Annotated in this window: 49 protein-coding genes (2 of these 49 running past the window's edge); 35 read left to right on the top strand and 14 right to left on the bottom strand. The window is 63.9% G+C overall.

Going from position 1 to position 57,671, the window contains the following annotated elements; genetic code table 11:
• The 3 genes from ACFPQ5_RS04230 to ACFPQ5_RS04220 form a co-directional block, all read right to left on the bottom strand.
• On the bottom strand, positions 1-2,292 hold the 5' portion of the coding sequence (locus tag ACFPQ5_RS04230; RefSeq protein WP_379752023.1) for a Tex family protein. The gene continues 60 nt to the left of window position 1, outside the view; the window shows 2,292 of its 2,352 coding nt (coding positions 1-2,292); its start codon is at positions 2,290-2,292; its stop codon lies beyond the left edge, outside the window.
• Positions 2,293-2,408: 116 nt separating this feature from the next.
• The gene (locus ACFPQ5_RS04225; protein WP_379752022.1) at positions 2,409-2,948 is read right to left on the bottom strand and encodes a DUF2812 domain-containing protein; all 540 of its coding nucleotides are present in this window, start codon (positions 2,946-2,948) and stop codon (positions 2,409-2,411) included.
• Positions 2,945-3,283 carry a PadR family transcriptional regulator gene (locus ACFPQ5_RS04220; RefSeq protein ID WP_379752021.1) on the bottom strand — a complete coding sequence of 113 codons (339 nt, stop codon included), beginning with the start codon at positions 3,281-3,283 and terminating at the stop codon, positions 2,945-2,947. The genes ACFPQ5_RS04225 and ACFPQ5_RS04220 overlap by 4 nt, the downstream gene beginning before the upstream one ends.
• Before the next feature lie 217 nt (positions 3,284-3,500).
• Here ACFPQ5_RS04220 and ACFPQ5_RS04215 point away from each other — a divergent pair, with 217 nt between their 5' ends.
• From ACFPQ5_RS04215 to tatC, 30 genes are all read left to right on the top strand, one after another.
• On the top strand, positions 3,501-6,617 hold the full coding sequence (locus ACFPQ5_RS04215) for a DEAD/DEAH box helicase (protein WP_379752019.1): 3,117 nt from the start codon (positions 3,501-3,503) through the stop codon (positions 6,615-6,617).
• A 255-nt stretch (positions 6,618-6,872) separates the two neighbouring features.
• A complete protein-coding gene (locus tag ACFPQ5_RS04210; RefSeq protein WP_379752018.1) occupies positions 6,873-8,036 on the top strand; it encodes a PAS domain-containing sensor histidine kinase in 1,164 nt (387 codons plus the stop codon).
• A gap of 15 nt (positions 8,037-8,051) precedes the next feature.
• Complete coding sequence (locus ACFPQ5_RS04205) at positions 8,052-8,732, top strand: response regulator transcription factor (RefSeq protein ID WP_379752017.1); 681 nt, start codon at positions 8,052-8,054, stop codon at positions 8,730-8,732.
• A 303-nt stretch (positions 8,733-9,035) separates the two neighbouring features.
• Positions 9,036-9,740 (top strand): transposase, encoded by a 705-nt coding sequence (locus ACFPQ5_RS04200; RefSeq protein WP_379752016.1) that lies wholly within the window; start codon positions 9,036-9,038, stop codon positions 9,738-9,740.
• A 279-nt stretch (positions 9,741-10,019) separates the two neighbouring features.
• Positions 10,020-14,741, top strand: a complete 4,722-nt coding sequence (locus ACFPQ5_RS04195; protein WP_379752015.1) for a glutamate synthase-related protein — start codon at positions 10,020-10,022, stop codon at positions 14,739-14,741.
• 85 nt (positions 14,742-14,826) lie between these two features.
• Positions 14,827-16,290: a glutamate synthase subunit beta gene (locus ACFPQ5_RS04190; RefSeq protein ID WP_379752014.1), complete on the top strand. Its 1,464-nt coding sequence runs from the start codon at positions 14,827-14,829 to the stop codon at positions 16,288-16,290.
• A 347-nt stretch (positions 16,291-16,637) separates the two neighbouring features.
• Positions 16,638-17,441 carry an ABC transporter ATP-binding protein gene (locus ACFPQ5_RS04185; RefSeq protein WP_379752012.1) on the top strand — a complete coding sequence of 268 codons (804 nt, stop codon included), beginning with the start codon at positions 16,638-16,640 and terminating at the stop codon, positions 17,439-17,441.
• Entirely contained in the window at positions 17,438-18,220 is a 783-nt protein-coding gene (gene mlaE / locus ACFPQ5_RS04180) for a lipid asymmetry maintenance ABC transporter permease subunit MlaE (protein ID WP_379752011.1), read from the top strand. Before ACFPQ5_RS04185 ends, mlaE begins: the two co-directional genes overlap by 4 nt.
• A gap of 61 nt (positions 18,221-18,281) precedes the next feature.
• Positions 18,282-18,755 carry an outer membrane lipid asymmetry maintenance protein MlaD gene (gene mlaD, locus ACFPQ5_RS04175; RefSeq protein ID WP_379752009.1) on the top strand — a complete coding sequence of 158 codons (474 nt, stop codon included), beginning with the start codon at positions 18,282-18,284 and terminating at the stop codon, positions 18,753-18,755.
• On the top strand, positions 18,752-19,561 hold the full coding sequence (locus ACFPQ5_RS04170; protein WP_379752008.1) for an MlaA family lipoprotein: 810 nt from the start codon (positions 18,752-18,754) through the stop codon (positions 19,559-19,561). The genes mlaD and ACFPQ5_RS04170 overlap by 4 nt, the downstream gene beginning before the upstream one ends.
• A 74-nt stretch (positions 19,562-19,635) precedes the next feature.
• Positions 19,636-20,283: an MlaC/ttg2D family ABC transporter substrate-binding protein gene (locus ACFPQ5_RS04165; protein WP_379752007.1), complete on the top strand. Its 648-nt coding sequence runs from the start codon at positions 19,636-19,638 to the stop codon at positions 20,281-20,283.
• Positions 20,284-20,559 (top strand): STAS domain-containing protein, encoded by a 276-nt coding sequence (locus tag ACFPQ5_RS04160; protein WP_379752006.1) that lies wholly within the window; start codon positions 20,284-20,286, stop codon positions 20,557-20,559.
• 186 nt (positions 20,560-20,745) lie between these two features.
• On the top strand, positions 20,746-21,684 hold the full coding sequence (locus ACFPQ5_RS04155) for an ABC transporter ATP-binding protein (RefSeq protein ID WP_379752005.1): 939 nt from the start codon (positions 20,746-20,748) through the stop codon (positions 21,682-21,684).
• The gene (locus tag ACFPQ5_RS04150) at positions 21,681-22,448 is read left to right on the top strand and encodes an ABC transporter permease (RefSeq protein ID WP_379752004.1); all 768 of its coding nucleotides are present in this window, start codon (positions 21,681-21,683) and stop codon (positions 22,446-22,448) included. The genes ACFPQ5_RS04155 and ACFPQ5_RS04150 overlap by 4 nt, the downstream gene beginning before the upstream one ends.
• Before the next feature lie 27 nt (positions 22,449-22,475).
• A complete protein-coding gene (locus tag ACFPQ5_RS04145) occupies positions 22,476-22,712 on the top strand; it encodes a BolA family protein (protein ID WP_193687696.1) in 237 nt (78 codons plus the stop codon).
• Positions 22,713-23,963, top strand: coding sequence for a UDP-N-acetylglucosamine 1-carboxyvinyltransferase (gene murA / locus ACFPQ5_RS04140; protein ID WP_379752003.1), 1,251 nt, complete (start codon positions 22,713-22,715; stop codon positions 23,961-23,963).
• Positions 23,964-23,970: 7 nt separating this feature from the next.
• On the top strand, positions 23,971-24,654 hold the full coding sequence (hisG, locus tag ACFPQ5_RS04135) for an ATP phosphoribosyltransferase (RefSeq protein WP_379752002.1): 684 nt from the start codon (positions 23,971-23,973) through the stop codon (positions 24,652-24,654).
• 5 nt (positions 24,655-24,659) lie between these two features.
• Positions 24,660-25,976 carry a histidinol dehydrogenase gene (gene hisD / locus ACFPQ5_RS04130; protein ID WP_379752001.1) on the top strand — a complete coding sequence of 439 codons (1,317 nt, stop codon included), beginning with the start codon at positions 24,660-24,662 and terminating at the stop codon, positions 25,974-25,976.
• Positions 25,973-26,809, top strand: coding sequence for a DNA-methyltransferase (locus ACFPQ5_RS04125; protein WP_379752000.1), 837 nt, complete (start codon positions 25,973-25,975; stop codon positions 26,807-26,809). Before hisD ends, ACFPQ5_RS04125 begins: the two co-directional genes overlap by 4 nt.
• The gene (gene hisC, locus ACFPQ5_RS04120) at positions 26,806-27,900 is read left to right on the top strand and encodes a histidinol-phosphate transaminase (protein WP_379751999.1); all 1,095 of its coding nucleotides are present in this window, start codon (positions 26,806-26,808) and stop codon (positions 27,898-27,900) included. The genes ACFPQ5_RS04125 and hisC overlap by 4 nt, the downstream gene beginning before the upstream one ends.
• 27 nt (positions 27,901-27,927) lie before the next feature.
• Complete coding sequence (hisB, locus tag ACFPQ5_RS04115) at positions 27,928-28,518, top strand: imidazoleglycerol-phosphate dehydratase HisB (protein ID WP_379751998.1); 591 nt, start codon at positions 27,928-27,930, stop codon at positions 28,516-28,518.
• 4 nt (positions 28,519-28,522) lie between these two features.
• Positions 28,523-29,164: an imidazole glycerol phosphate synthase subunit HisH gene (gene hisH / locus ACFPQ5_RS04110; protein ID WP_379751997.1), complete on the top strand. Its 642-nt coding sequence runs from the start codon at positions 28,523-28,525 to the stop codon at positions 29,162-29,164.
• Between the two features lie 40 nt (positions 29,165-29,204).
• Positions 29,205-29,981, top strand: a complete 777-nt coding sequence (gene hisA, locus ACFPQ5_RS04105; protein WP_379751996.1) for a 1-(5-phosphoribosyl)-5-[(5-phosphoribosylamino)methylideneamino]imidazole-4-carboxamide isomerase — start codon at positions 29,205-29,207, stop codon at positions 29,979-29,981.
• Between the two features lie 18 nt (positions 29,982-29,999).
• Positions 30,000-30,761, top strand: coding sequence for an imidazole glycerol phosphate synthase subunit HisF (gene hisF, locus ACFPQ5_RS04100; protein ID WP_379751995.1), 762 nt, complete (start codon positions 30,000-30,002; stop codon positions 30,759-30,761).
• 3 nt (positions 30,762-30,764) lie between these two features.
• Positions 30,765-31,184 (top strand): phosphoribosyl-AMP cyclohydrolase, encoded by a 420-nt coding sequence (gene hisI / locus ACFPQ5_RS04095; RefSeq protein WP_379751994.1) that lies wholly within the window; start codon positions 30,765-30,767, stop codon positions 31,182-31,184.
• Positions 31,177-31,518, top strand: coding sequence for a phosphoribosyl-ATP diphosphatase (locus ACFPQ5_RS04090; protein WP_379751993.1), 342 nt, complete (start codon positions 31,177-31,179; stop codon positions 31,516-31,518). Before hisI ends, ACFPQ5_RS04090 begins: the two co-directional genes overlap by 8 nt.
• 108 nt (positions 31,519-31,626) lie before the next feature.
• Entirely contained in the window at positions 31,627-32,001 is a 375-nt protein-coding gene (locus ACFPQ5_RS04085) for a histidine triad nucleotide-binding protein (RefSeq protein ID WP_379751991.1), read from the top strand.
• Positions 32,002-32,105: 104 nt separating this feature from the next.
• Complete coding sequence (gene tatA, locus ACFPQ5_RS04080; RefSeq protein ID WP_056341039.1) at positions 32,106-32,345, top strand: Sec-independent protein translocase subunit TatA; 240 nt, start codon at positions 32,106-32,108, stop codon at positions 32,343-32,345.
• A 12-nt stretch (positions 32,346-32,357) separates the two neighbouring features.
• Positions 32,358-32,849, top strand: coding sequence for a Sec-independent protein translocase protein TatB (gene tatB / locus ACFPQ5_RS04075; RefSeq protein ID WP_136220459.1), 492 nt, complete (start codon positions 32,358-32,360; stop codon positions 32,847-32,849).
• A gap of 7 nt (positions 32,850-32,856) precedes the next feature.
• A complete protein-coding gene (tatC, locus tag ACFPQ5_RS04070) occupies positions 32,857-33,612 on the top strand; it encodes a twin-arginine translocase subunit TatC (protein ID WP_379751990.1) in 756 nt (251 codons plus the stop codon).
• 281 nt (positions 33,613-33,893) lie between these two features.
• Here tatC and ACFPQ5_RS04065 read toward each other — a convergent pair whose 3' ends face one another.
• The 8 genes from ACFPQ5_RS04065 to ACFPQ5_RS04030 all read right to left on the bottom strand — a co-directional run bounded on the left by ACFPQ5_RS04065 (position 33,894) and on the right by ACFPQ5_RS04030 (position 47,594).
• Positions 33,894-34,148, bottom strand: a complete 255-nt coding sequence (locus ACFPQ5_RS04065) for an antitoxin Xre/MbcA/ParS toxin-binding domain-containing protein (protein ID WP_379751989.1) — start codon at positions 34,146-34,148, stop codon at positions 33,894-33,896.
• Positions 34,149-34,245: 97 nt separating this feature from the next.
• A complete protein-coding gene (locus tag ACFPQ5_RS04060) occupies positions 34,246-35,733 on the bottom strand; it encodes an alpha/beta hydrolase family protein (protein ID WP_379751988.1) in 1,488 nt (495 codons plus the stop codon).
• 350 nt (positions 35,734-36,083) lie between these two features.
• A complete protein-coding gene (locus ACFPQ5_RS04055; protein WP_417568521.1) occupies positions 36,084-37,811 on the bottom strand; it encodes an extracellular catalytic domain type 1 short-chain-length polyhydroxyalkanoate depolymerase in 1,728 nt (575 codons plus the stop codon).
• A gap of 277 nt (positions 37,812-38,088) precedes the next feature.
• Complete coding sequence (locus ACFPQ5_RS04050) at positions 38,089-38,886, bottom strand: CsgG/HfaB family protein (protein ID WP_379751986.1); 798 nt, start codon at positions 38,884-38,886, stop codon at positions 38,089-38,091.
• A gap of 162 nt (positions 38,887-39,048) precedes the next feature.
• On the bottom strand, positions 39,049-40,992 hold the full coding sequence (locus tag ACFPQ5_RS04045; RefSeq protein WP_379751985.1) for a DUF885 domain-containing protein: 1,944 nt from the start codon (positions 40,990-40,992) through the stop codon (positions 39,049-39,051).
• Positions 40,993-41,068: 76 nt separating this feature from the next.
• Positions 41,069-41,533, bottom strand: coding sequence for a hypothetical protein (locus tag ACFPQ5_RS04040; protein WP_379751984.1), 465 nt, complete (start codon positions 41,531-41,533; stop codon positions 41,069-41,071).
• Complete coding sequence (locus ACFPQ5_RS04035; RefSeq protein WP_379751982.1) at positions 41,530-45,660, bottom strand: DEAD/DEAH box helicase; 4,131 nt, start codon at positions 45,658-45,660, stop codon at positions 41,530-41,532. Before ACFPQ5_RS04035 ends, ACFPQ5_RS04040 begins: the two co-directional genes overlap by 4 nt.
• Positions 45,657-47,594: a S9 family peptidase gene (locus ACFPQ5_RS04030; RefSeq protein ID WP_379751981.1), complete on the bottom strand. Its 1,938-nt coding sequence runs from the start codon at positions 47,592-47,594 to the stop codon at positions 45,657-45,659. The genes ACFPQ5_RS04035 and ACFPQ5_RS04030 overlap by 4 nt, the downstream gene beginning before the upstream one ends.
• Positions 47,595-47,712: 118 nt before the next feature.
• Here ACFPQ5_RS04030 and hemE point away from each other — a divergent pair, with 118 nt between their 5' ends.
• The 3 genes from hemE to ACFPQ5_RS04015 all read left to right on the top strand — a co-directional run bounded on the left by hemE (position 47,713) and on the right by ACFPQ5_RS04015 (position 52,851).
• A complete protein-coding gene (hemE, locus tag ACFPQ5_RS04025) occupies positions 47,713-48,795 on the top strand; it encodes a uroporphyrinogen decarboxylase (RefSeq protein ID WP_379751980.1) in 1,083 nt (360 codons plus the stop codon).
• A 566-nt stretch (positions 48,796-49,361) separates the two neighbouring features.
• Positions 49,362-51,368: a primosomal protein N' gene (locus ACFPQ5_RS04020; RefSeq protein ID WP_379751979.1), complete on the top strand. Its 2,007-nt coding sequence runs from the start codon at positions 49,362-49,364 to the stop codon at positions 51,366-51,368.
• Positions 51,369-51,411: 43 nt separating this feature from the next.
• The gene (locus ACFPQ5_RS04015; RefSeq protein ID WP_379751978.1) at positions 51,412-52,851 is read left to right on the top strand and encodes a dihydrolipoyl dehydrogenase; all 1,440 of its coding nucleotides are present in this window, start codon (positions 51,412-51,414) and stop codon (positions 52,849-52,851) included.
• A gap of 76 nt (positions 52,852-52,927) precedes the next feature.
• Here ACFPQ5_RS04015 and ACFPQ5_RS04010 read toward each other — a convergent pair whose 3' ends face one another.
• On the bottom strand, positions 52,928-53,413 hold the full coding sequence (locus ACFPQ5_RS04010) for an SRPBCC family protein (RefSeq protein ID WP_379751977.1): 486 nt from the start codon (positions 53,411-53,413) through the stop codon (positions 52,928-52,930).
• 260 nt (positions 53,414-53,673) lie between these two features.
• Here ACFPQ5_RS04010 and ACFPQ5_RS04005 point away from each other — a divergent pair, with 260 nt between their 5' ends.
• Together ACFPQ5_RS04005 and ACFPQ5_RS04000 are read left to right on the top strand one after the other, a co-directional pair.
• Positions 53,674-55,755, top strand: a complete 2,082-nt coding sequence (locus tag ACFPQ5_RS04005; RefSeq protein WP_379751976.1) for a UvrD-helicase domain-containing protein — start codon at positions 53,674-53,676, stop codon at positions 55,753-55,755.
• A 25-nt stretch (positions 55,756-55,780) separates the two neighbouring features.
• Entirely contained in the window at positions 55,781-55,987 is a 207-nt protein-coding gene (locus tag ACFPQ5_RS04000; protein WP_379751975.1) for a SlyX family protein, read from the top strand.
• Between the two features lie 229 nt (positions 55,988-56,216).
• Here the strand turns inward: ACFPQ5_RS04000 and ACFPQ5_RS03995 are convergent, their stop codons facing one another.
• Positions 56,217-57,503 carry an FAD-dependent oxidoreductase gene (locus tag ACFPQ5_RS03995; protein WP_379751974.1) on the bottom strand — a complete coding sequence of 429 codons (1,287 nt, stop codon included), beginning with the start codon at positions 57,501-57,503 and terminating at the stop codon, positions 56,217-56,219.
• A gap of 11 nt (positions 57,504-57,514) precedes the next feature.
• Positions 57,515-57,671 carry the final stretch of an alpha/beta hydrolase gene (locus tag ACFPQ5_RS03990; RefSeq protein ID WP_379751973.1) on the bottom strand. The gene runs 731 nt beyond the window's last position, so 157 of the gene's 888 nt are visible here — the last part of the coding sequence; its start codon lies off the right edge, out of view — the gene reads right to left on this strand; its stop codon occupies positions 57,515-57,517.

Genomic DNA, 57,671 nt, shown 5'->3' with positions numbered 1-57,671 from the left:
CTCCTGGCGCTGGTGCTGGGCCACCCGCTTGCGGTCTTCGCGGTCGCCGCGCTGCTGCGGTTGCGCACCCGGCTGCGGCGCCGAATCCGACAGGCGCATCGTCAGCGCAATGCGCTTACGTTTCGGATCGACTTCCAGCACCTTCACTTTCACGACCTGGCCCGCCTTCACCACCGTGTGCGGATCTTTGACAAACGTATTGGAGAGCGCCGAGATGTGCACCAGTCCATCCTGGTGCACGCCGATGTCGACAAAGGCGCCGAAGGCGGCCACATTGGTGACCACGCCTTCCAGGATCATGTCCGGACGCAGGTCGCTGATCTCTTCGACGCCTTCTTTAAACGTCGCCGTCGTGAATTCCGGCCGCGGATCGCGCCCCGGCTTTTCCAGCTCTTTCAGGATGTCGGTCACGGTCGGCACGCCGAATTTGTCGTCGGCGTACTTGGCCGGATTCAGCGACTTGATCAGGCCACTGTCGCCGACCACCGCCTTCATGTCGCGCTTCACGTCGGCCAGGATCTTCTGCACCACCGGGTACGATTCCGGGTGCACCGCCGAGGCGTCCAGCGGATTGTCTCCGCCCATCACGCGCAGGAAACCGGCCGCCTGCTCGAAGGTTTTATCTCCCAGGCGCGGCACGGCCTTCAAGGCCGCGCGCGAGGCGAACGCGCCCTTCATGTCGCGGTAGCTGACGATGCTCTGGGCCACGCTGCTCGACAGACCGGACACGCGCGCCAGCAGCGGCGCCGAGGCGGTATTCACGTCGACGCCGACCGCGTTCACGCAATCCTCGACCACGGCGTCGAGCGAGCGCGCCAGCTGCGTCTGCGAGACGTCGTGCTGGTACTGGCCGACGCCGATCGATTTCGGGTCGATTTTCACCAGTTCCGCCAATGGGTCCTGCAGGCGGCGCGCGATCGAGACGGCGCCGCGGATCGACACGTCCAGGTCCGGCAGCTCGCGCGAGGCGAATTCCGACGCCGAGTACACCGAGGCGCCCGCTTCGGAGACGACAATTTTCGTCAGCTTCAGTTCCGGACGCGCCTTGATCAGGTCCTGCGCCAGTTTATCGGTCTCGCGCGAAGCGGTGCCGTTGCCGATCGAGATCAGCGAGACATTATGTTTTGCGGCCAGCTGGCCCAGCACGTGCAGCGAGCCGTCCCAGTCGTTACGAGGCTGGTGCGGGTAGATCGTCGCGGTATCGACCACCTTGCCGGTGGCGTCGACCACCGCCACTTTCACGCCGGTGCGCAGGCCCGGATCGAGGCCCATGGTGGCGCGCTGGCCGGCGGGCGCCGCCAGCAGCAGGGATTTCAGATTGCGCGCGAAGACGTTGATGGCGTCCAGCTCCGCCTTTTCGCGCAGGGCGCCCATGAGTTCCGTCTCGATGTACATGAAGCTTTTCACGCGCCAGGTCCAGCGCGCCGTGTCGAGCAGCCATTTGTCGGCCGGGCGGCCCGCGGCCTTGATGCCGAAACGGGCGGCGATGCGGCTTTCGCAGGGATTGTGCGGCGCATCCCACTTCGGCTTTTCGGCCTCGGTATCGAGACGCAGCGCGACGTCGAGGATGCCTTCGCGGCGGCCGCGCATCAACGCCAGCGCGCGGTGCGAGGGAACGGTCGCCAGCGGCTCCGAATAATCGAAGTAGTCGGCAAACTTTTCTCCTTCTTCCTGCTTGCCGTCGACGACTTTCGATTCGACGACGCCGTGCTCCTGCACGTATTCGCGCAGCGATTGCAGCAGGGTCGCGTCTTCGGCAAAGCGTTCCATCAGGATCTGGCGCGCGCCGTCGAGCGCCGCCTTGATATCCGCCACGCCGGGATTGTTCACGCCGTCGGCATTCGTAAACGCCTCGCGCAGATACTTGGTGGCTTCTTCTTCCGGATTGCGCGACGGGTCAGCCAACAGATCGTCGGCCAGCGGAGCCAGGCCCGCTTCGACCGCGATCTGCGCCTTGGTGCGGCGCTTCTGCTTGTAGGGCAGGTATAAATCTTCGAGGCGGGTTTTATCCTCGGCCAGGGCGATGGCTTCCAGCAGGGCCGGCGTCATCTTGTTCTGTTCGGTGATCGATTCGATGATCGCCGCGCGCCGGTCTTCCAGTTCGCGCAGGTAGCGCAGGCGCTCTTCCAGCAAGCGCAGCTGGACGTCGTCCAGGCCGCCGGTGGCTTCCTTGCGGTAGCGCGCGATGAAGGGGACGGTGGCGCCTTCGTCCAGCAGGGCGATGGCGGCGGCGACCTGCGCCGGCTTGGCGGCCAGCTCGAGGGCCAGGCGTTGTTCGATGGAGGGCAGCATGGAAGCAGAAATCCGTGAGTCAGGCGGGCAATGATACGCAAACGCGCGCGAAGTGCCAGTCTTGACAGCGTATTGCAGGCATGCCGATAGGCCCGGCCACAGCCGGGCCGCTGGACTCAGGCCGATTCCGGGGCGCGCTCTTCACGGATGCGCAAGAGCAGCCGCAGCACCGTGTACGCCAGCACCAGAAAATAGACGAGGTAGATGCTGCTGATGAGCACCAGCGAAAAGGTCGACAGTTTCGAGGCCAGCGACCCCTTGTCCGTCGTGATCAGCAACATGAACGCGGGCACGGCGCTGCACACGAGCATGAGCAGCAGGCGCTGGAACTTCTGGATTTTCGAGGCGCGGTCCGTAAAGATTTCCGGCTCCCGGCCCTGGGTCGCGGGCGTGCACCAGTAATACCAGCCGGTGCAGGTCGTCGCCAGCTTCCAGCCCGCGTCCTCCATCAGCTGGGAAAACCCGTCGTCGGCCTGGCCAAAATCGACGCGGTAGACGAGGTCGCGCGGGGCGCCGCGGCGGAAGGTCCAGACGCACAGCGGAGTCACGTTCTCCAGGTACAGGCCCTGCTGCGCCATCGCGCGCAGCCAGGCTTCCTGTTCGCGGTCCTGGTGGGCCCAAAAGAACTTGAATCTGGTGACAGTTTCCTTATTCATGCCGCTGCTTCCTTTCCCAGTGTTGACAGTACAAATTGCCCGTTGCGCAGCATGATGGCCAGGCGCCGCACCTGCTCGGCCAGCACCCGGCGGCCCTTCTCCGTCAGTGCATAGGTCTTGCGCCGCTCTTCTTCGCTGAGCTTCTCGATCAGCCCCTGCTTTTCCAGCGTGCCGAAGGCGCCGTACAGGGTGCCGGGGCCGATGACCACGTTCCCCTGGCTCATGCTTTCCACCTTTTGCATCAGCGCGTAGCCGTGCATGGGCTCCTCGAGCGCCGCCAGCACGTAATACGTCGCCTCGGATAAGGGCAGGAATTTTGCAAAATCGATGTCCACAGCAGCTCCCGGATGGATATATCGGGTCTCGACATATCGAATATCGATATAGTAGCAGTACATGCCGGCTTGTCAATCGGTTTTGAAACCGGTCAGCGATGCGTATCTTTCACACCGTAAAGAATTTTCGGCAAGGTGCGATTCCGAACAAAACTGAAGTGCCCGTATGAGAGATAATGGTGTTTGTTGTTTTTTTTCATACAGGTTCAAGGACCCAATGCACACAGTTGATTTCCCACGCGAACACGCGAGCGATGCCCCGGCACCGCGCGCGACGCCGGCACGCGCGCCCGCACTGCCCGCACCGGTGGCGACCTGGCTGCAACGGGTCGAGGCGGCAGCGCATCCGCAACCCAAGCTGAACATCGAAGTTGCCGATCCGAAAGCGGTCCAGTACAAATTTGTCTACGTGATGGCCCCCACCAGCGGTGGGCGCCATGTCGCCATCTGCCTGTGCAAGGCGCGCCTGCGTCCGAACGGCGACGTCGCCGCCGCCAGCCCGGTGAATGAGGTGTTTTCCCTGCTGTCCGCGCCGCCGGCCTACCTCGAAGGCGAGGACGAAGACCTGGTGCGTTTCTTCATCGCCATGCGCAGCGGTTCCTCGCAAAGCACCAGCGCGACCGAGCCGAAGGGGAAAGTGGGCGCCATCCTGCTCGATCTGTTGCTGCGTCAGGGCAAGCTGCTGTGGGCGAATTCCTGGGCCGACATGGCCAATGGCCTCGTCTATCCGCTGCAGGCCGGCCCTACGCGCCAGGCCAACCTGGCATGGCGCGACGAGGGCCGGGCCGCCAAGCTCGGCTGGTCGGTGGAGCCGGCCAACGGCGCGAATCACCCGGGCGCGGACCTGATCGACTACATGCTGCCGACCGATCCGCCCTGGTACATCGACAACCTGTCCTGCGGCCCGCTGTCGCTCAACCGCGGCGGCGTCGACATCTCGCTGGCCGAACTGCAGGCGCTGGTGGCGCAAGCGCCTGTCCTGACCGGCAACGATAAAAAACGCGTCTCGCAACTGCTGCTGGCCCACGGCCTGCAGGAACTGATGCCGCTGCCGCAGCCGCTGACCCAGCGCGTGCGCACGGACGTCAAGCCGCAGCCTTTCCTGTTATTGGATTCCGTGTCGCTGGCCGATACCGGCGCGCTGCGCTGGCACGATTTCGCCGTCCTGTCTTTCGATTACGACGGCCAGCGCGTTTCCTTCGATCCGTCGCAGCGCGTAGTGCGCCAGATCGGCGACGTCACCGAAATTATCGATCGCGACGCGGCTGCCGAAGCGGCGGCCCTGGATAAACTGAGCGAACTGGGCTTCCGCAAGCCCGCCACCACGCCGCTCTCGAACGTGGCCGGCGCCCTGCAGCTGGAAAGCCAGGCGCACTGGCTGCGTTTTGCCGAAAGCGACCTGGACGCCTTGTCGGATGCCGGCTGGCACCTGCAAAAGTCGAATAAATACCGCTACGACGTGGTGCCGGTGGAAGACTGGTATGCCGAGATCGACGAGCCGGAAGAGGCCGGTAAAGCCTGGTTCGAGCTGGAACTGGGCATCGTCGTCAATCGCAAGCGCGTGCCGCTGCTGCCGGTGCTGGTGCAATTGATCCGCAACGCGCCGACGGATTTCGATCCGGCCGTGCTGGCCGCCCATGGCGAAGCCGACCAGATGCTGGCGACCTTGCCCGAAGGCGTGCGTGTCGCCCTGCCATGGGCGCGCGTCAAACCGATCCTGGCGACGCTGGGCGAGCTGTATTTCAACGACAAGATCAAGAACCGGGTGCGCCTGTCGACGCTGGATGCGAGCCGCCTGGAAGAACTGGCGCGCGGCGTCGAACTGCGCTGGTTCGGCGGCGAGCAGCTGCGCGAGACCGGCCGCAAGCTGAGCCAGTTCGGTTCCGTGAAAAAAGTGGCGGCTCCCGCCGGCCTGCAGGCAACCCTGCGCGACTACCAGCTCGACGGTCTGTCGTGGATGCAGTTCCTGCGCGAATACGACCTGGCCGGCATCCTGGCCGACGACATGGGTCTCGGTAAAACCGTGCAGACCCTGGCGCACATCCTGACGGAAAAGGAAGCAGGCCGGCTGACCAGCCCGGCATTGGTGATTGCGCCGACCAGCCTGATGACCAACTGGCAGGAAGAAGCCGCGCGCTTCGCCCCCAGCCTGAAGGTGCTGCTGCTGCAAGGTAAGGAACGCGTGGACATGTTCGACCAGATCGAGCAAGCCGACATCGTGCTCACCACTTATGCCTTGCTGCCGCGCGACGAGGAAAAACTGCGCGAGCACCATTATCACCTGGTGATCCTCGACGAATCGCACTACATCAAGAATACGCGCTCGAAGGCGGCGCAGACGGCCGGTTCCCTGAACGCCAACCACCGCCTGTGCCTGACCGGTACGCCGCTGGAAAACCACCTCGGAGAACTCTGGTCGCAATTCCACTTCCTGCTGCCCGGCCTGCTGGGCGAGGAAAAGGCGTTCAATACCCAGTTCCGCCATCCGATCGAACGCCAGGACGATCCGGTGCGGCGCGCCTTGTTGAACCGACGCATCCGTCCTTTCCTGCTGCGCCGTACCAAGGACCACGTCGCGAAAGAATTGCCGGAGAAAACGGAAATGGTGCGCCGGGTCGAACTCACCGGCCCGCAGCGAGATTTGTATGAAACCGTGCGCCTGGCGATGGACAAGAAGGTGCGCGAGGAAATCGACCGCAAGGGCGTGGCGCGCAGCCAGATCGTGATCCTGGAAGCCTTACTCAAACTGCGCCAGGTCTGCTGCGATCCGAGGCTGGTGAAAGCCATGCCCTCGAAGAAGAACACGGCCGCCATTTCCGCCAAGCTGACCGACCTGATGCAGATGGTCGACGATTTGCTGGAAGAGGGCCGCAAGATCCTCGTGTTCTCGCAGTTCACCAGCATGCTGGCACTGATCGAGGAAGAACTGGCGGCGCGCGGCATTCGCTATGCGATCCTCACTGGCGAGACGCGCGACCGCTCGGCGCAGGTGGCCGCCTTCCAGCAGGGCGCGGTGCCGATCTTCCTGATCAGCCTCAAGGCCGGCGGCGTCGGCCTGAACCTGACGGCGGCCGATACCGTCATCCATTACGATCCTTGGTGGAATCCGGCAGCGGAAAACCAGGCCACCGACCGCGCCTGGCGCATCGGGCAGGATAAACCGGTGTTCGTGTATAAACTGATTGCGAAAGGCACGCTGGAAGAAAAGATCCAGCAGCTGCAGCAGAAGAAGTCTGAACTGGCGAACTCGATCCTGGCCGAAGGCGAATCGCAGAAGATGGCGCTGACGCAGGAAGATCTGCAGGCGATCTTCGCGCCGCTCGACGAGCAGTAGACCTACCTGGCTCAGACTCCAGCCCGCTTCGGCGGGCTTTTTTGTGCCTTTTTGGCGGGTTGTCATGCGGGTTGCATGGAAGCGCGCACGAATCAGCGTGTGAATAGAAAGATACTGAACAAAATTGTGTATGCTGCAATTTTGGCTGATTGCTATTGCAACAACGCTTGCCTATACAGAAGGGTATGCCCAGCTATATACTCCTTGCGCACTGGTTCAGTGCGCTGATTGTACTAATTTCTGGAAGGGTATTTGATGAACCGCAGCGCCAGTAACGACTGTTCCGGCCATGCCGGCGTGGCGCTGTCCGAGCAGTTCCGCGTGATCGCCGAGATCAGCGGCGACATTGCCTTCAGCATCGACTGCGCCAGCGGCGCGCTGCGCTATGTCAGCCCCGCGATCGAACAATTGCTCGGCTACACCCCGGAACAGGCGGCTGATGCCTTCTGCGCGGGCGGCGAAGGCCCGCTGGCGGCCTTGTATGCCGGCCTGCCGGAACGCATGCGGCGCCTGCGCGCGGGCGACCGCAGCCGGCTGCGCCTGGTGCGCGAGACCGAACTGCAAGGCGCGCACGGCTACCCGGTGCCGGTCGAAGTCATCTCTTCCCTGCTGTGCGGCGAGGATGGACGGCCCCAGGCGCTGGTCGGCCTGCTGCGCGACCTGTCGCCGCGGCGCCTGCGCGAAGCCGAGCAAAAGCGCTTCGCCAGCATGCTGAACCACGAATTCCGTACGCCTTTATCCACCATCGACGGCGCGATCCAGCGTCTCGAAGCCACCAGCCCGCATACCGACGAGGCGACGCGCGCCCGCTACCGCAAGATCGCGCTCGCCACCGACCGCCTGATCGGCATGCTCGACGATTACCTGTCGCCGGAGCGCATGGCCGGCATCGGCAGCGAGCGCCAGCCGACCACGGTGGCGCCGCGCACCCTGCTGGAAGAGGGCGCGGCCCAGCTGCGGGCGGCCGGCCGCGTGGCCAGCATCAAGGCGCGCGAACTCCCTGAAACCCTGCGCTGCGATCCGGAAGGCTTGCGCCTGGCACTGAAGGTGCTGATCGACAACGCGGTCGCCTATTCTCCGGCGACCTCCCCGGTGGTGCTGGGTGGGCGCCTGGCGGCCAGCGGCATCGAGCTCAGCGTGCGTGATCACGGCCCCGGCGTGCCGCGCGACGAGCAACCGCGGGTCTTCGACAAGTTTTACCGTGGCAGCAACGCTGCCGGCATGCCGGGCAGCGGCCTGGGCCTGTACATGGCGCGCTCGATCGTCGAAGTGCACGGCGGCATCCTCAGCCTGGTCAGTCCGGGCGGAGGCGGCGCCGATTTCCGCATCTGGCTGCCGGTCGCAGGCGCCGCGAAGATGCTTGCGCGCCAAGGCACGACACCCGATAATCCCGCGCTGCCCTCCGGCAACCCAACATGAAGAACGTGTAAGCCCATGACGCAGATACTGATTGTGGAAGACAACGGCGATTACGCCGGGGACATGGCCGATTTCCTGCGCGAACTCGAGCATGAAGTCACCATCGCCACCTCCGCCAGCGAGATGTGGGCGGCCCTGACGCGCACCCCCGCCGCGGTGGTCGTGCTCGACCTCGGCCTGCCCGACGAAGACGGTTTTACGGTGATTCCGCGCATGCGCCAGCTGTATCCGGAAATCGGCCTGCTGGTGCTGACCGGACGGGTCGCCTTCGACAACCGCATCCTTGGCCTGCAGCTGGGCGCCGACCATTACCTGACGAAGCCGATCAAGTTCCCGGAACTGGCTGCCCACATCGAAGCCCTGGGCCGCCGCGTGCGCCCGAGCGAACCGGCGCCGGCACCCGTGAAATGGACCCTGCGCGTGAGCGCACGCCAGCTCGAGCTGAGCGGCAAGGTGATCGATCTGACGGAGAAGGAATTTAATTTTCTGCACCTGCTGACGATCAACACCCGCCCGGTGCCGCGCGCGACCATCGTGGCCGGCATGGGGGGAGACGATCCGGATGCGAGCCGGCGTGTCGACATGCTCGTCTATCGGCTGCGCAAGAAGACGAGAACGGTGCTGGGCCAGGAGCTGCCGCTGCGTAGCGCCTACGGCGAGGGCTACAGCCTCTCCGCAGGGTTCACGCTGGCTTGATCGTCGTTCGTAGGGTGGGCATTCCATGCCCACGCGGTACAACGCCTCCTGATCGAAACGTGTTTTCGACCCGCACATGCCGCACCGCCATAGATAACTGTAGGGTGGAGTCCCGACTCCACGCGTTTACAGCGTCGCCGTAGTCGACATGCGTTTTCGATCCGCACACACCGCACCGCGTGGGCATGCCCACCCTACAAATCGGGACAGAGTCAGCAGTTAAATTTGCTTGCTCAAAACAAATAAGGGACACAGTCTTCCCGCCGCGCTAGAATACGGCTACCTGCCTCATTCTTGCGCACCATGGCCCGCCAACCCCGCCTCATCCTCCCCAAGCACGCCCATCACATCCTCCAGCGCGGCAACGACCGCCAGCGCATCTTCCGCGAACCTGCGGATTACGAACGTTTCCTGGCCTGGCTGGCCGAAGCCGCCCGCGCCTATCAGGTCGCCATTCACGCCTACGCCCTGCTGCCGACCCAGCTGCACCTGCTGGCCACGCCCGAAACCGGGGAAGCCCTGGCGGCCATGATGCAAAAGCTCGGCCGCCTGTATGTCCCCTGGTACAACGGCAAGTACGAACGGACCGGCGGGCTGTTCGAAGGACGTTTCCGCACGGCCGTGGTCGAACCCGACCGCCACCTGCTGATGTGCAGCCGCTTCATCGAGCTGGCGCCGGTGCGCGAGGGAGAGAGCGGCGAGCCGGCCGCCTACCCGTGGTCGAGCTATCGCCACCATGCCGGCGTCGCGGCGGATGCCGTCGTCACCGAGCACGCCCTGTTCTGGGGACTGGGCAATACGCCCTTCCAGCGCGAGGCGGCATACATCGCACTGGTGGAGGAGGGGATCGGTCCTGAGGAACTCGCGCAGGTCGCCGGTGCCGTGCAAAAGGGGCAAGCGCTCGGTTCGCACGCTTTCAAACTCGAACTCGAGCGCCAGACCCAGCGCCGCATTCTTCCCGCCAAGCGCGGCCGCCCTTTTAAAACGCCGCCTGCGACGGCTGCCTGAGCCCTACAGTGGCCTGTTCGGCCAAGCACTTCGATCGCGCAATGTTACGCTGCCCATCTTTTAAGCAAAGCAATTTCCTGCTGGCCTGAGGAGAAAAGACCGAATTTTCCTCGACAAGAATCCGACTTTATACCTTGAATTGGACCTGTCCCTATTTATCTGATCCATGTCGAATGGCTGAATTAAATCGACTCCGACCCTCATTGTTCTCCTTGCAGGCTTTGTTGCATTGCACTATTCTCGGCCTTCAACCCCTGAAAAGCTGTGGAGAGTCCCGCAATGATTGCCCAAGGTTTATACGATCCCGCCAATGAACATGACGCCTGCGGCGTCGGTTTCATCGCCCATATCAAGGGCAACAAAAGCCATTCCATCATCGATCAGGGCCTGTTGATCCTGAAAAACCTGGACCACCGGGGCGCCGTCGGCGCCGATCCGCTGATGGGTGACGGTGCCGGTATCCTGATCCAGATCCCCGACCAGTATTTCCGCGACGAGATGGCGAAGCAGGGCGTCGAGCTGCCGCCGCCTGGAGAGTACGGCGTCGGCATGGTCTTCCTGCCGAAGGAACACGCCTCGCGCATCGCCTGCGAACAGGAAATCGAGCGCGCCGTGCGCATCGAGGGCCAGGTCGTGCTGGGCTGGCGCAATGTGCCGGTCGACGAAGCGATGCCGATGTCGCCGACCGTGAAAGCCAAGGAACCGGTGATTCGCCAAATCTTTATTGGCCGCGGTCCGGACATCATGGTCACCGACGCGCTGGAACGTAAGCTGTACGTGATCCGCAAATCCTCGGGCCACGCGATCCAGGCCTTGAAACTCCTGCACGGCAAGGAATTCTTCGTGCCCTCGATGTCGGCGCGCACGATTGTCTATAAAGGCCTGCTGCTGGCCGACCAGGTCGGCGTCTACTTCAAGGATCTGCAGGATCCGCGCTGCGTCTCCGCGCTCGCCCTGGTGCACCAGCGCTTCTCGACGAACACCTTTCCGGAATGGCCGCTGGCCCACCCCTACCGCCTGATCGCGCACAACGGCGAGATCAACACCGTCAAGGGCAATTTCAACTGGACCCGCGCCCGCGAAGGCATGATGAAGTCGGCCGTGCTGGGCGAGGACCTGAATAAACTGTTCCCGCTGATTTATGAGGGCCAGTCCGACACCGCCTGCTTCGACAATGCGCTCGAACTGCTGGTGATGGCCGGCTATCCGATCGCCCAGGCCATGATGATGATGATTCCCGAAGCCTGGGAAAACCATTCGGCGATGGACGACAACCGCAAGGCTTTCTACGAATACCACGCGGCGATGATGGAACCGTGGGACGGCCCCGCCGCCATGGCATTTACCGATGGCCGCCATATCGGCGGTACCCTGGACCGCAACGGCCTGCGTCCGGCACGCTATGTCGTCACCGAAGACGACCTGGTCGTGATGGCCTCCGAATCCGGCGTGCTGCCGATCCCGGAATCGCGCATCGTCAAGAAGTGGCGTCTGCAGCCCGGCAAGATGTTCCTGATCGACCTGGAAGCAGGCCGCATCATCGACGACAAGGAGTTGAAGGACACCTATTCGAACGCCAAGCCCTATAAAGCCTGGATCAAGTCGGTGCGCATCAAGCTCAACGAAATCAAATTGTCCGAATCGCAGCTGGCGCAGAACCGCGCGAAGGATACGCCGGCACAGGGAGAAAAGGCGGCCATCTCCCTGCTCGACCGCCAGCAAGCCTTCGGCTACACCCAGGAAGATTTAAAGTTCCTGATGGCGCCGATGGCGGTGCTGGCCGAAGAAGCGACCGGTTCGATGGGCAACGACTCGCCGCTGGCGGTGATGTCGAACAAGCTCAAACCTTTGTATAACTATTTCAAACAATTGTTTGCCCAGGTGACGAACCCGCCGATCGACCCGATCCGCGAAGCGATGGTGATGTCGCTGGTCTCGTTCATCGGTCCGAAGCCGAACCTGCTGGACACGAACAACGTCAATCCGCCGATGCGCCTCGAGGTGTCGCAGCCGGTGCTCGGTTTCGACGACATGGCGCGCCTGCGCAACATCAGCCTGCACACCGGCGGCAAGTTCAAATCGTATGAACTGAATATCTGCTACCCGGTCGCCTGGGGCAAGGAAGGTATCGAAGCCTCGCTGGCCTCGCTGTGCGCCGAAGCGGTCGACGCCGTGAAATCCGGCCACAACATCCTGATCGTCTCGGACCGCGCGGTCTCGAGCGAAACGGTGGCGATCCCGGCCCTGCTGGCCACGTCGACCATCCACCAGCACCTGGTGATGCGCGGCCTGCGCGCCTCGACCGGCCTCGTGGTCGAAACCGGCTCGGCCCGCGAAACCCACCACTTCGCCCTGCTGGCCGGCTACGGCGCGGAAGCCGTCCACCCCTATCTCGCGCTGGAAACCCTGACGGACCTGGCCCAGCACCTGCCGCACGAAATGGACCCGAGTGCAGCTGCTTATAACTACACGAAGGCGATCGGCAAGGGCCTCATGAAGGTGATGTCGAAGATGGGCATCTCGACCTACATGTCCTACTGCGGCGCGCAGATCTTCGAAGCCGTCGGCCTGAATAAATCGCTGGTCGACAAATACTTCCGCGGCACCTCGTCGACGGTGGAAGGCATCGGCTTGTTCGAAGTGGCGGAAGAAGCGCTGCGCCTGCACGGCTTGGCCTTCGGCGCCGACCCGCTGCTGGCGAACGCGCTGGACACGGGCGGAGAGTATGCCTTCCGCGTGCGCGGCGAAGACCATATGTGGACGCCGGACTCGATCGCGAAACTGCAGCACGCGACCCGCGCCAACAACTTCAGCACTTATAAAGAGTATGCCCAGATCATCAACGACCAGAGCCGCCGCCACCTGACGCTGCGCGGCCTGTTCGAGTTCAAGATCGATCCAAGCAAAGCGATTCCGCTGGGCGAAGTCGAGCCGGCGAAAGAGATCGTCAAGCGTTTTGCGACCGGTGCGATGTCGCTCGGTTCGATCTCGACCGAAGCGCACGCCACGCTGGCGATCGCCATGAACCGCATCGGCGGCAAGTCGAACACGGGCGAAGGTGGCGAAGATCCGCTGCGCTACCTGAACGAGTTCAAGGGCATCAAGATCAGCAAGGGCGAAACCCTGGCCTCGGTGCTCGGTTCCGACCGCGTGGCCGCAGACATTCCGCTGGAAGAGGGCGATTCGCTGCGCTCGAAGATCAAGCAGGTGGCCTCGGGCCGCTTCGGCGTCACCGCGGAATACCTGAACGCCGCCGACCAAATCCAGATCAAGATGGCGCAGGGCGCGAAACCGGGCGAAGGTGGTCAGCTGCCTGGCCACAAGGTCTCCGAGTACATCGCCTCGCTGCGCTTCTCGGTGCCGGGCGTGGGCCTGATTTCCCCGCCGCCGCACCACGACATCTATTCGATCGAAGATCTGGCACAGCTGATCCACGACCTCAAAAATGCGAATCCGCGCGCCTCGATCTCCGTGAAACTGGTGTCGGAAGTCGGTATCGGCACCGTCGCCGCCGGCGTCTCGAAAGCGAAGGCGGACCACGTGGTGGTCGCCGGCCATGATGGCGGCACCGGCGCCTCGCCGTTGTCCTCCGTGAAACACGCCGGCACGCCGTGGGAATTGGGTCTCGCCGAAACGCAGCAGACCCTGGTGCTCAACGGCCTGCGCAGCCGCATCCGCGTGCAGGCCGACGGCCAGATGAAGACCGGCCGCGACGTCGTCATCGCCGCCATGCTCGGCGCCGACGAGATCGGTTTTGCCACGGCCCCGCTGGTGGTCGAAGGCTGCATCATGATGCGCAAGTGCCACCTGAATACCTGCCCGGTGGGCGTCGCCACGCAAGACCCGGTCCTGCGCGCGAAGTTCCAGGGTAAGCCGGAACACGTGGTGAATTACTTCTTCTTCGTGGCCGAAGAGGCGCGCCAGTTGATGGCCCAGCTCGGCATTCGCACCTACGACGAACTGATCGGCCGCGCCGACCTGCTGGATAAATCGAAGGCGATCACGCACTGGAAGGCGCAGGGTCTGGACTTCACGAACATCTTCTACCAGCCGAAGACGGATTCGCTGCGCAACCTGTTCCACAGCGACGAGCAGGACCACGGCCTGGACAAGGCACTGGACCACAAGCTGATCGCGCAGGCGAAAGCGGCGCTGGAAAAGGGCGAACGGGTCTCCTTCATCTCCCCGGTGCGCAACGTCAACCGCACGGTCGGCACCATGCTCTCGGGTGAAGTGGCCAAGCGCTACGGTCACGCCGGCCTGCCGGACGACACCATTCACATCCAGCTGCAAGGCACGGCCGGCCAGTCGGCGGCGGCCTTCCTGGCCCAGGGCATCACGCTCGACCTGGTGGGCGAAGGCAACGACTACGTCGGCAAGGGCCTGTCGGGCGGGCGCGTGATCGTGCGTCCGAACACGGAATTCCGCGGCTGGGCGGTCGACAACATCATCGTCGGCAACACCGTGCTGTACGGCGCGATTTCCGGTGAAGCCTTCTTCAACGGCGTGGCCGGCGAACGTTTTGCGGTGCGAAACTCGGGCGCCACCACGGTGGTCGAAGGCTGCGGCGACCACGGCTGCGAATACATGACCGGCGGTACGGTCGTGGTGCTGGGCGAGACCGGACGCAACTTCGCGGCCGGCATGTCGGGAGGCGTGGCCTATGTCTACGATCCGAAGGACGAGTTCGCCACGCGTTGCAACACGACCATGGTGAACCTGGAGCGTGTCGTGTCGACGAAAGAACAGGGCGACGTCTCCGGCTGGCACAGCCAGAGCCGCGGCAGCGAACGCGAGGCGGACGAGGTCATCCTGCGCCGCCTGATCGAGCGTCACTTCAAATACACCGGCAGCACCCGCGCCCGCAACCTGCTGGACGACTGGGCCAACAGCCGCGGCAAGTTCGTGAAAGTCTTCCCGACCGACTACAAGCGCGCACTGGAAGAAATGCACAACAGCAGCATGGAAGAAGCGAACGACAAGATCGAACTCGCGGCGTAATTAGAGCCCGGTGATCGTAGGGTGGGCGGTCCTCCGCCCACGCCGTCAACCAGCTGCAATGCATCGAAATTAAAAGGAATAAAACGTGGGCAAAATCACCGGCTTCATGGAATTTCAACGGCAGGAAGAAGATCACCTGGAACCTGCCGCACGCGTCAAGAACTACAAGGAATTCGTCGTCACCCTGACCGACGGCCAGGCCAAGGTGCAGGGTGCGCGCTGCATGGATTGCGGCATCCCCTTCTGCAACACCGGCTGTCCCGTGAACAACCAGATCCCCGACTGGAACGATCTGGTGTATCACAATAATTACCGTGCAGCGATCGACAACCTGCACTCGACCAACAACTTCCCGGAAGTGACCGGCCGCATCTGCCCGGCACCCTGCGAAGCGGCCTGCACGCTCGGCATCAACAATGACCCGGTCGGCATCAAGTCGATCGAGCGCAAGATCGCCGACCACGCCTTCGAACACGGCTATGTCGTGCCGCAGGTCCCGGCAGTAAAAACGGGTAAAAAAGTGGCGGTGGTCGGTTCCGGCCCCGCCGGCCTGGCTGCCGCCCAGCAGCTGGCGCGCGCCGGCCACGATGTCACCGTGTTCGAGAAGAGCGACCGCATCGGCGGCCTGCTGCGCTACGGCATCCCCGACTTCAAGATGGAAAAGGGCCTGATCGACCGCCGCATGGAGCAGATGCAGGCGGAAGGCGTCACCTTCCGCACCAGCGTCCTGATCGGCAAGGATTTCCCGGCCACGGTCAGCAACATGGCGCGCGACACGATCTTCCCGGAAGACCTGCAAGCCGAATTCGACGCCGTGGTCATGGCCGGCGGCGCTGAGCAGCCACGCGACCTGCCGGTGCCTGGGCGTGAACTGAAAGGCGTGCATTTCGCGATGGACTTCCTGCCCCAGCAGAACCGCGTGAATGCCGGAGATAAACTGAAGGACCAGATCAAGGCGACCGGTAAACACGTGGTCGTGATCGGCGGCGGCGATACCGGTTCCGACTGCGTCGGCACCTCGAACCGCCACGGCGCGACCACGGTCACCCAGTTCGAACTGATGCCGATGCCGCCCGAGCACGAGAACAAGCCGCTCGTCTGGCCTTACTGGCCGACCAAGCTGCGCACCTCGTCCTCGCACGAGGAAGGCTGCGAACGCGATTTCGCCGTGGCCACCAAGCGCTTCGAAGGGAAGAACGGCAAGGTCGAGAAGCTGATCGCCTGCCGCGTCGAGTGGAAAGACGGCAAGATGAGCGAAGTGCCGAACAGCGAATTCGAGCTGAAGGCCGACCTCGTGTTCCTGGCCATGGGTTTCGTGTCGCCGGTGCAGCAGGTGCTGGATGCCTTCGGCGTGCAGAAGGATGCGCGCGGCAATGCACGGGCGACGACCGAAGGTGAGACCTGCTACCAGACTTCGGTGCCGAAAGTGTTTGTGGCCGGCGACATGCGCCGCGGCCAGTCGCTGGTGGTGTGGGCGATTCGCGAAGGACGCCAGTGTGCGCGCGCGGTCGACGAGTTCTTGATGGGCGCGTCCGTCTTGCCACGTTAATGTAATTTGGGAAGTAGGGTGGAGTCCTGACTCCACGCGTACAACGCTTGAGTCGCTTGCTGCACATCGACTCGCCCGTTGCAAACGCGTGGAGTCGGGGACTCCACCCTACGTCTTTTGTAATTCCAGCTGCCTTTAAGAAACGTTGGTTCATGTCAACAAATTGCAATGTTGACATATATGCATATCTCAACAAAAACAATGACTTGCGGCACGAAATATCTGACTTTTCGGTTATTAGTGTTGTAGGCACGCGTCGGAACCCGCCGTGAAACGGGGGTGTCTCAAGCAGGGATTGCCGTTTCTGCACTACAATACGGGATTCTTTACATCCGATTATCCCCTCTGTGTCTAACCTTGTAGAAATACGCGATCTCGAGTTCGGCTACGGCGAACGCAAGATCCTGTCGAACCTGCGCATGGATTTCCCGCGCGGCAAGCTTATTGCCGTGATGGGTGGTTCCGGCTGCGGCAAGACCACGGTGCTGCGCCTGATCGGCGGCCAGATCCGTCCGCAGCGCGGTTCGGTGCGGGTCGGCGGCGAGGTCGTGCACGAGCTGCGCACCGAGGGCCTGTACCGTTTGCGCCGCCGCATGGGCATGCTGTTCCAGTTCGGCGCCCTGTTTACCGATCTTACCGTCTTCGACAACGTCGCCTTCCCGCTGCGTGAGCACACCGATTTGCCGGAAGAGCTGATCCGCGACCTGGTGCTGATGAAGCTGAATGCCGTCGGCCTGCGCAACGCCTCGAAATTGAAACCGGGCGAGATTTCCGGCGGCATGGCGCGCCGCGTTGCCGTCGCCCGTGCGATCGCGCTCGACCCTGAACTGATCATGTACGACGAGCCCTTCGCCGGCCTCGACCCGATCTCGATGGGCCTGACCGCCAGCCTGATCCGCAACCTGAACGATGCGCTCGGCTCCACGTCCATCCTGGTTTCGCACGATGTGAACGAAACTTTCGCCATCGCCGACTACGTCTATTTCATGTCGGCAGGAAAGATCGTCGCCGAAGGCACGCCGGCCGAGTTGCGCGTCTCGCAAGATCCTTACGTTAAACAGTTCGTGAACGCCGAACCCGACGGTCCGGTGCCCTTCCATTATCCGGGTAAGTCGCTGGCCGACGACCTGGGCCTGGGAGCGCAGCGATGATCATGCGTGTCTTTGAAAGCACCGGCGCCACCGTGCGCGAATCGATCGAAAGCCTGGGCTTTGCCACGCGCGCCTTTTTCAATTTGCTGCGCTTTTCGCCGGGCGCATGGCGCCGGCCGACCCTGATTTCCGAGCAAATCCATTTTATTGGCAACTACTCGCTGGTCATTACGATCGTTTCCGGTCTGTTCGTCGGCCTCGTGCTGGGCCTGCAGTTCTACGTGAACCTGATCCAGTTCGGCGCCGAGGAAAAGCTGGGTTCGCTAACGGCCCTTTCCCTGATCCGCGAACTCGGTCCGGTCGTGACAGCCCTGCTGTTCGCGGGCCGCGCCGGCACCTCATTGACGGCCGAGATCGGCCTGATGAAGGCGGGCGAGCAACTGTCGGCCATGGAAATGATGGCCGTGAATCCGGTGGCGCGCGTGCTGGCGCCGCGGTTCTGGGGCGGCGTGATCGCCATGCCGGTGCTGGCCGCCGTGTTCTCGGCCGTCGGCATCATCGGCAGCTACCTGGTCGCCGTGAAAATGCTGAGCCTGGACGAAGGCGCGTTCTGGTCGCAGATGCAGGCCGGCGTCGACGTGCGCCGCGACGTCGTCAGCAGCGTCATCAAGAGTTTCGTGTTCGGCGTCGCCGTGACCTTCACGGCCGTGTTCCAGGGTTACCACGTCAAGCCGACCCCGGCCGACGTGGCGCGTGCCACCACCCGCACCGTCGTCATCGCCTCGCTGCTGGTACTGGGCCTGGACTTCGTGATGACCGCCCTGATGTTCACTCAGTAAAGAATTAATAAAAACCGTTTCGTTTGGCCGCGCACAGACGGCCTGAATACTAGGAAATACTATGCACCGTAAAATCATCGATGTCTGGGTCGGCCTGTTCGTCCTGCTGGGCGCCGCCGCCATCCTGTTCCTCGCGCTGCAGGCGGGGAATATGAGCTCGCTGTCGTTTGCCGAAACCTATACCGTCGTCGGCAAGTTCGACAACATTGGTGGATTGAAACCACAGGCGCCAGTCAAGAGCGCCGGCGTCGTGGTCGGCCGGGTCGGCGACATCAGTTTCGACGATAAAACCTTCCAGGCGCTGGTCAGCCTGGATCTGGATCCAAACTACAAGTTCCCGAAAGATTCGTCGCTCAAGATCCTGACCGCAGGTCTGCTGGGCGAGCAATACATTGGCATCGAACCGGGCGGCGACACCAAGAACCTCGTCGACGGCGATCGAATCAACCGTACGCAATCGGCCACCGTGCTGGAAGACCTGATCAATCAGTTCATCTACAGCAAGGCTGCCGAAGGAAAGGAAGGCAGCGAATGAAGAGCAAGAATATGAACACCCTGCCGCGCTGGCGCGGACTGGCGCTGGCGCTTGCCGCCTGCGCCGTCCTGGCCGGTTGCGCAAGCCCGAGCAATCCGCAAGATCCGCTGGAAAAATTCAACCGCGCCACCTTCGCATTCAACGATGCGGTCGACCGCGTGGCCCTGAAGCCGGCCGCCACCGCCTACAAGAAGGTGCTGCCGGGCTTCGTGCAAACGGGCGTCAGTAATTTCTTCGGCAACCTCTCGGACGTCTGGAGCTCGGCCAACAACCTGATGCAGGGCAAGGGTCAGGAAGGCATGAGCGACTTCATGCGCGTTGCGATCAACTCGACCCTCGGCATCGGCGGCGTGCTCGACATCGCCTCGGAAGCAGGCTTGCAGAAACACAACGAAGATTTCGGCCAGACCCTGGGTGTGTGGGGTGTTCCAAGCGGTCCCTACTTGATGTTGCCATTGTTGGGCCCATCTACGATCCGTGACACCGCTGCATTGCCTGCTGACATCTGGGCCGATCCATGGGCCTACAAGGAGCCGGTGAACGTACGCAATATCGGTATCGGCGTGCGCGCCGTCGACCAGCGCGCATCGGTGCTGGAAGCATCGAACCTGTTCGAGGAAGCCGCGCTCGACCGTTACGAATTCATCCGCGACGGTTACCTGCAACGCCGCCAGAGCCGGATTTATGACGGCGAATCGGGCCCCGAAAAGGATGCGCCGAAGGAAGAATCGAAAGACGAAGCGCAATCGAATACGCAGGTGGTGCCGGAACCGGCATCGAACGCGACCGAAACGCAGCGGAAGTAAGAGTTCGTAAAACAGCTCGCATGCGGCACGACCTGTCCTGCAAGCTGTCTCATCAAATACAGAAAAGGGAGCTTATGAAACCAATCGCCCAACTCATCGCCACCGCCGCTACCGTCGTCTTCGCCACCAGCGTGATCGCTGCGCCGGCTCCGGCCGCCAACGAAGCACCGGACGTGCTCGTCAAGCGCATCAGCGCCGACGTGATCGACACCGTGAAATCCGACAAGGACATCCAGTCCGGCAACCGCAACAAGATCATGGAACTCGTCAATTCCAAGATCCTGCCGTATGTCGACGCCGAAAAAATGACGGCGCAAGCCGCCGGCCGCTTCTGGCGCCAGGCCACCCCGGAACAGCAAAAGCGCCTGTCGGAAGAATTCCGCACGCTGCTGGTCTACACCTATTCGGGCGCGCTGTCGCAGATCAAGAACGAAACCATCGAGTTCAAGCCGATGCGTAACGACGCGGCCGACACCGAAGTCGAAGTGCGTTCGCAGGTGAACGTCACCCGCGGCGAGCCGATCACCCTGAACTACCGCCTGGCCAAGGGCCCGCAGGGCTGGAAGATCTACGACATCAACGTGCTGGGCGCCTGGCTGGTCGAGACCTATAAAGGCACCTTCGCGGCCGAGATCAACAAGTCGGGCATCGATGGCCTGATCAACAAGCTGGCCGAGCGCAACAAGCAGCTGGCGAGCAAGCCGCTGAAAGCACCGAAGTAAATGGCCGAAGCAAATCCCATGCTCTCGCTCGACGCCCTGACCTTCGAGACCGCGAATGCGGCCCTGGAGCAGGGCTGCGCCGCGATCCGGGCCGGCGAGACCGTGTTCGACCTCGGTGGCGTGCGCGCCGCCGACTCGTCCGGCGTGGCCCTGCTGCTGGCCTGGCAGCGTCGTGCCCGCGATGCAGGGCAGAAACTCACCTTCATCAACGTGCCGAGCAATATCGACGCCTTGACGCATTTGTACGGGCTCGAGGGCGTACTGGCGCGCTCGTAACGCGTCCATCGGGCTAAGCTGCCGGGGTGGCACTCGCCACCCCGCGTCATTTCTGCGCGCTCCATCCCGCCCATGCCCATGGCATGTTCCAATGCCGCCGGGCTCTTGTATTTCTGATTTCCCCTATAATGGGTCGTTTCCCCGCCCGGCTTCCGTGCGCCCGCACGCTGGCCACATCCAAGAATAATGACAGCGATCCAGATTAACAGCGTCGAGAAGAGCTACAAGGCTTTCAAAGCCCTGAAAGGCGTTTCCCTGACGATCGAACAGGGCGAATTCTTCGGCCTGCTCGGCCCCAACGGCGCCGGCAAGACGACGCTGATTTCCACCATCGCCGGCCTGATCCGGCCCGACGTCGGCAGCGTGCAGATCCACGGCCACGACGTCGTCACCGATTTCCGCGAAGCCAGACGAAAACTCGGCGTGGTGCCGCAGGAACTGGTGTTCGATCCCTTCTTCACGGTGCGCGAGACCCTGCGCCTGCAGTCGGGCTACTTCGGCATCAAGAACAACGACAAGTGGATCGACGAGGTCATGGAAAACCTCGACCTCACGAGTAAGGCCGACGTCAACATGCGCGCCCTGTCGGGCGGCATGAAGCGGCGCGTGCTGGTCGCCCAGGCGCTGGTGCATAAACCGCCCGTCATCGTGCTGGACGAGCCGACCGCCGGCGTCGACGTCGAATTGCGCCAGACCCTGTGGAAGTTCATTTCTCGCCTGAACCGCGAAGGCGGGCACACGGTCGTGCTGACGACCCACTACCTGGAAGAAGCGCAAGCCATGTGCCAGCGCGTGGCCATGCTGAAATCCGGGCAGGTGGTCGCGCTCGACACGATGAGTGCGCTGCTGCGCCGCGTGTCGGGTTCGCAGCTGATCGTGCATCTGAAAAGCGGCGACTTGCCGCAGGACCTGCGCCACCTGGTCTCGCATGACGAGCACGACAGTGGCAACGGCAGCGGCAACCTCAGTGGCACGAAATACAGCCTGCGCGTGAACGACTACGCCGAGGTCGAGCCGATCCTGTCCCGTCTGCGCGAATCGGGCGCCGTCATCGACGAGATGCAGCTGCAGCAAGCCGATCTCGAAGATATTTTTATCCAAATCATGGAAAAGGGCGCGCTGTGAACTTCGTTTCCGTGGGGTTCCGCACCCTGTTCTACAAAGAGATGCTGCGCTTCTGGAAAGTCGCGACGCAGACGATTGCCGCGCCGATCCTGACGGCCATGCTGTATTTGCTGATCTTCGGCCACGTGCTCGAAGGCAGAGTGGAGGTGTATCCGGGCGTGAGCTACACCGCCTTCCTGGTGCCGGGCCTGGTGATGATGAGCGTTCTGCAGAACGCCTTCGCCAACTCGTCCTCCTCGCTGATCCAGTCGAAGATCACGGGCAACCTCGTGTTCATCCTGCTGCCGCCGCTGTCGCACTGGGAAATCCTGCTGGCCTATGTGGCGGCCTCGGTGGTGCGCGGCCTGGCGGTCGGCGCCGGCGTGTTCGCGATCACCGCCTGGTTCGCGCACCTGAGCTTTGCGGCGCCGCTGTGGATCATCGTGTTCGCGATCATGGGCGCGGCCATTCTCGGCACGCTGGGCGTGATCGCCGGCATCTGGGCCGATAAATTCGACCAGCTGGCCGCGTTCCAGAACTTCCTGATCATGCCGGCGACTTTCCTGGCCGGGGTGTTCTATTCGATCCACTCGCTGCCCGCATTCTGGCAGGCAGTCTCGCATTTCAACCCGTTCTTTTATATGATTGACGGGTTCCGCCACGGCTTCTTCGGCCAGTCCGACATCTCGCCGTGGACCAGCCTTGCCATCGTGTCCGCCTTCTTCGCGGTGCTCGCGGCAGTGGCGATCAATTTGCTCCGCCGCGGCTATAAATTACGCCACTAAGTGCGCCATTAATATTTAGGAATTATCGTGTCGACCACTCCAGAACTGATCCACAGCTACATCGAAAACGGCCTGCAATGCACGCACTTGACGGTCGAGGGCGATGGACGTCACTTCTCGGCCCTGATCGTCTCGCCGGCCTTTGCCGGCAAGCGTCCGATCCAGCGCCACCAGCTGGTGTATGCGGCGCTGGGCGACCGCATGCGCGAAGAGATCCACGCGCTGTCGATGAAGACCCTGACCCCTGAAGAATACGGAGGCTAAATGGACAAGCTTCAAATTGTCGGCGGCAAACGCCTGAACGGCGAGATCGCGGTATCGGGCGCGAAGAACGCGGCGCTGCCGATTCTGTGCGCGGGCCTCTTGAGCAGCGGCGACGTCGAACTGTCGAACGTGCCGCGCCTGCACGACGTCAAAACCATCCTGAAACTGCTGGAGCAGACCGGTTTGAAGGTGACTCAGGACGACGAAAACGTCACCCTGAACGGCGCCAACATCACGAGTCTCGAAGCGCCGTATGAACTGGTGAAGACCATGCGCGCCTCGATCCTGGTGCTCGGTCCCCTGCTTGCGCGCTTCGGCGAAGCCAAGGTCTCACTGCCGGGCGGCTGCGCGATCGGTTCGCGTCCCGTCGACCAGCACATCAAGGGCCTGCGCGCGATGGGCGCCGAGATCACCATCGAAGGCGGCTACATCTACGCCAAAGCGAAGAAGCTGAAGGGCGCGCGCATCCTGACCGACATGATCACGGTCACCGGCACCGAGAACCTGCTGATGGCCGCGACCCTGGCCGAAGGCGAGACGGTGCTGGAAAACGCCGCGCGCGAGCCGGAAGTGACCGACCTCGCCAACCTGCTGGTGGCGATGGGCGCCAAGATCGAAGGCATCGGCACCGACCGCCTGGTGATCCAGGGCGTCGCCGAACTGCACGGCGCGAAACACGCCGTTATCTCCGACCGCATTGAAGCGGCGACCTTCCTGTGTGCGGTCGCGGCCACCGGCGGCGACATCGTGCTGACCAATACCCGCACCGACATTTTCGACGTCGCGCTCGATAAACTGCGCGAAGTCGGCCTGCAGATGGACATCGGTTCGAACACGATCCGTGCGCGCATGGATGGCCGTCCTCAGCCGGTCTCGTTCCGCACCACCGAATACCCGGGCTTCCCGACCGATATGCAGGCCCAGTTCATGGCCGTGAACACGATCGCCGCCGGCCCGAGCCGCGTGACCGAGACCATTTTCGAGAACCGCTTCATGCACGTGCAGGAGATGAACCGCCTCGGCGCCTTCATCTCGACCGAGGGGAACACCGCGTTTATCAAAGGCGTCGAACGCCTGGTGGGCGCGCCCGTGATGGCGACCGACCTGCGCGCTTCGGCCTCTCTGGTGATCGCCGGCATGGCGGCCGAAGGCACGACCCTGATCGACCGCATCTACCACCTCGACCGCGGCTACGACCGCATGGAAGTCAAACTGTCGAAGGTCGGCGCCGACATCGTGCGCATCAAATAAAAGAGCTATGAGCATCGCAACACAATCGACGGACTCCGGTCTGATCCTGGCGCTCTCGAAAGGGCGCATTTTCGAGGACACGCTGCCGCTCTTGGAAGCGGCCGGCATCGTCGTCACCGAGAATCCGGAAACCTCGCGCAAACTCATCCTGGCGACCAACGACCCCGGCGTGCGCGTGCTGATCGTGCGCGCCAGCGACGTGCCGACCTATGTGCAGTACGGCGCCGCCGACTTCGGCGTGGCCGGCAAGGACGTGCTGCTCGAGCACGGCGGCGAAGGGCTCTACCAACCGGTCGACCTGAACATCGCCTGCTGCCGCATGTCGGTGGCGGTGAACGCCGGCTTCGATTACGAGAACGCCGTGCGCCAGGGCGCGCGCCTGCGCGTGGCGACCAAGTTCACCCACACCGCGCGCGAGCACTTCGCCAGCAAGGGCGTGCACGTCGACCTGATCAAACTGTACGGGTCGATGGAACTGGCGCCGCTGGTCGGCCTGTCGGATGCCATCGTCGACGTGGTCTCGACCGGCAACACGCTGCGCGCGAACAACCTGGTCGAAGTCGAGAAGATCATGGAGATCTCCTCGCGCCTGGTCGTCAACCAGGCCGCGCTCAAACTGAAGCGCGCGCGCCTGCAACCCATCATCGAAGCCTTCGAGAAGGCCTCGACACTCCAACCGCAACAAGGCTGAACCCCATGGCTGTACAGATCCGCACCCTCGACTCCACCCACGACGGTTTCAAACAGCAGCTGCATGCGCTGCTCGCGTTCGAGGCCGAGACCGACGATGCGATCGAGACGGCCGTTGGTAACATCCTGGCCGACGTCAAGAAGCGCGGCAACGCCGCGGTGCTCGAATACACGAACCGTTTCGACCGCGTGAACGCGCAGGACGTCGCCGCCTTCGACCTGCCGCAAAGCGAATTGCAGGCCGCGCTCAGCGCGCTGCCCGACGCCCAGCGCCAGGCCTTGCAGACCGCGGCCGAACGCATCCGCGTGTTCCACGAACGCCAGAAGCAGGAACTGAACGGGTTTACCTATACCGAAGCCGATGGCACGGTGCTGGGCCAGCGCGTCACGCCGCTCGACCGCGTCGGCATCTACGTCCCCGGCGGGAAGGCTGCGTATCCGTCGTCGGTGCTGATGAATGCGATTCCGGCGCAGGTGGCGGGTGTGAAAGACATCGTGATGGTGGTGCCGACGCCGGACGGCGTGAAAAACCAGATGGTGCTGGCCGCCGCCGCGATTGCCGGTGTCACGCGCGTGATCACCATCGGCGGCGCGCAAGCCGTCGCGGCCCTCGCTTACGGCACCGAGACCATTCCCGCCGTCGATAAAATCGTCGGGCCGGGCAACGCCTATGTCGCCGCCGCCAAGCGCCGCGTGTTCGGCACGGTCGGCATCGACATGATCGCCGGTCCCTCGGAAATCCTGGTGCTGTGCGACGGTACGACCGATCCGGACTGGGTCGCGATGGACCTGTTCTCGCAGGCCGAGCACGACGAACTGGCGCAGGCGATCCTGCTGTGCCCGGACGCCGGCTACATCGCGCGCGTGGAAGCCAGTATCCACAAGTTGTTGCCGGCCATGCCGCGTGCCGAGACGATCACCACCTCGCTGACCGACCGCGGCGCGCTCATCAAAGTGCGCGACATGGAAGAGGCCTGCGCGATTGCCAACGACATCGCCGCCGAACACCTGGAAATCTCCGCCGAGAACCCGCAGCAGTGGGCCGATAAAATTCGTCACGCCGGCGCGATGTTCCTGGGCCGCTTCTCGTCGGAGTCGCTGGGCGATTACTGCTGCGGCCCGAACCACGTGCTGCCGACTTCGCGCACGGCGCGTTTCTCGTCGCCGCTGGGCGTCTACGATTTTCAAAAGCGCTCCTCGATCCTGCACGTGAGCGAGGCGGGCGCCCAGACCCTGGGTAAAGTGGCGGCCGAACTGGCCTATGGCGAGGGACTGCAGGCGCACGCGCGCAGCGCCGAGCTTCGTCTCAAGTCCCAGTCATGACGGACTGGGTCAACCAGGTCTTCTGCGAGGATGCGCTGGACGGACTGGCGCGCATCCCCGATGGCTCCATCGACCTGATCCTGACCGACCCGCCCTACAATCTCGGCAAGGATTACGGCAACGGTTCCGACCAGCAAAGCGTCGAGGCCTACCTGGAGTGGACCGAGCGCTGGATCGACGCCGCGCTGCCCAAGCTGAAGGCCAACGGCAGCCTGTACATTTTCCTGACCTGGCGCTTTGCGCCCGAGATCTTCGTGATGCTGAAAAAGCGCATGACGATGATGAACGAGATCATCTGGGACCGGCGCGTACCCTCGATGGGCGGCAGCGTGCGCAGTTTTTCATCGGTACACGACACGATCGGCTTCTTCGTCAACCGCAAGGATTACTACTTCGATCTCGACTCGGTGCGCATCCCTTATGACGCGGCAACCAAGAAGGCGAGATCGCGCTCGATCTTCGTCGGCGCCAAGTGGCTGGAAGTCGGCTACAACCCGAAGGATTTATGGAGCGTGTCGCGCCTGCACCGCGAGCATCCGGAGCGCGCCGACCACCCGACCCAGAAACCGTTAGAGATTATCGAACGCATGATCAAGGCCTCCTGCCCACCAGGCGGGATCGTGCTTGACCCCTTCATGGGCAGCGGCACCACGGCGATCGCCGCACGCCGGCTGGGACGCCAGTACGCCGGGTTCGAACTGAATCCCGAATACTGCGCCATCATCGACGCGCGCCTGGCCGCGCCCGAACCGCAACCCACCATCAAACAACGCAAGAGCATTGCGCGCGCAGCGAAGCTGGACGCCCGCAACGCCACCGAGGAACAAGCATGAGTATCGATAAGCTGATCGCCAACGTGATCCGCGCCGACGTGCGCGCCATCGGCGCCTATGTCGTGCCGGATGCGTCGGGCTACATCAAGCTCGACGCGATGGAAAACCCCTACGAGCTGCCGGAACACCTGCGCACCGAACTGGGCCAGCGCCTGGCCGACGCGGTGCTGAACCGTTATCCGACGGGCTCGTATGCCACGCTGAAGGACAAAGTAAAAAACAAGCTCGGCATCCCGGCCGGCTACGACGTCATGCTCGGCAACGGCTCCGATGAGCTGATCCAGATCGTGACCACGACGGTGGCGAACCAGGAACGGCGCGCCTCGGTGCTGGCGCCGGTGCCGGCCTTCGTCATGTATTCGCGCTCGGCCCAGTTCGCCGGTGCCGATTTCGTCGGCGTCAAGCTGAAACCCGACTTCACGCTCGACATGGACGCGATGCTGGCGGCGATCGCCCTGCACCGGCCGGCTGTCGTGTTCCTGGCCTATCCGAACAACCCGACCGGCAACCTGTTTGCTGTGGAGGACATCGAAGCGATCCTGCAGGCCCAGGGCGAGCACGGCCTGGTGGTGCTGGACGAGGCCTATCAGCCCTTCGCGCGCAAGACCTTCATGGACCGGCTGGGCGACTTCGAGAACCTGGTCGTGATGCGCACCGTTTCCAAACTCGGCCTGGCCGGCATCCGCCTCGGCTACATGACGGCCGCGCCTGCGCTGCTGGACGAGTTCGAGAAGGTGCGCCCACCCTATAACGTCAACGTGCTGACCCAGGTGGCGGCCGAGTTCGTGCTCGAGCATGTCGACGTGCTCGACGCCCAGGCCGCCAGCATCAATGCCGAGCGCGAGCGCCTGAGCGCCGAACTGGCGGCGCTGCCGGGAGTCGAAGTCTTTACGTCAGCGGCGAATTTTATTTCGCTGCGCGTACCGGACGCGGCTGACGTCTGTGCAAAACTGTACGATGCAAAGGTGTTGATCAGGAATTTGAGTAAAATGCATGGGATGCTGGCCAACTGCATCCGTGTCACGGTCAGCACCCCGGAAGAAAATTCCGCATTCCTGAATGCCCTCAAGGCCGCGCTGACGCCCGCGTAGGCGGCCCTGAACCGACGAGCACCCTTCATGACCCGCACCGCAGACATCACCCGCAACACCAACGAGACGCAGATCCGCGTCTCGGTCAACCTCGACGGTACCGGCCGCCAGAAACTCAACACCGGCGTGCCCTTCCTCGACCATATGCTCGACCAGATCGCGCGCCACGGCATGATCGACCTCGAAGTCGAGGCCGTCGGCGATTTGCACATCGACGCCCACCACACGGTCGAGGACACCGGCATCACGCTCGGCATGGCGATCGCCAAGGCGGTCGGCGACAAGAAGGGCATGACCCGCTACGGCCATGCTTACGTGCCGCTGGACGAGGCCCTGTCGCGCGTGGTCATCGATTTCTCCGGCCGTCCCGGCCTGGAAATGCACATCCCCTGGACCCGCGCCATGATCGGCACCTACGACGTCGATCTCACCGGCGAATTCTTCCGCGGCTTCGTGAACCACGCCGGCGTGACCCTGCACATCGATAACCTGCGCGGCGTGAACGCGCACCACCAGTGCGAGACCGTCTTCAAAGCCTTCGGGCGCGCGCTGCGCATGGCGACCACGCTCGACGAGCGCGCCGCCGGCATCATCCCGTCCACCAAAGGCAGCCTGTAACGCCATGACGAACAAGATCGTAGTGGTCGATGGCCTGGGCAACCTGCGTTCGGTAGCGCAGGCCCTGCGCGCCGCGGCGCCGGAAGCCGACATCCTGGTGTCGAACAAAGCTGAGGACATCGACGCCGCCGACCGCATCGTGCTGCCGGGCCAGGGCGCGATGCGCGACTGCATGAACAGCCTGCGCGAATCGGGCGCCGAGGAAGCCCTGCTGCGCGCTGTGAAAACCCGTCCGGTGATGGGCGTGTGCGTCGGCGAGCAGATGCTGTTCGACGAGAGCGAAGAGAATGGCGGCACGCCGGGCCTGGGCATCCTGCCGGGCAAGGTGGTGCGCTTCCAGCTGGACGGCAAGACGCAGGCCGACGGCTCGCGCTTCAAGGTGCCGCAGATGGGCTGGAACCGCGTGCGGCAGACCCGCGCCCACCCGCTGTGGGAAGGCGTCGACGACGGCACCTATTTCTACTTCGTGCACAGCTATTACGTGGCGCCGGAAGCCGCCGGCGACACCATCGGCGAGACCGATTACGGCGGCCTGTACACCTGCGCCGTCGCGCGCGACAACCTGGTCGCCACCCAGTTCCACCCCGAGAAAAGCGCGGCCGCCGGGCTGCGCCTGTACCGCAATTTCATCCACTGGAATCCGTGACGTTTCACCTCACTCCACCGTTCACTTACACACCACGACCATGCTGCTGATCCCCGCCATCGACCTGAAAGACGGTCACTGCGTTCGCCTGAAACAGGGCGATATGGACCTCGCCACCGTCTTCTCCGAAGACCCCGCCGAAATGGCCCTGCATTGGCTCAAGAAGGGCGCGCGCCGCCTGCACCTGGTCGACCTGAACGGCGCCTTTGCCGGTAAACCGAAGAACGAGCCGGCCATCAAATCGATCCTGCAGGTCGTGCAGGAGTTCGCCGAAGACAACGGCATCGACGAGATCCCCGTCCAGCTGGGCGGCGGCATCCGCGACCTCGACACCATCGAGCGCTACCTCGACGACGGCATCAGCTACATCATCGTCGGCACCGCCGCCGTGAAGAATCCGGGCTTCCTGCACGACGCCTGCGGCGCCTTCCCCGGCTCCATCATCGTCGGCCTCGACGCCAAGGATGGCAAAGTGGCTACCGACGGCTGGAGCAAGATGTCCGGCCACGAAGTCATCGACCTGGCCCAGAAATTCGAGGGCTACGGCGTCGAATCGATCATCTACACCGACATCGGCCGCGACGGCATGATGGGCGGCGTGAACATCGAAGCGACCGTGCGCCTGGCGCAAGCGGTGCGCATCCCGATCATCGCTTCCGGCGGCCTGCACAACCTGGCCGACGTCGAGGCCCTGTGCGCGGTGCAGGACGAAGGCATCGAAGGCGTCATCTGCGGCCGCTCGATCTACGAAGGCACGCTCGACCTGGCATCGGCCCAGGTGCGCGCCGACGAACTGACCGAGGGCGAACAGGCTTAACGAGCCTCTGGAAAGACTATGCTGGCAAAACGCATCATCCCCTGCCTGGACGTGACCGGCGGGCGCGTCGTCAAGGGCGTCAATTTCACCGAGCTGCGCGACGCCGGCGACCCTGTCGAAATCGCACGCCGCTACGACGGCCAGGGCGCCGACGAAATCACCTTCCTCGACATCACGGCATCGAGCGACGGCCGCGACCTGATCCTGCCGATCATCGAGGCGGTGGCGTCGACCGTCTTCATCCCGCTGACGGTGGGCGGCGGCGTGCGCAAGGTCGAGGACGTGCGGCGCCTGTTGAATGCGGGAGCCGACAAGGTCAGCATGAACACCTCGGCCGTGCAGAATCCGCAGCTGGTGTTCGACGCCTCGCAAAAGCACGGTTCGCAGTGCATTGTCGTCGCGATCGACGCCAAGCAGACCGCCCCCGGCAAGTGGGAAGTGTTCACCCACGGCGGCCGCAATGCCACCGGCATGGATGCGGTCGAGTGGGCCATTAAACTGCAGGAACTGGGCGCGGGCGAACTGCTGCTCACCAGCATGGACCGCGACGGCACCAAGTCCGGGTTCGATCTCGGCCTGACGCACGCCGTCTCGGATGCGGTCGGCATTCCCGTGATCGCCTCGGGCGGCGTCGGCGGCCTGCAGGATCTCGCTGACGGCGTTTTGCAGGGCCACGCGGATGCGGTGCTGGCGGCGTCCATCTTCCACTACGGGCAGCACACGGTCGGCGAAGCCAAGCGCTTCATGGCCGAGCGTGGCATCCCGATGCGCCTGGAGTAAGTCATGACTGCGAATGCCGCATGGCTGAAAAAGGTGCGCTGGGACGAACATGGCCTGGTGCCGGTCATCGCCCAGGAAGCCGCAACCGGCGACATCCTGATGTTCGCCTGGATGAACCGCGACGCCCTGGCGCGCACCGCCGAACTGGGCGAGGCCGTGTACTGGAGCCGCTCGCGTAAAAAACTGTGGCACAAGGGAGAAGAGTCCGGCCACACGCAAAAGGTGCTGGAAATGCGCCTCGATTGCGACGAGGACGTGATCCTTTTAAAGATCGAGCAGAAGGGCGGCATCGCCTGCCATACAGGTAGGCACTCCTGCTTCTTCCAGAAATTCGACGGCGAGGACTGGCAGGCGGTGGAACCGGTGCTGCAGGACCCGCAAACGATTTATTCAGATAAGAACGCGAAGAAATCCCATGAGTGACACCCTGGCGCGCCTGGCGCAGACGATCGAATCGCGCAAGCTGGAAAACGGCGGCGACCCGGCCACCTCGTATGTCGCTAAGCTGTTCTCGAAAGGCGACGACGCGATCCTGAAAAAGATCGGAGAAGAGGCCACCGAGACTGTGATGGCGGCGAAGGACGCGCGCGTCTCCGGCGACGCATCCGGCTTGCTGTACGAAGTGGCCGACCTGTGGTTTCACTCGATGGTGCTGCTGGCCAAGTTTGGTTTGAGCCCGCAGCAGGTCGTGGACGAGCTGGCGCGCCGCGAAGGTCTGTCTGGCCTGGAAGAAAAGGCTGCGCGCAAAGATGCTTGATCTGGAGCATGTTTAAGGCGTGCGTCATTCCAGCGTCATTGTTCTCGTATAAGATTCATCAGATTGACTCGCGGCCTCATTGCCGCAGCAACAGAGACTGGAGACAAGATGGATAACTGCATTTTCTGCAAGATCGCGGCAAAACAGATTCCGGCCCAGGTCGTCTTCGAAGACGAGGACGTGCTGGCCTTCAAGGACATCAACCCGGCAGCGCCGGTGCACCTGCTGGTGATCCCGAAGCAACACATCGACACCCTGTCCGACACGACGGACGAGCACACGGCCCTGCTGGGCAAGATGCTGGCGCTGGCGCCGAAACTGGCGCGCGAACACGGCGTGGCGGTGACCAAGGGCGCGGACGGCAAGCCCGGCGGCGGCTACAAAACGCTGATCAACAGCGGTCCGAACGGCGGTCAGGAGGTGTACCACTTGCACCTGCACATGTATGGCGGCCCGCGTCCCTGGCGCGGCCTGGGTACCTGAACCTTTTTCTAGGCGTCAGTAGTGCCGGCTTGGCTTATACTGGCGCAGCAAAGACAAACACGCTGTAACGATTGCGGGCGCAAGCGCCCACTGAGGAGATCAAAATGGGTTCGATGAGCATTTGGCACTGGGTAATCGTGCTGGTCGTGGTGGTGCTGCTGTTCGGCACCAAGAAGCTGGGCAATGTCGGTTCCGACATCGGCAAGGCCGTCAAAGGTTTCAAGGATGGCGTGAAGGGCGAGGAAGAAAAATCCGCCGCCAATCCGTCGACCCCTGTGCCGCCGAGCCAGGTCGCCGATAAATCGACGATCGACGTCGAGACCCGCGAAAAACACCGTTCCTGATCCGGTCGCCGTATGATCGACCTGGGACTGTCGAAGCTCGCCATCATCGGTGTGGTGGCGCTGATCGTGATCGGCCCTGAAAAGCTGCCGAAGGTGGCGCGCATGGCCGGCACCCTGTACGGCCGCGCCCAGCGCTACCTGCACGACGTCAAGTCCGAGGTCAGCCGCGAGATCCAGCTCGACGAACTGCGCAACCTGCAGAAGGAAGTGGCCGACAGCGCCGCCGAATTCCAGTCCGACATCGAGCATCACATGACGAGTAGCCTGCAGGAAGTCGAATCGGCCTGGCGTGGCGACATCCAGCCGAACGTTCCGGCACCGAGCGCCAGCATGGACGACCTCGAGCGCAAAGCGAAAGACTTCCGGCGCAAGAAGCTGGTGCGTTCGTCGGCTGTCCCCGCATGGTACAAGCACCGCCACGGCGGCAAGACCCGGGTGCTGTCGGGCGCCGCGCGCGTGCGCAAGTTCCGCCCGGGCGTCAAATCCAATTCTTCATTTTTTTAACAGCTAGATGACCGACGAAGCGCCAGTCGAAGAAACCTTCATTTCCCACCTCGTCGAACTGCGCGACCGCCTGGTCAAGGCCATCATCGGCGTGGCCATCGTCTGCATCGCGCTGTTCATCTGGCCGGGGCCGAAGGAAATCTACGACTTCCTCGCCATGCCGATGCTGGCTTCATTACCTCCGGGAGCGAAGATGATCGCCACCGGCGTCGTCGCGCCCTTCCTGGTGCCGATGAAGGTCACCCTGATGGCCGCGATCATCGTGGCGCTGCCCTGGGTCTTCTATCAGTTGTGGGCCTTCGTCGCCCCCGGCCTGTACGCCCACGAAAAGAGACTCGTGCTGCCGCTGGTGATTTCCTCGTCCCTGCTGTTCATCGCCGGCGTCGCCTTCTGCTACTTCCTCGTGTTCGGCCGCGTATTCCACTTCATCGCCGAATTCGCGCCCTCGTCGATCGCCGTGATGCCCGACATCGAGAACTACCTCGACTTCGTGATGTCGATGTGCCTGGCCTTCGGCGCCACCTTCGAGGTGCCGGTGGTGGTCGTGATCCTGGTGCGCATGGGGATCGTCAGCCTCGAAAAACTCAGGGAAGTGCGTCCCTACATCATCGTCGGCGCCTTCGTGATCGCGGCGATCGTCACGCCGCCGGACGTGGTCAGCCAGCTGTCGCTGGCCATTCCGATGTGCCTGCTGTTCGAACTGGGGCTGCTGGTGTCGCCGCTGTTCGTGCGCATGACGCAGGCGCCGGAAGAGCCGGCCTGACACGCGATCAATGACAAACCGGGCTGCTGCCCGGTTTTTTTTCGTCCGCGCCGGGTCTTGTAGGGTGGGCACTCCGTGCCCACGCGGTACGAACTCATGCCTTCACTTACTTCCGCGACCAAGCCGCTCTTGCGTATGCGTGATGCGCACATAATGCGTGGGCACGGAGTGCCCACCCTACGTTAGGCCGCTGACAAGAGATAAGTTGGTGAAGCCAACAACGGTCTTACTTAAGTGACCGGCATTGCTCCCGGTCGAAACGTAAGCTCGGCCACCCTAGGTCAGCGCGCCGGCTTCAGGCCGCGCACATGTGCCAGCACCTCCTGTTCGCGTCCGCTTGCCACCAGCTGCGCCGGCGTCTGCTGTTCAAAAGCCACCAGTGGCGCTTCCATCCAGCTGCTGGCCGCCTCGTCGGTCCCAAGCACGCGCCGTGCTTCGTGCATGACGGCGTAATACGCCTGCGCTTTGCGCGATTGCTGCTGGAAGCGGCCCTGCAGGGCGGCGAGGGCGTCGGGAGTGAGTTGTTTGTCGCTCATGTCGATCCGGTTCGTCGTAGAAAAAGACATCATACGCGGCGCGCCATAAAAAAAACGCCGGCTGTTGAAAGCCGGCGTTCCCGTGAAGCGAGGAGAATCAGGGCGCGCTGCACTGCGGCAGCGATGCCCGCACCCGCAGCAGGTTGGCGCTGTCGTCCGTCGACGGCGTATTGTCCGTGAACTGGCAGCCGTACTTCGGATCGGCCACCACCGATGGCGTCAACACGTCGTCGCCGGCGGGCTTCACGCCTTGCTGCTCCCACTTGGTCATCGCCTCGAAGGCCGACACCTGCTCGGCGATCGTGAAGTCGCAGTGGCTGATGCCGCGAATCGCGCGCTGGACCAGCAGGTTCGAGGTGCCGTTGGCATCGGCGCGGCGTTTATAGATCTGCTCCATCTTGAAGGGCACGTACATGTCGCCGAGGGTGTGGATGGTGACGACCGGAACCTTGATCTGGGCGTTGGTCTTCGGGATCCAGCGCAGGCCGTCGCGGCGCAGGCGGTTCGCTTCAGCGCTGCCCTGGACGCGGAAGATCGATGCGTTATAGGCCTGCTCCTCGGCGCTGACGGCCGGGTCGCCGTCGAGCTGGTAGACGATATCCTTGGTCGAGACCAGGTCCTGGTTCAGGATGCCGTTGACTTTACCGTCGCGCCCGAAGGTGCCCCAGACGGTGGCCTGCAGCGGGCTGGCGTAGGCATAGTCGAACAGCGGACGCGGGCCGCCGGTCAGGTTCTGGACGATCTGCTTCAGGCGCATGCTTTCGGCGGTCGGCGCGGCCACCGTCGGGAAGCTGGTGAACAGCTTGGCCTGCACCTGCGGGCCGATGGTCGCCCAGTCCGCGACCGGCCAGCTGGTGGCCGGCATGCCGGCTTCGCGCATCGCGGCGGTCTGGTAAGCGGCGAAGTAATCGAACAGTTCGGTGTCGCCCAGCACGCCGCACATCGGCACGGCGCCGTTGTAGCGGATGCGGTTGTTGGCGGTGGCGATGTTTTCCTCGTCCACGGCCGCGGCCGAGATATGCCCGCCCATCGACACGCCGATGATGTAGGTTTTAAAAGGAGCAGCCAGCGTCCGCCCGTTCTGACGCGCGATGTCGAGGAAGTTGATGGCGAGCGCGTTGGTGTCTTCCACGCCGGCGCGCACGTCGTAGTAATTCTTGGTGTAGCTCGACGCGGCCCAGGCATAACCCTGGCTGATCAGGTGACGGCGGATCGCCGGCGGCGAGACCGACAGGTTGGCGCCTTCGCCGGCATAGCCGTGCGCATACATGACCAGCATGCCGTTCCAGTTCTTCGGCACTTCGACCATGTAGGAAGCGTTGTTCAGCACGCCGGTCCAGCGGTCGGTAGCCGGGGCGCCGCTCATGGCGGCAAGGGTCGGCTGGGTCTGGGCCACCGCGAAGGTGCGCGCATCCTGGGCGCGGGTCGATTCCGCTTCCGGCGTGAAGGGGATCGGCGTAACGGCGGTCTGCGTCGGCGCAACCCCCGGGGTATCGTCGCTGCCGCCGCAGGCCGACAGGGCCAGCGTCGCCAGCAGCGGCGGGATGAGTCGACGTGAAACGAACGTGCTGAGCTGCTTTTTCATTCGATTTGTCTCCATGATTATTTTGTTTTGCACAGCGAAATATGACTTCGCCTAGCGGTTTTATTCTAGAGTTAAACGAAAGGTAATGTAAGCAAAGCACGATCTCGCAAGCATGGTGTGCAAGGAATGAGACGATCGGCAGTGTGGGCGAAAAAAAACCGGAGCTGCGGCCCCGGTTATCAAGGGGAGAAACACGGCGGAGCTTGTGAAGCCCGGTTTCTATTATAGGCGGCGGAAAAGCCTGGAAAACTCGCCAATTGTTTCCTTAGCAAAAATTTTTGGTGTGGCCTGCACCGCTTGAATAAAAAAAACCGGGGCAGTGCCCCGGCAAAGTCCTGCACCTGACGGATTTACGGGCAGCTGCCGATGATGTAGTAGCCGGCTGAGGTCTGCGCCAGTGTGGACGTATAAAAGGTGTTGTTCAGGCCCATGTTCTGGTTCGAGCCATTCGCCAGCGCATAGCCGCCGCTGTTGTGGGCGCGGCCGGCCGTCACGTGGGCGTAATTGCTGGCAGTGGTCGTCGTGCACGCGAAGCCGGAGGGGGTGCTGGCGCTGACGCTGGCGGAGCGCGCGCTTTCCACGCCGCCGTTGCCGAGCGCCGAAACCTGGTAGCTGTAGGCCGTCGCCGCCGCCAGGCCGCTGTCGGTGTAGCCGGTCGACGTGAGCGCGGCGGCATTCACCTTGCTGCCGTTGCGGTAGAGGTTATAGCCGGTGGCGCCGTTCGAAGCGTTCCAGCTCAGGGCGATGCTGCTGGCCGTACGCGCACCCACTGCGAGACCCGCCGGCGGCTGCAGGGCCGGCGCGCTGCCGACCAGGAACTGCCCGATCGTGCAGGCGTTCGAGGTGAGTCCGGTACCGCTATCGGTCGCGGTGACGCTGCCGCTGTAGTAGCCGTCGGCGCGTCCCGCATAGGCCTTACTGAAACTGCTGCCGCTGCCGGCGGCGGCGTCGTTCACCGGTGTCGGTCCGTTCAGCACGACCTTGTAGCTGCCGATGGTTCCACTCGCCGCACCGTTCACGGTGATCGTCGAGCCGGAGACGCTGGCGCTGCAGGACGTCATCGATGGCGGCGCAACTTGCGCCACGCGCAGGTTGTTCTTGAACCAGAAGTCCATCACGAAGGCCGGATAATTGACCTTGCTGGCGTCGACGAAATTGCTGTTCTGTCCCCCGGTGCCGGCCGGCCAGGCATGGCCCATGCCGGTGACCGTGATCTCCGAGGTGCGTACCTTGCCGTTGGCATCCGTGTAGGGGATGTTGCTGCCGCCAGTGGGCACGTTCACGGCCGCGCCCTTGGTGTAGCTGCCGCCGTAGACGATGCGCATCGCCGCCGCGTCGAGCGGACCGTAGCCTTGCGCCACCGTGTAGTCGTTGGTACCCCAGATCACGCCGGCAATCTGGGTCGCGAACTGCGAGAGGCTGGTGCCGGCCAGGTTTTTGCAGTTGTTGGCGGCGGTGGTGGCCGTGTAGCCGGAGGGGACGGCGCCAATTTGCAGGGTGCTCACGCCCGGCGGCGGGCCGGCATTGATGCCGACGCCGGCGAAGATGTCGGGCGCAAGGCACCCCATCACCATGGTCTGGGCGCCGCCCGAGGACAGGCCGGCGACGTACACCTGTTTCGGATCGATCGCGTACTGCGGATTGCCGACGAAACGGTTGATCAGGTCGAGCAGGACACCGGAGTGGCCGGTCGTGCGGCTATGGGTGCTCCTGGCCCAGTCCCAGCAATGCGAGCCGTACAGATTGCCGGTGGCGTTCGGGGCCAGGATCACGGCGCCGTACTGGTCGGCCACGCCTTTCCAGTTGTAGCCCTTGTCCGATGTCGAGTCGATGACGTCGCCGGCGGCCGTCTGCGAGCAGCCGTGCAGCACCAGCACCAGGGCGCGCTTGCCGGCCAGGGCGGGCGCGGTAGCCGGCCAGTAGTAGTAGCCGGTGAGGGCGCCGCCGTTGACGGTGTCGCTGGCCCAGGTCTGGTTGCCGGACCAGGCGCCGGGACCAGCCTGCACTTGCGCCTGGGCGCCAACCCAGGGCGCCAATGCGGCGAGAAGGACGGCCTGGCGGGCCATCCGGGTGAACATACATGCCATTGAAGCCTCCGTTGGATGCACTGAAAAACCCGGACGTGAGGACGCGACGGCGTCGCAAAGCCGGGAGGGTGACACGGGAAAGCAGGCAGCCGCGCGAAAGCGCGCTAGGAGGCGGGCGAGGGAATCGTGGTCATTGGCTTGTCTCCGCTGTCTGTATAGTTTTTTTCGCGACGGGAAGTCGCCAAACTTATTCTAGACCTGCGAAGAAGACGCACAAGCGGCGCACAGGCACGCCGTTTGTGCGGTTTTGCACAGCATCGTCAAAACCTCAGTTCGTCTTCAGCATCCCGCCATTGCCCATGCCGCCCTCGACCGATTGCGCCTTGTAGCTGCGCACGGCCTTGACCAGCTGGTTGTACGAGTCCATGAAGGAAGCGGCCAGCACCTTGCCTTGCGGGGTATTACTGAAACCGCTGGCGCCGGCCAGGCCGTGGTGGAAGAAGCCGGCCATCAGGCCGAAGTCCCAGTTCCTGGCGCTGCCTTCGGCGGCGGCCAGCTGCAGGCCGGAGCGGTTGTCGGTCAGGAGCAGCATGGTCGAGGCCTCGTTCGATTTCATCGAGCCGCCGATCAGGGAGGCGACCAGGCCGGCGCGCCCGCCGATCAGGGCGCCGTAGTCCTTGGTGCCTTTCGCGCTGAAGGTGATCGAGGGCGTGACGGTGTAGTCGGCGGCGACCATCTGCCCCTTGCCGATGTTGCTGGTCTTGCGCAGTTCTCCCGCTTCCATCAACTGACGTTCGGTCTGCATGTTGCGAAAGGCCTGGCCGCGCTCGACGATGGCGAAGCAGTTCGACTGCTGCACGATCATGCGCAGGAGCGGCACGGTGCTCTGCATCCGGTATTCGGCTGTGAACTGCTGGATCCAGGGCTGGTTCGCTTCCTCAACGATGGCCAGGGTGCCGAGCGTCCTGTCGCATTTTTCGAGCTGCTCGTTGGCGTTGACGGCGGTAGCGCCGCCGGCCGCGCCGGTGGCCACCGTCTTGGCGCCGGAGGAGCCGATGCCGGGCGTGGTCGAACAGCCGGCGAGAAGCAGCGGCAGCAGGAGGAAAGGTAAAACGATCGCTTTCATGCAGGGTCCCTTGATCGAGGTTGGAGTGCGAAGTTGGCGTGAAACGTGCAGCCTCAGATCGTAAGGGGGTGGGTTTTTGGGGATTTGTGGGCGCTCAAGGACGCAGCAGGCGAAAAAAAACCGGAGCACGCGGCTCCGGTTCTGTATCCTCGCTATCGAGGATCAATCGCGCATCAGCTCCGCGATCATCTTGACGGGCGCGTTGCCGTAGCTGAGGAACTGGTCGTGGAAGGCCTTCTGGTTAAAACGTTCGCCCAGGGCCTGGCGGCGCTGTTCGCGCAGTTCCATGATCTCCGCGTAGCCGCTGAAGTAGCTGGTCAGCTGCACCGACGAAAGCTGCACCCGGCGCCATTTTTCCACCGCTTCCTGGCGCGTCTGGAAGGCCTGGCGCGTCAGCAGGTCGAGCGCCTCTTCGCGGCCCATGCCGTTCACGTGCACCGAGTAGTCGAGGATGGTGTTGGTGACGCTGCGCAGGTTCCACTTCGAGTACATCAGCCACATCTCGGGCGCATTGCCGCCGTAGCCCGATTCGAGCATCATGCGCTCGCCGTACACGGCCCAGCCCTCGACCATCGCGCCATTTCCGAACAGGGATTTCACCAGCGACGGCGAACGGTTCGCATGCACCAGCTGAGCGTAGTGGCCGGGGATCGCTTCGTGGATGTTCAGGATCTGCAGGATCCACTCGTTGTACTCGCGCAGGCTGCTCTCGGCCTGTTCGGCGGAGAGCCCGTCGAGCGGCGTCACGTTGTAGTAGGTTTTGTCCTTTGGCCGGTACGGGCCCGGCGCGTCGATGCTGGCGCCGGCCACGCCGCGCTGGTACATCGGCGTCTCGCGCACCTCCAAGGGCTTGTTCGGATCGAGCGTTAATAAATCGTTCTTGATCACCCAGTCCTGCAGCATCGGGATCTGGCGGCGGATCTCGGGGAAGAAGTTTTCGCGCGCGACGTGGCGGGCGGACAGACGGTCGATCAGCATGCCGATCTTCTGGAAGCGGTCGTTCGGCTTGCGCACGTCGGCCATGTAGCGCGGCCAGAGTTCGTCCGAGATCGCGTTCATGCGCGTGAGGAGTTCTTCGCGCGCGGCCAGCGCCTTGCGGTACATCCCCTCGGCGCTGCTGGCTGACTGGATCTCGAGCGCGAACTTCTGCTCATATAAAGCTTTACCGAGCCTGAACGGACGCGCGCTGCCGCTGGCGGCTTGTGTTTTCTCCAGGTTAGTCAGGAACTCGACATAGCCGAGCACCGCCGAACCGGCATTCGCGATGCGCTGGGCGAAGATCGCCTTTTCCTGCACGTTCAGGATCGAGCTTTGCACCGCCTGGCCCAGGTCGGCCAGCACCACCAGGGTGCCCGGCGCCTGGGCGATCGCCAGTTGCGTGTGCTCGCGCGTCGGATTCACGATGCTCGCCTGCGCCGCCTGGTAGTAGGCCGGCACGTTCGTCAGCCGTTTCAGGATCGTGCGCAGGCGCTGCGGTTTCGCCGCGTACTCGGTGTTCAGGATCAGGTCGAGCGGCTGGGCGATGTTGTACAGCGACGGGTTCCACTCGAACTCGCGCAGCGTCGTCAAACGCCAGCGGTCCGTTTCCAGCTTGTTGATCAGGAGAGCCAGGTCGGTGCGCTGGCGCGGCGACAGCTGGCGCGTGTCGATCTTCTTGAATTTTTCCAGCCACTCCTCGGCGAACGCGAGTTTTTTCGCGCGCGTGGCGTCGTCCGGAATCGTGAGATTCGCGGCGGCGTCGAATTTGCCGACCGCGATGCCGCCTTCCGGATCGACGCGCCAGAGCGCCGTCAGGTACTGCATGCCGAGGGCGTCGGCACGGCGGTCGAGGCGCTTTTCGCTCACTGCCGGTGTGGCGGCGCGGGCCGGCGCTGCCGTGCTGGCAACGGCAGCGGCGGTGGCGACAGCGGCAGCCGCCGCTTTACCTTTGCCCTTGGCCGGTTTGCCCTTGGCCTTGGCGGCCGGTGCGGCGGCGCGCTTGCCGGACGCCTTGGATTTGACGACCTTGGCCGCTTTCGGCTTATTGGTCTTGGCTGGTTTGGCGCTGGCGGGCGCCAGCGCGAGGCTGGCAAGCATGACTGCCAGCGCGAGTTTCGTTTTCATCATCGTATTCGGCCCGTAAAGATGGAGATGTCGGGTGGCGGCTTCGTTCGTTCGAACGCGGCAGCGCGCCAGATTAGCATTATTCGCGCACGCTGCGCTGCCCCGGGTTTGTAACAAATGTTGGCCCGAGCGCGGCCAGCGCCGCCTGCGGGTCCAGCGAATGCGCCTCTTCCAGCACGCCGGCCGGCAGCCAGTCGGGGAAGGGCGTCTCGCTGTTTTCATGGTGACCGCGCGCGCTGTGCTCCTGTTTTACGCGCGCCAGGCGGCCGGGTGCGAACGCGGAAGCGGCCGCCGCCAGCGCAGGCCACAAGCGCCGATGCACCAGGGTGATCTTGTCGTCGACCAGGCGGCACACCAGGATGTCGGGGTCCGCGCTCACCGCGTTCAGCACCGCGAAAATGTGTTTACCTTGCGGGTGGCCCCACCAGCTGCCGCGGATCGGTTCCCCCGCGATCGCATGGGTCAGCGTCGGCACCGCGCCGCGCGCCGAGGCCAGCACCACGCCGTGCTTCTGCACGAAGGCCAGCGCTTCCTGCGCGTTCAACGTCCGAGCCCCTGGTGGAGCATGGCCAGCATGTCGGTCGGCGACATGCGCGCCGACATATCTCCGCCTTCGAGCAGGCTGTCAGCCAGGTCGCGTTTATGGTGGTGCAGCTCGACGATGCCTTCCTCGATCGTATGGCGCGCCACCAATCGGTAGATCGTCACCGGCCGCTGCTGGCCCATGCGGTGCGCGCGGTCCGAGGCCTGGTCCTCGACCGCCGGGTTCCACCACGGGTCCATGTGGATCACGTAGTCGGCCGCCGTCAGGTTGATGCCGACGCCGCCCGCCTTCAGGCTGATGAGGAACAGATCTCCTTCTCCGGCCTGGAAGGCATCCACGCGTTTTTTACGCTCCTGCATTGGCGTCGAACCATCTAGGTACTGGTACGCGATGCCGCGCGCATCGAGGTGCTGGCGGATCAGGGACAGATGATCGACGAACTGGCTGAACACGAGCACCTTGTGGCGGTTTTCGAGCAGGCCATCGAGCAGGTGTGCGAACGCGGCCAGCTTGCTGCTGGCGATGCCGAGACCAGGGGCAACCAGCTCCGGATTGCAGCAGGCGCGGCGCAATCTCATCATCTCGGCCAGGATCGCGATCGATTTTTGACTCTGCGGCGCCTCCAGCGAGGCCAGTTTATCCAGCGCTTCGCGGCGCAGCGATTCGTACAGGGCCGTCTCTTCCGCGCTCAGTTCCACCGGCAGCACGATCTCGGTGCGCGGCGGCAGCTCGGTCAATACCTGACTCTTGGTGCGGCGCAGGATGAACGGTTGCGTCAGGCGTTTCAGTCGCGCCCGCGCGCCCGCTTCGGCGCGTTTGTCTTGCGCCTTCTCGATCGGGCCGGCAAAGCGCAGCTGGAACTGGTCGGCCGTGCCGAGCAGGCCTGGATTGATGAAGCGGAACAGGTTCCACAATTCTCCCAGGTGGTTTTCCAGCGGCGTGCCGGTGGCGACCATTTTGAAATCCCCTTGCAGCGCCATCACCGCCTGCGAACGCCGGGTCGCCGCATTTTTAAAGGCTTGCGCTTCGTCCATCACGATCGTGTGCCAGCGCTTTTTCGCGAACAGCGGCGCTTCCAGCTGCAGGAGACCGTAGCTGGCGACGACGACGTCGAACTTGTCCGCCCCTTCCAGCATCTCGGCGCGCTCGCCCGGTCCGAACAGCTTGATGTTCAGGGTCGGCGCAAAACGTGCCGCCTCGGCGATCCAGTTGGTGCAGACCGAAGTGGGCGCCACCACCAGGGTCGGCCCGTTCGGCGCGCGCAGCAGGATCAGGGCCAGCGCCTGCAGGGTTTTGCCGAGGCCCATGTCGTCGGCCAGGCAGGCGCCCACGCCCCAGTAGGCCAGGCGCGCCAGCCACTCGAAGCCTTCGCGTTGGTAGTCGCGCAGTTCGGCCTGCAGGGTCGACGGCAGCTGCGGTTCGTAGGCCGCGCTGTCCGCCATTTTTTGAAGGTGCGTGCGCCAGGCCTTGTCGGCTTCGACGCCGCCTGCTTCCAGGGCCAGCTCTTCCAGTGCAAAACTGGCCAGCGGATGCACGCGCAGGGCTTCCTTGCCGGCGTCGGTGTAGGCGGCGAGGTCCATCAGGCGCCGATGCAGCTCGTTGGTCAGCGCCAGGAACTGGTTGTCGCCCAGTGCGACGAAACGGCCTTCGCTGTTTCGCACCTTGTCGAGCAGCTCGCGCAGATCCATCACGCGGTTCTCGTCGATGACAATCTCTCCGTTCGCCGCGAACCAGTCCTTGTCGCGCTTGATGTTGATGCGCACCGATTTCGAATTCGCCTTGGCGCTGACGCGGAAGGGTTCGCCCTCGGGCCAGGCGATCACCACCTTGCTTGCATCGAGCTCCTGCAGTTCGCTCACCAGTTCCAGGCAGTGGATCGGCGCGCCGAGCAGCCATTCGTCGTGTTCTTCCTCGGCGCCCTCCAGCGCGCGGCAGGCGGCGACCAGTTGGCGCTCGGCTTCGCGCTCGGCGTTCAGGTCGCGCTTGGCTTCGGTGCGCACGCCTTGCACGTCGGCGATCACGCGTTCGGCGCCGCTGCCCGGCGCGTAATAGGCGCCGTCCGGCAGCGGACGCACCAGGATGCGCAGGCGCAGGCCCTGGTTGTAGGGCAGCAGGTGCACGTGCAGGCGCGGGTCGGCATCGATGCGTTCGATGTCGGCGCTGCTGGCGCCGATGTCGGACTGCACGGTGACGATCGAGGAAATCGCACCGATCGCCTGCAGCACGCGCATCTCCGCCTCCAAAGGCACGACCAGGGCCTCGCCGACGATGGCGCCGATGCGGCGGTGCTCGTCGCGGATGCGCACCACGCGCAGTCGCGTCGGCGTCTCGCGCACGACGACGACTTCGCCGCTGTTGTCGTGTACGGGCGGACGCAGCGAGATCGTCACGTGTTCGCGCGCCGCTTTCACCAATAATTCCGGCTCGCCCGGCAGCAGCTCGACCCGGGTGCCGGGCGCGTCGAACCAGAACAGCAGCGGGTGGCCGATCAGGGCCGACAAAGCCTTGTCGAGGTCGAACTCGTAGCGCAGGCCGCTGCCGTAGTACTGGCGCGCCGCGCCGATGCTCGATACCGCCAGCAGATCCTGCGCGGTGAGGAAGTCGAGCGCGGCCGCATCTTCCGTCAGGCGTTTCAGTCCGATCGGGCGACCGCGGCTCCATGCACCTTGCGCATCGCGCTTCTGTTCGCGCGGTTCGATTTCCTGCACGCCGAGAGTCGGGTCGTAGCGGATCAGCCAGACCAGGCGCGATTCCTTCACTGCCTCGACGTTCACGGCCGGCTGCAGGTTGATCAGGGCGTTCAGCTGGCGTTCCCAGGGCTGCTCGCGCTCGAACCAGTGGCTCATGTCGGTAAGGCGATGGCGCTGGCGCAGGGCGATGGCGCGCTGCTCGTGGCCAATGCCGCCTAGCTGGCCGAGCACGCCCGCGATCTGGGCGCTGAGCAAATCGAAGCCCGCGCTTTCCGACAGGCTCAATGCTTCTTCCAGGCGCGCGCGCTGGTTCGCCAGTTGCGGCATCCCGAGCCACCAGTGCAGCAGGGCGCGGAAGCTAATCGGCTGCAGCGCCGTCTCCCAGTTCCGCGAAGGCAGCACCTCGGCGTCGACCGTGCCGCCGCGGATCTGGCGCAGCATGCTCAGTTGTTGATACACGGCCGTGTCGTGGCTCTGCACGGCGCGCGTGGCGCTGTCCAGGTAGCTCTCGACCGCCTTCTGGTGCTTGGCGTCGCCGCGGCGCAGCAGGGCCGCCACGTACAGGTGGCCGCCGATGCCCGCGAACACCTGCTTGCGTTTCCCCGTCTCGCGCCGCAGCTGTTTCAAGGCCGCGTCGAAGCCGGCCAACGCCTCGTCGAGGTGGTCGCGCAGGAGCAGCAGTACGCTGCGGTAGAACAGGACGATGGACTCGTCCATCTCCTGCAGCAGGGCGCCGGCGTCGTCCAGGCGGCCGCACAGGATCAGGTGTTCGGCCAGCGCGGTGCGCAGCGCCATCGAGGCGCCGCCTTGCGCCACGTGTTCCTCGGCGTAGGCGCGCACCGCCGGCGCGCTCAGGGGCTCGCGCTGCACATGGTCGACCAGCACGGCCAGCACCTCGTCGCGCAGGGCGGGGTTGATGCGCTCGATGAGTTCGGGCTCGAAAGGACGCGCGCAGATCTCGACCAGCGGGTGCAAATACGCCGCCTCGTGGCAGCGCATGCAGGCCGACAGCAGCGGCGCGATCGTCTTCGGACCGTCGCCGCCGACCAGCGCCATGCGCAGCAGGGCCAGACCCTGGCGGTAGCTGCGCAATACCGGATTACCCTGCCAGTCGCGGCGCAGCGGATTGACGCTGTCGTAGACCGCGCGCACTTCGTCCAGGCGGCCTTCGCGCAGCACGAATTCGATCGCCGGCCAGGCGGCATTCGGCACGACGATGCTGCCGCGCTGGGCGATCTCGCCGGCCAGGCCGCGTTCGCGCAGCTGGGCCAGGGTTGCCGTCAGTTCGTCTTCGCCGGGGAAGGCCTGCAGCAATTCCAGATGCTCGCGCAGGCGCGTGCGTCCGAGCGGCTCCCCGGCCAGCGCCAGCAGGCCGAGTATGAGTTTTTCACGCGCCGAGCAGGTGGCGAAAGCGTCGAACAGGTTCGTGCCGATCATGCAGCCAGGTTCTCGATCTCCAGCTGCGGCAAGCCTTCAGGCAGCGCGATGCCGAACACGCGCAAGTAAAACGCCAGCTCCGCTTCCAGGGTGCGCACGACACTGTCCGCTTTACGGAAGCCGTGGCCTTCGCCCTCCAGCGTCAGATAGGCCACCGGCACGCCGCGCGCACGCAGGGCATCGACCATGGTTTCCGACTGCTGCGGCGGCACCACCTTGTCGTCCAGGCCCTGGAAGAAGATCATCGGCCGTTTCAAGGCATCGGTATGGTGGATCGGCGAGCGCGCCTGGTAGACGGCTTGCGCCTGCGCCTTCGGGGCGATCAGGTATTCGTTGTAGTGCGATTCGAACTTGTGCGAATCCGCATCCAGCCCGGCCAGGTCCGACACGCCGTAGTAGCTGGCGCCGGCCTTGAAGACGTCGTGGAAGGTGAGCGCATTCAGCGTCGTCAGGCCGCCCGCGCTGCTGCCGCGGATCAGCAGGCGCTCCGGGTCAACGAGGCCTTGTTCGGCCAGGTAGCGTGCGCCGGCCACGCAATCCTCGACGTCGAGCACGCCCCACTGGCCTTTCAGCAGGTCGCGGTAGACGCGGCCGAAGCCGGAACTGCCGCCGTAGTTCACGTCGAGCACGGCGAAGCCGCGGCTGGTCCAGAACTGGGTCGCCAGCTTTAATGTGCTGGTCGCCATGCTGGTCGGGCCGCCGTGGCCGATCACGATCAGCGGCGGCAGCTCGCCGCTAGGCGCTTCGAATTGCGCGTTCGCCGGCGGATAGTAGAAGGCATACGCACTGCGGCCGTTCGCGCTCGGATAGCGGATGCTCTGCGGGACCGACAGGTTCTCCACCGGCGGCAGCTGGGCGATCGATTGCACCAGTACGGTGCGTTTTCCGGTCTGCGGATCGATCAGGGCCAGCTCCAGCGCAATCGTCGGCGAACCGGCCAGCACGGCCACCGCATCCGGCGAGACGCGCAGTTCCCGAATTTCCTGGTAGGGCGTGTCGATCGGCTCGAGTTTGCAGCCGCGCGTGGACAGGCGGCCCAAGCGGCTGATGCCGTCCTCGATATAGGTGCAGATGATCTCGTCGCTGGACGTAAAACCGTACATCGAGCCGCCGAAGTTCCACTGCGGTCCGCCGAACTCCGCTTCGCGCGGGCACAGCGGGTGCACGACGCCGTCTTCGAAGCGGTACAAATTCCACCAGCCGCTGCGGTCCGAGACGAAGTGCAGCAGGCCGTCGGGCGACCATTCGGGCTGGCAGATCGATTCGTCCAGGCCGCCCGCGATCAGGCGCCCGTCGACCAGGCTGCCGTCCTGCCCGACGTCGGCCACCCACAGTTCCGTGCCCTGCCAGGGCATGCGCGGGTGGTCCCAGCACAGCCAGGCCAGCTGACGCCCGTCCGGGGAGAGGCGCGGCGCCGCATAGAAATCGTTGCCGTCGACAAGGGTGGTCTCATTGCCGTCGAAGCCTACCGCGCAGATCGTATTCACCGGATAGGCTTCGCCGGCAAGGTGGTCTTCGCGCACGGCGATCAGGCGGTTGCGCGCGCGGTCCGGCACGAAGTCGGCGTAACGGACCGCTTCCTCGCGCGTGAAGGCGACGGGCTCGGCGCCTGGCTCGACTTGATACAGGCGGTTGTCGCCGAAGTGCGAGAACCAGACCGTGCCGCCGTCGACCGCGTAGGCACCGCCGCCGTACTCGTGCACACGGGTGCGCACGTTGAACGGGCTCGGTGTCAGTTCATCGGTCGCGCCCGCGCGCAGTCTCTGCAGCGTGGTGCGGCCCGCTTCGCTGGCGCGCCCGGCCAGCCACAGCAGGTCGCGTCCGTCGAGGGCGATCTGCGACAGCGGCACGGCGCCGGCCGCGACGACGGAGGCGCTGATCGGGGAAGTCCAGGTGCCGCAGGGAGCGGCCTGCTTGCGGGTCGAGTCTGGCATGGTGATGGCCTGTATGAGGTGGAACCGCATTATAAGAGTTTGGCCGGATCGGGCAGCGTTCGCAGCGGCGGCAATGGATGCGATAATAGCTCTCTTCCGACGTCCATTATTGTCAGCCATGCCACAATTTGCCCCGCTCAAGAACGACACCTTCCTGCGCGCGCTGCTGCGCCAGCCGACCGAGTACACGCCCGTGTGGCTGATGCGGCAGGCGGGGCGCTACCTGCCGGAATACCGCGCCACCCGCGCGCGCGCCGGTTCGTTCCTGGGCCTGGCAAAGAACCCGGATTACGCGACCGAGGTCACGCTGCAGCCGCTCGACCGCTACCCGCTGGACGCGTCGATCCTGTTCTCGGACATTCTCACCGTGCCCGATGCGATGGGTCTCGGCCTGTATTTCGCCGACGGCGAAGGGCCGAAGTTCGAGCGTCCGCTGCGCACTGAAGCGGAAGTCATGGCGCTGCAGGTACCGGATATGGCATCGCTCGACTATGTCTTCAAGGCCGTCACGCAAATCCGCACCGAGATCAACGGCCGCGTGCCGCTGATCGGCTTTTCCGGCAGCCCGTGGACGCTGGCCTGCTACATGGTCGAGGGCCAGGGCTCGCGCGAATTCCACACCATCAAAAAGATGCTGTACGCGCGCCCGGACCTGATGCACCGCATCTTAGAAATTAATGCCACGGCTGTTGCCCAGTACCTGAACGCCCAGATCGACGCCGGCGCCCAGGCCGTCATGATCTTCGACTCCTGGGGCGGTGCGCTGGCCGACGGCGCCTACCAGGAATTCTCCCTGCGCTACATGGAGCAAGTCGTCAGCCAGCTGCAGCGCGAAAAGGACGGCGTGCGCATTCCGGCCATCGTGTTCACCAAGGGCGGCGGCATCTGGTTAGATGAGATGGCGAACATCGGCGCCGACGCGCTCGGCCTGGACTGGACCACGAACCTGGGCCGTGCGCGCGCGCTGGTGGGCGACCGCGTGGCCCTGCAGGGCAACCTGGATCCGGCCATTTTATTCGCCTCGCCGGAGCAGATCCGTGCCGAGGTCGAGCGGTCCTTGACTGCCTACGGCACGCCCTCGAGCGGCCACGGACACGTCTTCAACCTGGGTCACGGCATTTCCCAATTTACGCCGCCGGAGTCCGTCACGGCGATGGTCGATGCAGTGCACGAATTCAGCCGCAAACAACGGTCTGCCTGAGCGTCAAATGCTGCGGCGCCACATCCGTGACGCCCCGTGCAGTGCAACACGGCAGAGCGCAATCTCACACTTGTTCACATGTTGCGAAACCACGCCAATCGAAGCTGTGGACATGTGGGAAATGAAGCCGTAAACCATAAGTGGTTGAAATTGCTGGGTTTTATCTTGATGACCCAGCACAAATGACCATCTGGAAGCGAGTATTTCGGGGCAGAAATCGTAGCTTATCAGCCCTTGTTCACAAAGTTATTCACAGGCTGTTTGGCTCATCTGTGAAATTCTCTGCTTTGACAAGCACTTACGGACGGCATCGCAGACTCTTGTTTAAATCGTCACAGGGTCTATGCATTTACCATAGGCAAAAGAGCAGTTATACACAATCGTTGCACTGCGGTAAACGAGTTGCTGTGGACTACTTCGGTATCTGCAAGTCATTGAAAATAAATGGTTTATTTGGTCTTGTTTTTGGCTGATCCGTACGTCATTTGACTTAACGTAAACTTCTCCACCGGTCAAGCAGTTCATTCTCCACAAAGTTTTCCACAGCTTTTATACAAGGTCTGGCATTGGCGCACTGCATCCTACGAATTGCCCTCGATACGCCGCTGAACAGCGTGTTCGATTACGGCTGGCCGCATGAGGAGGGCGCCACGCCGCAAGTCGGCCAGCTGGCCCTGGTCAGTTTCGGGCGCCGCGAAGTCGTCGGCCTGATCGTCGCCATCGCCCAGGAAACCGATGTCCCGCCCGAGAAGCTGAAGAACGCGATTGCCGTACGCGACCAGTTGACGCCCTTGTCGCCGCAATGGCTGGCGCTGGCCGGCTTCGCCGCCGATTACTACCAGCGTCCATTGGGCGAAGTGGCCTTGCCGGGCCTGCCGAAGAATCTGCGCGTACCGAAGACGGTCGCGCTCGACCGCGCCCTGAAAAAGCTGGGCAAATTGCCGCCGCCGGGCGACCCCAGTCCGCTGGGCATGCCGCCCCTGAATCCGTCGCAGCAGGAAGCGGCGAATGCGATCGGCGGCGCGGCTGGATTCACGCCGCTGCTGCTGTACGGCGTCACGGGAAGCGGCAAGACCGAGGTGTATCTGCAGGCCTGTGCCCAGGTCTTACAACGCGACCCGCAGGCGCAGATCCTGATCCTGGTCCCCGAGATCAACCTGACGCCGCAACTCGAGGGGAACATCCGCGCGCGCTTCCCGGGCCTGATGCTGGCGACCCTGCATTCGAGCCTGTCCGAAGGCGAGCGCATGCTGCACTGGCTCGCCGCCCACCAGGGCCAGGCGCGCATCGTGCTCGGCACGCGCCTTGCGATCCTGGCTTCGCTGCCGCATTTGCAGCTGATCGTGATCGACGAGGAGCACGACCCTTCCTACAAACAGCAGGAGGGATTACGTTATTCGGCGCGCGACCTGGCCGTCTGGCGCGCGCACCAGCTGGGCATTCCGATCGTGCTCGGCTCCGCCACGCCTTCGCTGGAAAGCTGGCACCACGCGGGCACGGGCCGCTACCGCAAGCTGGAACTGCGCGAACGCGCCGTGCGCGACGCCGTGCTGCCGACCGTGCGCCTGCTCGACATGGAACGCGACAAGCCGAAGGAAGGTCTGACAAGCGGCCTGCTGGCGGCCTTGCGCGCGCGCCTGGAGCGCGGCGAGCAATCGCTGCTGTTCCTGAACCGGCGCGGCTATGCGCCCGTCATCACCTGCGAGTCCTGCGGCTGGATCAGTAACTGCACCCGCTGCACCTCTTTCATGGTGCTGCATAAACCCGAGCACCGGCTGCGCTGCCACCACTGCAGCCTCGAGCTGCGCATCCCGAGGCATTGCCCGACCTGCGGCAACGTCGACTTGCAGCCCCTGGGACGCGGCACCCAGCGCTTCGAGGAAAACCTGCGCGCCATGTTCCCCGAGGCGCGTATCCTGCGCATCGACGCCGACTCGACGAGAAAGAAGGGCAGCGCCCAGGAAGCTTTCGATACCGTGCACCGGGGAGAAGTCGATATCCTGATCGGCACGCAGATGGTCGCCAAGGGGCACGACTTCAAAAAGCTGACCCTGGTCGGCATCCTGAATCCCGACACGGCCCTGTTCTCGCAGGACTACCGCGCGAGCGAGCGCCTGTTCGCCCAGCTGATGCAGGTGGCGGGCCGCGCCGGCCGCGCCGGACTGGCGTCGGAGGTGCTGATCCAGACGCGCTATGCCCAGCACCCGCTGTACTCGGCCGTGGTGCGCCACGACTACGACCGCTTTGCCGGCAATCTGCTGGAAGAACGCCACCAGGCCGCGCTGCCGCCCTACATGTACCAGGCCTTGCTGCGCGCCGAGGCGCCGGAACTGGCGACGGCGATCGCCTTTCTAGAGGAAGCCCGGGACATCCTGCCGACCGATGCCATTACGCTCAACGACCCGATCCCCATGACGATGACGCGCGTGCACAACGTCGACCGCGCCCAGCTGCTGGTCGAGTCGCCGTCGCGCCCGGCGCTGCAGGCCTTCTTGAAAGAGTGGCTGCATCTGCTGCGCGCCCTTAAAACGCGGGTGCGCTGGTCGCTGGAAGTGGACCCGCTCGACATTTGAAACGAAAAACGCGTATCGTTCACGTAGTAACAGGGAGGCAAGAATGAAGAAATTACAAGTGGACGTCGCCGTCATCGGTACCGGCACCGCCGGCATGTCGGCCTACCGCGCGGCGCACGCACAGGGTGCACGCACTGTCGTCATCGAAAGCGGCCATTACGGCACCACCTGCGCGCGCGTCGGCTGCATGCCCAGCAAACTCCTGATCGCCGCCGCCGATGCCGCCCACATGCTCGACGTCGCGCCGGGCTTCGGCGTGCATCCCGGTGAAAAGCGCATCGACGGCCGCGCCGTGATGGAGCGTGTGCGCAAGGAGCGTGACCGTTTCGTCGGCTTCGTGCTGGAGAGCGTCGAGAGTTTTCCCGAAACCGACCGCATCCGCGGCCACGCCCGTTTTACAGGGCCGCACACGCTGGTGGTCGACGAGCATACCGAGATCGAAGCCGCGCGCATCGTGATCGCGACCGGCTCCTCGCCCGTGATCCTGCCGCAGCTGCAGGGCGTCGGGCCCGGCATCGTCACCAGCGACGACGTGTTTTATTGGGACGATTTACCAAGCTCGGTGGCCGTGATCGGCACCGGCGTGATCGGGCTGGAACTGGGCCAGGCCCTGAGCCGGCTCGGCGTGAAAGTCAGCCTGTTCGCGCGCGGCGGCAGCATCGCCCAGCTGAGCGATCCGGAAGTGCTGCACGCGGCCACGCGCACCCTGAGCGCGGAACTCGACCTGCGCTTCCAGACCGAAGTCGTGCGCGCGGAGCAGCAGGGGAACGAGGTGCTCTTGACCACGCGCGACGCGCTGGGCAAGGAGACGAGCGAGCGCTTCCAGTACGTATTGGTGGCCACCGGCCGCGCGCCGAACCTGCGCGGCATGGGACTGGAGACGACGGGTTTGACCTTGAGCGCAAATGGCGTGCCCGAATTCGACAGCCGCACCATGCAGTGCGGGTCGAGCCATATCTTCATTGCGGGCGACGCCAACCACGAACTGCCGCTGCTGGCCGAGGCGGCCGACCACGGCAAGATCGCCGGCGAGAATGCGGGCCGCTATTCGGACGTGCGTCCGGGCCTGCGCCGCACGCCTTTGGGGATCGCTTTCACGGAACCGAACATCGCCACGCTCGGTAAAAGCTATAAGACGCTGTGCGAGGGCGGGCGGCCGAAGTTTGCGATCGGCCAGGTCTCGTTCGAGAACCAGGGCCGCAGCCGGGTCATGTTGCAGAACAAGGGGATGCTGCGCGTGTATGCGGAATATGGTTCCTGCCGCTTCCTGGGCGCCGAGATGATCGGCCCGCGCGCGGAGCACATCGCGCATTTGCTGGCCTGGGCGGTGCAGGCACACCTGACGGTGCCGCAGATGCTGGACATGCCGTTTTATCATCCCGTGATCGAGGAGGGTGTGCGCACGGCGCTGCGCGACCTGGCGGCCAATTTGGCAAAGGCGACGAACCACACGGATGCGGCGGATTCGGAGCCGGGGACCTGATGTGCGGCTGATCGGAGGTTGAAAACGCGTGGAGTCCCGACTCCACGCGTGTCATCACATGCGTCGTCGCGACGCTTTAATTCAAATAACTCGCATCCAGCTTCCCATCCGCCGCCATCTCGCGCACGATGCGCACGGTGTCGATATCGGCTTCCTGGTACGCCGACTTCTTGAAATCGGCATACATCTGCGAGGCCGCATCCTGCGCTTCGCCCATGCCGTCGTCGTAGCGGAAGCGCACATACAGCCGGCCTTCGGCCGGCGTCTCGATCGTCATGCTCAGGGTCGATGCGCTGATGTCGCCCTGTGCCGGCACCTCGTAACGCACTTCCTGCAGCGGCGTGAGGACGACCGTGTCCTCGACCACCAGATCGCCATAGCGCAGGCGGCGTTTAAAACTGCCGGCTTCGCAGGGACCGATCTCGGCGTCGTCGAGGTGCGGCACGAACAGCTTCGGCGATTCCGCGCGGATCACGAGGCCGCGCCACAGTTGCTCGCGCGTGATCGTGTCCATCAGCGGGTTCAGCAGGTCGTTAATTTCAATCAGGTGTTCGAATTTCATCGTTTCATGCTCGTGTAGGGATGGCGTGGCGCCGAAATGGCGATGGTAGCCCAGAAGGCGCCGAATCGAGCATATATGTGTGCGCCCGCCCGGAATTCAACTTCGAGCAGCCTGATCCGGCGTTCGCCGCTACAATAGCCGGGCTCGCTGCCGCCGATGGTGTGACTGCCTGCAACACTCATCGCAATCTCATGCCGACATTGTCGCGCGTTGCCGGGAGGCTTCGCTACAATACTCGGCTGTCTTCAAGAATATTTCCCATGTCCAACGCACCCAAGTTCGGCCTGAACGGGCCGCAAAGCGAAGCCGTGCTCTATCTCGACGGCCCCTGCCTGGTGCTGGCCGGCGCCGGCTCGGGCAAGACGCGGGTGATCACGCAAAAGATCGCGTACATGATCGAGCACTGCGGCTACGATCCGCGCACGATCGCCGCGCTCACGTTTACGAACAAAGCCGCGCTCGAAATGCAGGAGCGCATCGGCAAGCTTTTAAAACAGCCGAAGCAGGCCAAGCAGCTGACGGTCTCCACCTTCCACTCGCTGGGCGTGAAAATCCTGCGCCAGGAGGCGGCCGGCGTCGGCCTCAAGGACAAGTTCTCGATCATGGACAGCGACGACTGCTACACGATCGTCTCCAGCCTGGCCGTCACGACCGACAAGCAGGAAGTGCGCCGCATCCAGAACATGATCTCGCTGTGGAAGAACGGTCTCGTGGACCCGGACGACGCCATCAACAACGCCAAGGACGAGGACGAAGCCCAGGCCGGCCGTATCTACCGCAGCTATGTCGCGACCTTGCAGGCCTACCAGGCGGTCGACTTCGACGACCTGATCCGCTTGCCGGTGGAACTGTTCCGCAACAACGACCCGATCCGCGACCGCTGGCAGAGACGACTGCGCTACCTCTTGATGGACGAGTACCAGGACACGAATACCTGCCAGTACGAGCTTGTCAAACTGCTGGTGACGGGCATCGGCAAGAAGCCGATGTTCACGGCCGTGGGCGACGACGACCAGGCGATCTACGCCTGGCGCGGCGCCTCGGTGGAAAACCTGAAAACCCTGCAGACCGACTTCCCGGACCTGCGCGTGATTAAACTCGAACAGAATTATCGGTCGACCACGCGCATCCTGCAGGCGGCGAACGCCGTCATCGACAACAACCCGAAGCTGTTCGAAAAATCGCTGTGGTCGGAACACGGCCTGGGCGAGCCGATCAAGGTCCTGGGGATGCAGAGCGACGAGCAGGAAGCCGACCAGGTCGCGATCATGATCTCGGCCGACCATTTTCAACGCAAGAACAAGTGGACCGACTACGCGATCCTGTACCGCGGCAACCACCAGGCGCGCATCATCGAGCAGGCGCTGCGCAAGGAACGCATTCCCTACACGATGTCGGGCGGGCAGAGCTTTTTTGATAAAGCCGAGATCAAGGACATCATCGCCTACCTGCGCCTGATCGCCAACCAGGACGACGACCCGGCCTTCATTCGCGCCGTCACGACACCGAAGCGCGGCGTCGGCATGGCGACGCTCGAGGTGCTGGGGGAAGTGTCGAAACAGTGGAACTGCTCGCTGTTCGAGGCGGCGAGCAAGGGTGGACTCGAAGCGAAACTGCAGGACCGCCAGCTGCATCCGCTGCGCGACTTCTGCCGCTTCATCGACGAGCTGGAAAGCCGCGCCACGCGTCCCGGACCCTCGGGCAGCGGAGAAAATGCGGCCGAGGTACTCGACGACATGATGAAGGAGATGAATTACGAGCACTACCTGTACGAGAACTTCGACGACCGCGCGGCGCAAGGCAAGTGGCAGAACGTGATGGAGTTTTTGAACTGGCTGAAGGAACGCGGCAACGGCGGCCGTGACGGCACCGGCGAAGAGAAGAACTTGCTGGAGCTGACGCAGATGGTGGCGCTGATGTCGATGCTGGAAGGCCAGGACGAAGAGCAGGACGCCGTGCGCATGTCCACTTTGCACGCCTCGAAGGGGCTGGAGTATCCGCACGTGTTCTTGGTCGGCGTGGAAGAGGGGATTTTGCCGCACAAGGGCGACCCGGACGACCCGATCGAGAAGATCGCGGCGCGCATCCAGGAAGAGCGGCGCCTGATGTACGTGGGGATCACCCGCGCCCAGCGTTCGCTGCAGATCACCTGGTGCAAGAAGAGGAAACGCGCCGGCGAACTGGTGCACTGCGATCCTTCTCGCTTCATCAAGGAGATGGCGCTGGACGAAGGCGATGCGCCGCCGAAGGAATCGGAAATCATCAGCCCGAAGGACCGCCTGGCCAGTTTGAAGGCGCTGCTGAATACGCCGAAGCCGGATGCCGGCAAGCTGCTGTCATAATGCGCGTTTAACGCAGGGACGTACCGTGGAACACGAAGACCGTTTTGTCGATATCGAAATCAAGCTGGCGCACATGGAAGACCTGGTCGATACCTTGAATACGACCGTCTACCAGCAGGCGCGCCGCATCGACCAGCTCGAGGGCATCGTGCAGCAGCTGGCCGAGCATGTGCGCACGCTGCGCGAAACCGGGCAGCAAATGCCGGCGAACGAGCGGCCGCCGCATTATTGATTCGTCACGCGTATCGACCGGGACACGCCGTACGACGAACCGGTTTTGTAGGGTGGGCATTCCATCCCCACGCCGTTTCACCGGTTGAAACCACGCGGCGCAATTACGCCAGGCGACGTAGAGTGGAGTCCCGACTCCACGCGTGCATGCGGTGATGGGCCGTACCGATGTTTTATGCGCTACGGCGTGCACGCTCGGTAAACGCGTGGAGTCAGGACTCCACCCTACATCAAGCGGCCAGCCTGCTTCCTAATCGTTTGCCCAGGCACAGCAAGGTTAAAGTCGGCGGCAGGCCCCATGGCTCCGGAATCACCGACGCATCGCACACGAACAGCCCCTTCGTGGACGTCTGCAAATCCGCATCCACCCCCTCCCCAATACGCACGCTCCCACCCGGATGCGCCGCGAAATGCCACGATTTGAAGATGTGATGCGCCCCGGCCGCACGCAAAATCGATTTCGCCAGCCCGACCCCATGCGCCAGCTTTTTCCGGTCCCCCGCGGACAGCGTCTTGTCGACCCAGCGCGGCCCGACGCTGCCGCCGATGTCGTCGCGAATCTTGACCATCATCGACAGGGTGCGACGGTGCGCAAACAGCCGGTCGACGCGGCCGACCTGCATCGCAAAGGCCGCGTACATCGGCTGCGGCAAGGTCAAATCGGCCAGCGCCACGCCCTCATCATGCAGGTGCAGCCCGGCCGCCATCGGCACCTCGGCGCCGCCCTCGATGTCGTCCACGCTCCCCATCACCGCCACCACCGGATCGCTGAAGAAGGGAGCATGACGCGGCCCCAGGCCCGAGCGGTGCAGCAGGCGCGGGCTGCCCAGGCCGCCCCCGGCCAGCACGACGATCGGAGCGGTAACGGTATGCGATGTACCGCCGTGTTCGAACTCGACGCCTGCCGCACGGCCATCCTGCACCAGCACGCGCAGCACGCGCGCCCGCTCGAGCAGCTGCGCGCCATGCCGGCAAGCCTCGTCGACGAAATCGCGCGCCGTCCACTTGGCGCCGAAGGGGCAGCCGTACACGCAGCGCCAGCAGCCGCTGCGGCAGCTCTCGGGCCGGATCATCTTGTCGAGCTTATGCCAGTCCAGCGACAGACTGCGCGCGGCCGTCATCATGCGCGCGGCCATCGGGCCGACCAGCGCATCGGGCAAGGGCGCCAGCGGCAGTTCGGCGCGCAGTTCGGCCAGGGACGCAGACAGGTCGATGCCATAGCGGTCGAACAGGGCCTGCGGCGGCGCGGCGGCCGTCGCGAAATTGACCGCCGAGCTGCCCCCTAAGGTGGTCCCTGCCACCAGCAGCGAAGCGTCGCGGTGCAGGTAGGCGCCCTTGCCGGGCACGGCGGCCATCGCCGCCATTTGCGTGACGGTGCCGGTCAAAGGCGCGGCACTGCCCTGTTCCAGCACCAGCACGCGCAGGCCGCGCCGAGCCAATTCGCGCGCCGTGCTGGCGCCACCGGGGCCGCTGCCGACGACGACGGCATCATACGAAGAGCGCAGTTCAGGAGGCATGGCCGAGTTGCTTACTTTTTCATCGGCAGCACCGAACGCAAGCCATGGGTCAGCACCAGCGGGAACACGCTCGCATGGTCCTCGTCCGCGAACACTTTGACTTGCGTGCGCAAATTCGGGTAGCGCTGCGCCTTGAGGGCACTGTCGAACTCGCGCAGGTCGGCCACC

It is taken from the genome of Massilia suwonensis, assembly GCF_042655665.1.
Classification (GTDB): Bacteria; Pseudomonadota; Gammaproteobacteria; order Burkholderiales; family Burkholderiaceae_D; genus Telluria; species Telluria suwonensis.
Note: the sequence above shows the minus strand (reverse complement) of the source record. Positions and strands in the feature narration are given on the sequence as shown.

Coding starts and splice junctions, on each gene's coding strand:
- ACFPQ5_RS04060 (WP_379751988.1), bottom strand. CDS start 35,733: ATGAAAAAGCAGCTCAGCACGTTCGTTTCACGTCGACTCATCCCGCCG.
- ACFPQ5_RS04200 (WP_379752016.1), top strand. CDS start 9,036: ATGGCCCGCCAACCCCGCCTCATCCTCCCCAAGCACGCCCATCACATC.
- ACFPQ5_RS04170 (WP_379752008.1), top strand. CDS start 18,752: ATGAAGAGCAAGAATATGAACACCCTGCCGCGCTGGCGCGGACTGGCG.
- hemE (WP_379751980.1), top strand. CDS start 47,713: ATGCCACAATTTGCCCCGCTCAAGAACGACACCTTCCTGCGCGCGCTG.
- ACFPQ5_RS04195 (WP_379752015.1), top strand. CDS start 10,020: ATGATTGCCCAAGGTTTATACGATCCCGCCAATGAACATGACGCCTGC.
- tatB (WP_136220459.1), top strand. CDS start 32,358: ATGATCGACCTGGGACTGTCGAAGCTCGCCATCATCGGTGTGGTGGCG.
- hisC (WP_379751999.1), top strand. CDS start 26,806: ATGAGTATCGATAAGCTGATCGCCAACGTGATCCGCGCCGACGTGCGC.
- ACFPQ5_RS04085 (WP_379751991.1), top strand. CDS start 31,627: ATGGATAACTGCATTTTCTGCAAGATCGCGGCAAAACAGATTCCGGCC.
- hisF (WP_379751995.1), top strand. CDS start 30,000: ATGCTGGCAAAACGCATCATCCCCTGCCTGGACGTGACCGGCGGGCGC.
- hisD (WP_379752001.1), top strand. CDS start 24,660: ATGGCTGTACAGATCCGCACCCTCGACTCCACCCACGACGGTTTCAAA.
- ACFPQ5_RS04035 (WP_379751982.1), bottom strand. CDS start 45,660: ATGATCGGCACGAACCTGTTCGACGCTTTCGCCACCTGCTCGGCGCGT.
- ACFPQ5_RS04155 (WP_379752005.1), top strand. CDS start 20,746: ATGACAGCGATCCAGATTAACAGCGTCGAGAAGAGCTACAAGGCTTTC.
- mlaD (WP_379752009.1), top strand. CDS start 18,282: ATGCACCGTAAAATCATCGATGTCTGGGTCGGCCTGTTCGTCCTGCTG.
- ACFPQ5_RS04225 (WP_379752022.1), bottom strand. CDS start 2,948: ATGAATAAGGAAACTGTCACCAGATTCAAGTTCTTTTGGGCCCACCAG.
- hisA (WP_379751996.1), top strand. CDS start 29,205: ATGCTGCTGATCCCCGCCATCGACCTGAAAGACGGTCACTGCGTTCGC.
- ACFPQ5_RS04205 (WP_379752017.1), top strand. CDS start 8,052: ATGACGCAGATACTGATTGTGGAAGACAACGGCGATTACGCCGGGGAC.
- hisG (WP_379752002.1), top strand. CDS start 23,971: ATGAGCATCGCAACACAATCGACGGACTCCGGTCTGATCCTGGCGCTC.
- murA (WP_379752003.1), top strand. CDS start 22,713: ATGGACAAGCTTCAAATTGTCGGCGGCAAACGCCTGAACGGCGAGATC.
- ACFPQ5_RS04015 (WP_379751978.1), top strand. CDS start 51,412: ATGAAGAAATTACAAGTGGACGTCGCCGTCATCGGTACCGGCACCGCC.
- ACFPQ5_RS04045 (WP_379751985.1), bottom strand. CDS start 40,992: ATGATGAAAACGAAACTCGCGCTGGCAGTCATGCTTGCCAGCCTCGCG.
- hisI (WP_379751994.1), top strand. CDS start 30,765: ATGACTGCGAATGCCGCATGGCTGAAAAAGGTGCGCTGGGACGAACAT.
- hisB (WP_379751998.1), top strand. CDS start 27,928: ATGACCCGCACCGCAGACATCACCCGCAACACCAACGAGACGCAGATC.
- tatA (WP_056341039.1), top strand. CDS start 32,106: ATGGGTTCGATGAGCATTTGGCACTGGGTAATCGTGCTGGTCGTGGTG.
- ACFPQ5_RS04010 (WP_379751977.1), bottom strand. CDS start 53,413: ATGAAATTCGAACACCTGATTGAAATTAACGACCTGCTGAACCCGCTG.
- ACFPQ5_RS04055 (WP_417568521.1), bottom strand. CDS start 37,811: ATGTTCACCCGGATGGCCCGCCAGGCCGTCCTTCTCGCCGCATTGGCG.
- ACFPQ5_RS04125 (WP_379752000.1), top strand. CDS start 25,973: ATGACGGACTGGGTCAACCAGGTCTTCTGCGAGGATGCGCTGGACGGA.
- ACFPQ5_RS04165 (WP_379752007.1), top strand. CDS start 19,636: ATGAAACCAATCGCCCAACTCATCGCCACCGCCGCTACCGTCGTCTTC.
- mlaE (WP_379752011.1), top strand. CDS start 17,438: ATGATCATGCGTGTCTTTGAAAGCACCGGCGCCACCGTGCGCGAATCG.
- ACFPQ5_RS04005 (WP_379751976.1), top strand. CDS start 53,674: ATGTCCAACGCACCCAAGTTCGGCCTGAACGGGCCGCAAAGCGAAGCC.
- hisH (WP_379751997.1), top strand. CDS start 28,523: ATGACGAACAAGATCGTAGTGGTCGATGGCCTGGGCAACCTGCGTTCG.
- ACFPQ5_RS03995 (WP_379751974.1), bottom strand. CDS start 57,503: ATGCCTCCTGAACTGCGCTCTTCGTATGATGCCGTCGTCGTCGGCAGC.
- ACFPQ5_RS04050 (WP_379751986.1), bottom strand. CDS start 38,886: ATGAAAGCGATCGTTTTACCTTTCCTCCTGCTGCCGCTGCTTCTCGCC.
- ACFPQ5_RS04215 (WP_379752019.1), top strand. CDS start 3,501: ATGCACACAGTTGATTTCCCACGCGAACACGCGAGCGATGCCCCGGCA.
- ACFPQ5_RS04160 (WP_379752006.1), top strand. CDS start 20,284: ATGGCCGAAGCAAATCCCATGCTCTCGCTCGACGCCCTGACCTTCGAG.
- ACFPQ5_RS04090 (WP_379751993.1), top strand. CDS start 31,177: ATGAGTGACACCCTGGCGCGCCTGGCGCAGACGATCGAATCGCGCAAG.
- ACFPQ5_RS04210 (WP_379752018.1), top strand. CDS start 6,873: ATGAACCGCAGCGCCAGTAACGACTGTTCCGGCCATGCCGGCGTGGCG.
- ACFPQ5_RS04030 (WP_379751981.1), bottom strand. CDS start 47,594: ATGCCAGACTCGACCCGCAAGCAGGCCGCTCCCTGCGGCACCTGGACT.
- ACFPQ5_RS04065 (WP_379751989.1), bottom strand. CDS start 34,148: ATGAGCGACAAACAACTCACTCCCGACGCCCTCGCCGCCCTGCAGGGC.
- tatC (WP_379751990.1), top strand. CDS start 32,857: ATGACCGACGAAGCGCCAGTCGAAGAAACCTTCATTTCCCACCTCGTC.